54 protein-coding genes, 3 tRNA genes, 2 pseudogenes and 1 other annotated feature (1 of these 60 only partly in view) are annotated in these 57,475 nt (G+C 53.2%); of the genes and pseudogenes, 26 read left to right on the top strand and 33 right to left on the bottom strand.

Going from position 1 to position 57,475, the window contains the following annotated elements; all coding sequences use genetic code 11:
* Positions 1 to 636 carry the 5' end (the start) of a molecular chaperone DnaK gene (gene dnaK / locus ACLJNW_RS15960; protein WP_000516126.1) on the bottom strand. The gene continues 1,281 nt to the left of window position 1, outside the view, so the window shows 636 of its 1,917 coding nt (coding positions 1-636); its start codon is at positions 634 to 636; its stop codon lies beyond the left edge, outside the window.
* Between the two features lie 347 nt (positions 637 to 983).
* On the opposite strand from dnaK, the gene ACLJNW_RS15955 reads away from it, so the two are divergent.
* The 3 genes from ACLJNW_RS15955 to satP all read left to right on the top strand — a co-directional run bounded on the left by ACLJNW_RS15955 (position 984) and on the right by satP (position 2,853).
* Entirely contained in the window at positions 984 to 1,388 is a 405-nt protein-coding gene (locus ACLJNW_RS15955) for a DUF2541 family protein (protein ID WP_001258090.1), read from the top strand.
* A 35-nt stretch (positions 1,389 to 1,423) separates the two neighbouring features.
* Positions 1,424 to 2,137 (top strand): acidic protein MsyB, encoded by a 714-nt coding sequence (gene msyB, locus ACLJNW_RS15950; protein ID WP_001103477.1) that lies wholly within the window; start codon positions 1,424 to 1,426, stop codon positions 2,135 to 2,137.
* 149 nt (positions 2,138 to 2,286) lie between these two features.
* A complete protein-coding gene (gene satP / locus ACLJNW_RS15945) occupies positions 2,287 to 2,853 on the top strand; it encodes an acetate uptake transporter (RefSeq protein ID WP_000528527.1) in 567 nt (188 codons plus the stop codon).
* A 56-nt stretch (positions 2,854 to 2,909) separates the two neighbouring features.
* Here the strand turns inward: satP and mog are convergent, their stop codons facing one another.
* Positions 2,910 to 3,500, bottom strand: a complete 591-nt coding sequence (mog, locus tag ACLJNW_RS15940) for a molybdopterin adenylyltransferase (RefSeq protein ID WP_000380373.1) — start codon at positions 3,498 to 3,500, stop codon at positions 2,910 to 2,912.
* Between the two features lie 110 nt (positions 3,501 to 3,610).
* On the bottom strand, positions 3,611 to 4,564 hold the full coding sequence (gene tal / locus ACLJNW_RS15935) for a transaldolase (protein ID WP_000130175.1): 954 nt from the start codon (positions 4,562 to 4,564) through the stop codon (positions 3,611 to 3,613).
* 268 nt (positions 4,565 to 4,832) lie between these two features.
* Between tal and ACLJNW_RS15930 the strand changes: the two genes are divergently transcribed.
* Positions 4,833 to 6,263: an alanine/glycine:cation symporter family protein gene (locus ACLJNW_RS15930; protein WP_001113812.1), complete on the top strand. Its 1,431-nt coding sequence runs from the start codon at positions 4,833 to 4,835 to the stop codon at positions 6,261 to 6,263.
* A gap of 78 nt (positions 6,264 to 6,341) precedes the next feature.
* Positions 6,342 to 7,115 (top strand): peroxide stress protein YaaA, encoded by a 774-nt coding sequence (gene yaaA / locus ACLJNW_RS15925; protein ID WP_000906175.1) that lies wholly within the window; start codon positions 6,342 to 6,344, stop codon positions 7,113 to 7,115.
* Positions 7,116 to 7,208: 93 nt separating this feature from the next.
* On the opposite strand, the gene thrC is transcribed toward yaaA, so the two are convergent.
* The 6 genes from thrC to yjjY all read right to left on the bottom strand — a co-directional run bounded on the left by thrC (position 7,209) and on the right by yjjY (position 13,479).
* Positions 7,209 to 8,495 carry a threonine synthase gene (thrC, locus tag ACLJNW_RS15920; RefSeq protein ID WP_000781109.1) on the bottom strand — a complete coding sequence of 429 codons (1,287 nt, stop codon included), beginning with the start codon at positions 8,493 to 8,495 and terminating at the stop codon, positions 7,209 to 7,211.
* A gap of 3 nt (positions 8,496 to 8,498) precedes the next feature.
* A complete protein-coding gene (thrB, locus tag ACLJNW_RS15915; RefSeq protein ID WP_000241685.1) occupies positions 8,499 to 9,428 on the bottom strand; it encodes a homoserine kinase in 930 nt (309 codons plus the stop codon).
* 1 nt (position 9,429) lies between these two features.
* On the bottom strand, positions 9,430 to 11,892 hold the full coding sequence (gene thrA / locus ACLJNW_RS15910; protein WP_001264677.1) for a bifunctional aspartate kinase/homoserine dehydrogenase I: 2,463 nt from the start codon (positions 11,890 to 11,892) through the stop codon (positions 9,430 to 9,432).
* Between the two features lie 25 nt (positions 11,893 to 11,917).
* Positions 11,918 to 12,038, bottom strand: a sequence feature (Thr leader region).
* A complete protein-coding gene (gene thrL / locus ACLJNW_RS15905; RefSeq protein WP_001575544.1) occupies positions 11,974 to 12,039 on the bottom strand; it encodes a thr operon leader peptide in 66 nt (21 codons plus the stop codon). (Overlaps the previous feature by 65 nt.)
* Before the next feature lie 213 nt (positions 12,040 to 12,252).
* A complete protein-coding gene (locus ACLJNW_RS15900; RefSeq protein ID WP_024154846.1) occupies positions 12,253 to 12,939 on the bottom strand; it encodes a tRNA/rRNA methyltransferase in 687 nt (228 codons plus the stop codon).
* A 399-nt stretch (positions 12,940 to 13,338) separates the two neighbouring features.
* Positions 13,339 to 13,479: a protein YjjY gene (gene yjjY / locus ACLJNW_RS15895; protein WP_001541509.1), complete on the bottom strand. Its 141-nt coding sequence runs from the start codon at positions 13,477 to 13,479 to the stop codon at positions 13,339 to 13,341.
* Positions 13,480 to 13,574: 95 nt separating this feature from the next.
* Here yjjY and arcA point away from each other — a divergent pair, with 95 nt between their 5' ends.
* From arcA to sthE, 8 genes are all read left to right on the top strand, one after another.
* Positions 13,575 to 14,291 carry a two-component system response regulator ArcA gene (gene arcA / locus ACLJNW_RS15890; RefSeq protein ID WP_001194359.1) on the top strand — a complete coding sequence of 239 codons (717 nt, stop codon included), beginning with the start codon at positions 13,575 to 13,577 and terminating at the stop codon, positions 14,289 to 14,291.
* A 266-nt stretch (positions 14,292 to 14,557) separates the two neighbouring features.
* Positions 14,558 to 14,872, top strand: coding sequence for a hypothetical protein (locus tag ACLJNW_RS15885; RefSeq protein WP_000749515.1), 315 nt, complete (start codon positions 14,558 to 14,560; stop codon positions 14,870 to 14,872).
* Between the two features lie 384 nt (positions 14,873 to 15,256).
* On the top strand, positions 15,257 to 15,928 hold the full coding sequence (locus ACLJNW_RS15880; protein WP_000811635.1) for a winged helix-turn-helix transcriptional regulator: 672 nt from the start codon (positions 15,257 to 15,259) through the stop codon (positions 15,926 to 15,928).
* Between the two features lie 338 nt (positions 15,929 to 16,266).
* Positions 16,267 to 16,812, top strand: a complete 546-nt coding sequence (locus tag ACLJNW_RS15875) for a fimbrial protein (RefSeq protein ID WP_000482236.1) — start codon at positions 16,267 to 16,269, stop codon at positions 16,810 to 16,812.
* Between the two features lie 70 nt (positions 16,813 to 16,882).
* Positions 16,883 to 17,566 (top strand): fimbrial biogenesis chaperone SthA, encoded by a 684-nt coding sequence (gene sthA, locus ACLJNW_RS15870; protein WP_000680522.1) that lies wholly within the window; start codon positions 16,883 to 16,885, stop codon positions 17,564 to 17,566.
* A 45-nt stretch (positions 17,567 to 17,611) separates the two neighbouring features.
* Entirely contained in the window at positions 17,612 to 20,149 is a 2,538-nt protein-coding gene (locus tag ACLJNW_RS15865; RefSeq protein ID WP_001160707.1) for a fimbrial outer membrane usher protein, read from the top strand.
* Positions 20,150 to 20,166: 17 nt separating this feature from the next.
* Positions 20,167 to 20,724, top strand: coding sequence for a fimbrial protein (locus ACLJNW_RS15860; RefSeq protein WP_001056984.1), 558 nt, complete (start codon positions 20,167 to 20,169; stop codon positions 20,722 to 20,724).
* 40 nt (positions 20,725 to 20,764) lie between these two features.
* Positions 20,765 to 21,850 (top strand): fimbrial major subunit SthE, encoded by a 1,086-nt coding sequence (gene sthE, locus ACLJNW_RS15855; RefSeq protein ID WP_021001129.1) that lies wholly within the window; start codon positions 20,765 to 20,767, stop codon positions 21,848 to 21,850.
* A gap of 57 nt (positions 21,851 to 21,907) precedes the next feature.
* Here the strand turns inward: sthE and creD are convergent, their stop codons facing one another.
* From creD to creA, 4 genes and pseudogenes are all read right to left on the bottom strand, one after another.
* A complete protein-coding gene (creD, locus tag ACLJNW_RS15850) occupies positions 21,908 to 23,257 on the bottom strand; it encodes a cell envelope integrity protein CreD (protein WP_000920395.1) in 1,350 nt (449 codons plus the stop codon).
* Between the two features lie 57 nt (positions 23,258 to 23,314).
* A pseudogene (gene creC / locus ACLJNW_RS15845) lies at positions 23,315 to 24,738 on the bottom strand (two-component system sensor histidine kinase CreC).
* Complete coding sequence (gene creB, locus ACLJNW_RS15840) at positions 24,738 to 25,427, bottom strand: two-component system response regulator CreB (protein ID WP_023204487.1); 690 nt, start codon at positions 25,425 to 25,427, stop codon at positions 24,738 to 24,740. Before creB ends, creC begins: the two are co-directional and overlap by 1 nt.
* A gap of 12 nt (positions 25,428 to 25,439) precedes the next feature.
* A complete protein-coding gene (creA, locus tag ACLJNW_RS15835) occupies positions 25,440 to 25,913 on the bottom strand; it encodes a protein CreA (RefSeq protein WP_000875811.1) in 474 nt (157 codons plus the stop codon).
* A gap of 211 nt (positions 25,914 to 26,124) precedes the next feature.
* Here creA and robA point away from each other — a divergent pair, with 211 nt between their 5' ends.
* A complete protein-coding gene (gene robA / locus ACLJNW_RS15830) occupies positions 26,125 to 26,994 on the top strand; it encodes an MDR efflux pump AcrAB transcriptional activator RobA (protein ID WP_000371685.1) in 870 nt (289 codons plus the stop codon).
* Here robA and gpmB read toward each other — a convergent pair.
* Positions 26,991 to 27,638: a 2,3-diphosphoglycerate-dependent phosphoglycerate mutase GpmB gene (gpmB, locus tag ACLJNW_RS15825; protein ID WP_000942363.1), complete on the bottom strand. Its 648-nt coding sequence runs from the start codon at positions 27,636 to 27,638 to the stop codon at positions 26,991 to 26,993. The two genes, robA and gpmB, sit on opposite strands and share 4 nt — an antisense overlap.
* A gap of 48 nt (positions 27,639 to 27,686) precedes the next feature.
* On the opposite strand from gpmB, the gene yjjX reads away from it, so the two are divergent.
* Entirely contained in the window at positions 27,687 to 28,202 is a 516-nt protein-coding gene (yjjX, locus tag ACLJNW_RS15820) for an inosine/xanthosine triphosphatase (protein WP_000554310.1), read from the top strand.
* Between the two features lie 101 nt (positions 28,203 to 28,303).
* Here yjjX and trpR read toward each other — a convergent pair whose 3' ends face one another.
* Positions 28,304 to 28,630: a trp operon repressor gene (gene trpR, locus ACLJNW_RS15815; protein WP_000192004.1), complete on the bottom strand. Its 327-nt coding sequence runs from the start codon at positions 28,628 to 28,630 to the stop codon at positions 28,304 to 28,306.
* Positions 28,631 to 28,687: 57 nt separating this feature from the next.
* A complete protein-coding gene (sltY, locus tag ACLJNW_RS15810; RefSeq protein ID WP_000373272.1) occupies positions 28,688 to 30,625 on the bottom strand; it encodes a murein transglycosylase in 1,938 nt (645 codons plus the stop codon).
* 208 nt (positions 30,626 to 30,833) lie between these two features.
* Here sltY and ettA point away from each other — a divergent pair, with 208 nt between their 5' ends.
* Positions 30,834 to 32,501 carry an energy-dependent translational throttle protein EttA gene (gene ettA, locus ACLJNW_RS15805; protein ID WP_000046770.1) on the top strand — a complete coding sequence of 556 codons (1,668 nt, stop codon included), beginning with the start codon at positions 30,834 to 30,836 and terminating at the stop codon, positions 32,499 to 32,501.
* A 117-nt stretch (positions 32,502 to 32,618) separates the two neighbouring features.
* Here ettA and nadR read toward each other — a convergent pair whose 3' ends face one another.
* The 3 genes from nadR to serB form a co-directional block, all read right to left on the bottom strand.
* The gene (gene nadR / locus ACLJNW_RS15800) at positions 32,619 to 33,851 is read right to left on the bottom strand and encodes a multifunctional transcriptional regulator/nicotinamide-nucleotide adenylyltransferase/ribosylnicotinamide kinase NadR (protein ID WP_001519486.1); all 1,233 of its coding nucleotides are present in this window, start codon (positions 33,849 to 33,851) and stop codon (positions 32,619 to 32,621) included.
* A gap of 150 nt (positions 33,852 to 34,001) precedes the next feature.
* Positions 34,002 to 35,384, bottom strand: a complete 1,383-nt coding sequence (gene radA, locus ACLJNW_RS15795) for a DNA repair protein RadA (protein WP_001029720.1) — start codon at positions 35,382 to 35,384, stop codon at positions 34,002 to 34,004.
* An 83-nt stretch (positions 35,385 to 35,467) separates the two neighbouring features.
* On the bottom strand, positions 35,468 to 36,436 hold the full coding sequence (serB, locus tag ACLJNW_RS15790) for a phosphoserine phosphatase (RefSeq protein ID WP_001132983.1): 969 nt from the start codon (positions 36,434 to 36,436) through the stop codon (positions 35,468 to 35,470).
* 116 nt (positions 36,437 to 36,552) lie between these two features.
* Between serB and ACLJNW_RS15785 the strand changes: the two genes are divergently transcribed.
* Positions 36,553 to 37,197, top strand: coding sequence for a YtjB family periplasmic protein (locus tag ACLJNW_RS15785; RefSeq protein ID WP_000090067.1), 645 nt, complete (start codon positions 36,553 to 36,555; stop codon positions 37,195 to 37,197).
* A 33-nt stretch (positions 37,198 to 37,230) separates the two neighbouring features.
* Entirely contained in the window at positions 37,231 to 38,247 is a 1,017-nt protein-coding gene (gene lplA, locus ACLJNW_RS15780) for a lipoate--protein ligase LplA (RefSeq protein WP_023204488.1), read from the top strand.
* 4 nt (positions 38,248 to 38,251) lie between these two features.
* Here lplA and yjjJ read toward each other — a convergent pair.
* From yjjJ to deoC, 5 genes and pseudogenes are all read right to left on the bottom strand, one after another.
* Positions 38,252 to 39,573 (bottom strand): annotated as a pseudogene (gene yjjJ / locus ACLJNW_RS15775) (type II toxin-antitoxin system HipA family toxin YjjJ).
* Between the two features lie 178 nt (positions 39,574 to 39,751).
* Positions 39,752 to 40,471, bottom strand: coding sequence for a purine-nucleoside phosphorylase (gene deoD, locus ACLJNW_RS15770; protein ID WP_000224865.1), 720 nt, complete (start codon positions 40,469 to 40,471; stop codon positions 39,752 to 39,754).
* A gap of 209 nt (positions 40,472 to 40,680) precedes the next feature.
* Entirely contained in the window at positions 40,681 to 41,904 is a 1,224-nt protein-coding gene (deoB, locus tag ACLJNW_RS15765) for a phosphopentomutase (RefSeq protein WP_000816454.1), read from the bottom strand.
* A gap of 51 nt (positions 41,905 to 41,955) precedes the next feature.
* Positions 41,956 to 43,278 (bottom strand): thymidine phosphorylase, encoded by a 1,323-nt coding sequence (gene deoA / locus ACLJNW_RS15760; RefSeq protein ID WP_000477838.1) that lies wholly within the window; start codon positions 43,276 to 43,278, stop codon positions 41,956 to 41,958.
* 123 nt (positions 43,279 to 43,401) lie between these two features.
* Entirely contained in the window at positions 43,402 to 44,181 is a 780-nt protein-coding gene (deoC, locus tag ACLJNW_RS15755; RefSeq protein WP_001519713.1) for a deoxyribose-phosphate aldolase, read from the bottom strand.
* A 259-nt stretch (positions 44,182 to 44,440) separates the two neighbouring features.
* Here deoC and ACLJNW_RS15750 point away from each other — a divergent pair, with 259 nt between their 5' ends.
* Together ACLJNW_RS15750 and ACLJNW_RS15745 are read left to right on the top strand one after the other, a co-directional pair.
* A complete protein-coding gene (locus tag ACLJNW_RS15750) occupies positions 44,441 to 45,991 on the top strand; it encodes a YjjI family glycine radical enzyme (RefSeq protein WP_001111689.1) in 1,551 nt (516 codons plus the stop codon).
* Complete coding sequence (locus ACLJNW_RS15745) at positions 45,963 to 46,826, top strand: YjjW family glycine radical enzyme activase (protein WP_001064941.1); 864 nt, start codon at positions 45,963 to 45,965, stop codon at positions 46,824 to 46,826. Before ACLJNW_RS15750 ends, ACLJNW_RS15745 begins: the two co-directional genes overlap by 29 nt.
* Positions 46,827 to 46,858: 32 nt before the next feature.
* Here ACLJNW_RS15745 and ACLJNW_RS15740 read toward each other — a convergent pair whose 3' ends face one another.
* From ACLJNW_RS15740 to ACLJNW_RS15705, 8 genes are all read right to left on the bottom strand, one after another.
* Positions 46,859 to 47,632 (bottom strand): metal-dependent hydrolase, encoded by a 774-nt coding sequence (locus ACLJNW_RS15740; protein WP_000119005.1) that lies wholly within the window; start codon positions 47,630 to 47,632, stop codon positions 46,859 to 46,861.
* Positions 47,629 to 48,702 (bottom strand): patatin family protein, encoded by a 1,074-nt coding sequence (locus tag ACLJNW_RS15735; RefSeq protein WP_000531540.1) that lies wholly within the window; start codon positions 48,700 to 48,702, stop codon positions 47,629 to 47,631. The genes ACLJNW_RS15740 and ACLJNW_RS15735 overlap by 4 nt, the downstream gene beginning before the upstream one ends.
* 123 nt (positions 48,703 to 48,825) lie before the next feature.
* Positions 48,826 to 48,987: a DUF1328 domain-containing protein gene (locus ACLJNW_RS15730; RefSeq protein ID WP_000490276.1), complete on the bottom strand. Its 162-nt coding sequence runs from the start codon at positions 48,985 to 48,987 to the stop codon at positions 48,826 to 48,828.
* A 128-nt stretch (positions 48,988 to 49,115) separates the two neighbouring features.
* Positions 49,116 to 49,733 carry a molecular chaperone OsmY gene (gene osmY / locus ACLJNW_RS15725; protein ID WP_000178963.1) on the bottom strand — a complete coding sequence of 206 codons (618 nt, stop codon included), beginning with the start codon at positions 49,731 to 49,733 and terminating at the stop codon, positions 49,116 to 49,118.
* 401 nt (positions 49,734 to 50,134) lie between these two features.
* Positions 50,135 to 51,724, bottom strand: coding sequence for a peptide chain release factor 3 (gene prfC, locus ACLJNW_RS15720; RefSeq protein WP_000175965.1), 1,590 nt, complete (start codon positions 51,722 to 51,724; stop codon positions 50,135 to 50,137).
* A gap of 91 nt (positions 51,725 to 51,815) precedes the next feature.
* Positions 51,816 to 52,493 carry a pyrimidine 5'-nucleotidase gene (gene yjjG / locus ACLJNW_RS15715; protein WP_000870686.1) on the bottom strand — a complete coding sequence of 226 codons (678 nt, stop codon included), beginning with the start codon at positions 52,491 to 52,493 and terminating at the stop codon, positions 51,816 to 51,818.
* A gap of 21 nt (positions 52,494 to 52,514) precedes the next feature.
* Positions 52,515 to 52,961, bottom strand: coding sequence for a ribosomal protein S18-alanine N-acetyltransferase (gene rimI, locus ACLJNW_RS15710; protein WP_023204491.1), 447 nt, complete (start codon positions 52,959 to 52,961; stop codon positions 52,515 to 52,517).
* Entirely contained in the window at positions 52,906 to 53,343 is a 438-nt protein-coding gene (locus ACLJNW_RS15705) for a DNA polymerase III subunit psi (protein WP_023204492.1), read from the bottom strand. The genes rimI and ACLJNW_RS15705 overlap by 56 nt, the downstream gene beginning before the upstream one ends.
* A 102-nt stretch (positions 53,344 to 53,445) precedes the next feature.
* Here ACLJNW_RS15705 and rsmC point away from each other — a divergent pair, with 102 nt between their 5' ends.
* The 4 genes from rsmC to ACLJNW_RS15685 all read left to right on the top strand — a co-directional run bounded on the left by rsmC (position 53,446) and on the right by ACLJNW_RS15685 (position 54,983).
* On the top strand, positions 53,446 to 54,474 hold the full coding sequence (gene rsmC / locus ACLJNW_RS15700) for a 16S rRNA (guanine(1207)-N(2))-methyltransferase RsmC (protein ID WP_001272276.1): 1,029 nt from the start codon (positions 53,446 to 53,448) through the stop codon (positions 54,472 to 54,474).
* Between the two features lie 190 nt (positions 54,475 to 54,664).
* Positions 54,665 to 54,751 (top strand) — tRNA-Leu (locus tag ACLJNW_RS15695).
* Between the two features lie 27 nt (positions 54,752 to 54,778).
* Positions 54,779 to 54,865: transfer RNA gene (locus ACLJNW_RS15690), tRNA-Leu, on the top strand.
* Between the two features lie 31 nt (positions 54,866 to 54,896).
* Positions 54,897 to 54,983, top strand: a tRNA-Leu gene (locus ACLJNW_RS15685).
* A 31-nt stretch (positions 54,984 to 55,014) separates the two neighbouring features.
* Here the strand turns inward: ACLJNW_RS15685 and ACLJNW_RS15680 are convergent.
* Positions 55,015 to 55,251, bottom strand: coding sequence for a DUF1435 domain-containing protein (locus ACLJNW_RS15680; RefSeq protein WP_000941877.1), 237 nt, complete (start codon positions 55,249 to 55,251; stop codon positions 55,015 to 55,017).
* Positions 55,252 to 55,501: 250 nt separating this feature from the next.
* On the opposite strand from ACLJNW_RS15680, the gene ACLJNW_RS15675 reads away from it, so the two are divergent.
* Both ACLJNW_RS15675 and fhuF read left to right on the top strand, forming a co-directional pair.
* Positions 55,502 to 56,566 (top strand): GGDEF domain-containing protein, encoded by a 1,065-nt coding sequence (locus ACLJNW_RS15675; protein ID WP_000211207.1) that lies wholly within the window; start codon positions 55,502 to 55,504, stop codon positions 56,564 to 56,566.
* A gap of 120 nt (positions 56,567 to 56,686) precedes the next feature.
* Positions 56,687 to 57,475, top strand: a complete 789-nt coding sequence (gene fhuF / locus ACLJNW_RS15670; RefSeq protein ID WP_024154844.1) for a siderophore-iron reductase FhuF — start codon at positions 56,687 to 56,689, stop codon at positions 57,473 to 57,475.

The following is a 57,475-nucleotide window of genomic DNA, read 5'->3' as shown; positions in this document are numbered from 1 at the left end:
GCCATCAACTTCGTCGATTTCGATAATAGAGATATCGAAAGTACCACCACCGAGGTCGTAAACCGCGATAGTACGGTTGCCGACTTCTTTATCCAGACCGTAAGCCAGCGCTGCGGCAGTCGGTTCGTTGATGATACGTTTAACCTCCAGCCCCGCGATACGACCAGCATCTTTGGTTGCCTGACGCTGCGCATCGTTAAAGTAAGCCGGTACGGTGATAACCGCTTCAGTTACCGGTTCGCCCAGATAATCTTCAGCCGTTTTCTTCATTTTCTTCAGCACTTCGGCAGAAATCTGCGGCGGCGCCATTTTCTGACCTTTCACATCAAGCCATGCGTCGCCGTTGTCGGCGCCGATGATTTTGTACGGCATGATAGAAACGTCACGTTGAACTTCTTCGTCCTGGAAGCGGCGGCCAATCAGGCGTTTAATCGCAAACAGGGTGTTTTGCGGGTTTGTCACTGCCTGACGTTTAGCCGGCTGACCAACCAGAGTTTCACCATCCTGGGTATAAGCAATGATAGAAGGCGTAGTGCGATCGCCCTCGGCGTTCTCCAGCACGCGTGCCTGCGTTCCATCCATAATCGCTACACAAGAGTTGGTAGTACCCAGGTCGATACCAATAATTTTACCCATCTAAACGTCTCCACTAAAAATTCGGTCATCATGTGGTTGTGAATCTGTAATAAGGGCGAAACGTGCGGTTTCAACTACCCTGAATCGTTTTTTTTCAGACTCACCACTGCGGTTGACTACAAGATGGGGTCGTAACCCACGTCATCAAGGGGGAGATGAAAAAATTTTTTAGTGACGAGAGGGCGCGATGGAAAACCAGACAGATAAATATTCATGAAATAAATTAAAAAACGAATACCATTCACAGAAAAATTGTAATAAAAAGAAAAGATTACAAAACTGAATCGTTGCCATGAGCAGAGTATGATAGACGGTATTGCTTATTGAACCCGTCAAAGAGAAATTTCATGCGATCTGTGTTAACGATTTCCGCCAGCCTGCTTTTCGGCCTGGCGTTAAGTAGCGTCGCGCACGCGAACGACCATAAAATACTGGGTGTTATTGCCATGCCCAGAAATGAAACGAACGATCTCACGCTGAAAATTCCCGTCTGCCGCATCGTGAAGCGCATTCAACTCACGGCGGATCACGGCGACATCGAACTTAGCGGCGCATCCGTCTATTTTAAAACTGCGCGTAGCGCCAGCCAAAGCCTGAACGTCCCTTCCTCAATCAAAGAGGGCCAGACAACAGGCTGGATCAATATTAATAGCGATAACGACAACAAACGCTGCGTATCAAAGATTACCTTCTCAGGCCATACGGTAAATTCTTCCGATATGGCGAGACTTAAAGTCATTGGCGACGATTAATCGCTGTTATTTCTATTCCAAAAGCCAGACTGAAAATGAACGTCACCTATTTACACGACGAGGATTTAGACTTTCTTCAGCATTGTAGCGAAGAACAACTCGCCGATTTCGCCCGTTTGCTGACGCATAACGAAAAGGGCAAAGCTCGCTTGTCAAGCGTCCTTAGTCATAACGAACTGTTCAAAGCGATGGAAGGTCACCCGGAGCAACACCGCCGTAACTGGCAGCTCATTGCCGGCGAGTTTCAGCATTACGGCGGCGACAGTATCGCCAACAAATTGCGCGGACACGGAAAACAGTACCGCGCGATTCTGCTGGATGTCGCAAAACGGCTAAAACTCAAAGCAGATAAAAGCATGTCGACGTTTGAAATAGAACAGCAACTGCTGGAGCATTTTTTACGTCATACCTGGCAGAAGATGGACGCGGCGCATAAGCAGGAATTTCTGCAAGCCGTAGACGCCAAAGTTTCTGAACTGGAAGAACTGCTGCCGCTGCTCATGAAAGATCGCAGTCTGGCAAAAGGGGTCTCCCACCTGCTTTCCACCCAGCTTACCCGCATTTTGCGTACCCATGCCGCAATGAGCATCCTGGGCCACGGATTGCTGCGCGGCGCAGGTCTTGGCGGCCCGGTCGGCGCGGCGTTAAACGGCGTCAAAGCGATGAGCGGCAGCGCGTATCGCGTGACTATTCCGGCGGTCTTGCAAATAGCCTGCCTGCGACGAATGATGGCAGCCGTTCAGGCGTGAATGCCCTCACTGGGGGAAATATTTTCTTTTCCCCCTTATTAGATCATAGACAGTCCTCTTCCCCCTGATTATTATGCCGCGCCCCGAATACGGAACTCGTTATTCTGGGAAACTATTTCACCATTCAATTATGATGATTTTGAGGAATTATGGGCAACACTAAGTTGGCTAATCCGGCACCGCTGGGCCTGATGGGCTTCGGCATGACCACCATTCTGCTTAACCTGCACAATGCCGGTTTTTTCGCCCTGGACGGTATTATTCTGGCGATGGGGATTTTCTACGGCGGTATCGCGCAAATTTTTGCCGGTCTGCTGGAGTACAAAAAAGGCAATACCTTTGGTTTAACGGCCTTTACCTCTTACGGTTCGTTCTGGCTGACGCTGGTCGCTATCCTGCTGATGCCGAAAATGGGTCTGACGGATGCGCCTGACGCTCAGCTACTCGGCGCTTATTTAGGTCTGTGGGGCGTGTTCACGCTGTTTATGTTCTTCGGTACGCTGAAAGCCGCCCGCGCGCTGCAATTTGTTTTCCTGAGCCTGACCGTACTGTTCGCTCTGCTGGCGGTCGGCAATATCACCGGTAACGAAGCAACTATCCATATCGCAGGCTGGGTTGGTCTGGTTTGCGGCGCCAGCGCTATTTATCTGGCGATGGGTGAAGTGCTAAACGAGCAATTTGGCCGCACTATTCTGCCAATCGGCGAGGCGCACTAAATCTCTTTTATTCCTCCCGCACCGGGAGGAATAACCCTACTATCAGTATCTCCCGGTCAGGACGACATATTCTCACGTCTGGCGCTCTTTGGACGGAAAGCGGCAACCACTTCCGGCGCGGTTTCGACATACGGCCCGTCAAGCAGCTGTATGCAATACGGCACGCTCGCAAAAATGCCCGGCACGCTAACGCTGCCATCGTCCGCTTTTACGCCTTCCAGCGTTTCTTTGATCGATTTTGGCTGTCCAGGCAGATTAAGAATTAACGCCTGTTTACGGATAACGCCCACCTGGCGGGAAAGAATGGCGGTCGGCACAAAGCGCAGGCTGATCTGGCGCATCTGTTCGCCAAAACCTGGCATTTCACGGTCGGCGATGGCAAGGGTCGCGTCCGGCGTGACGTCGCGACGCGCCGGACCGGTACCGCCAGTGGTCAGCACCAGATGACAGCTCATCTCATCAACCAGTTCACACAACGTTTGCTCGATAATTTCCTGTTCATCAGGAATTAAGCGCCGCTGGACCTCGAAAGGCGTGGTCAGCGCAGAAGCGAGCCACTCCTCAAGCGCAGGAATGCCTTTATCCTGGTAAACGCCGCTTGAAGCGCGGTCGGAGATAGAAACTAAGCCAATACGTAAGGTATCCATGATTATTCCGTTTAAACAGTCTCGTTAAACAGAATGATACACTGCGAAGGGAAGGACAGACAGGTTTCAGAAGAGGTAGCGTGACCCATATCAGGGCCACGCGTTAATGATTACAGCAGATCGCCGATCATTTTTTCCAGTTTTTCCTGGTCTACCGCAAACTTACGGATACCATCCGCCAGTTTGTCCACCGCCATGGGGTCCTGGTGATGCTGCCACAGGAACTCGGCTTCGGTAATGCGTTCCGGACGCGCTTTGACTTCGCCGGAGAAAGAGAGCTTACGCTCAATCGCCCCTTCGCTTTCCGCCAGTTCTTTCAGCAATGCCGGCGCGATAGTCAGACGGTCGCAGCCCGCCAGCTCCAGAATTTCGCCTACGTTACGGAAGCTTGCGCCCATAACGACGGTTTCGTAACCATGCTGTTTGTAGTACTCGTAGATTTCCGTTACGGAAACCACGCCCGGATCTTCAGCTGGCGCATAGTCTTTCTTGTCGGTATTGGCTTTATACCAGTCAAGAATACGACCTACGAACGGCGAGATCAGGTAGACGCCCGCTTCGGCGCACGCACGCGCCTGCGCGAAGGAGAACAGCAGCGTCAGGTTACAGTTGATGCCTTCTTTTTCCAGCTGTTCGGCTGCGCGAATGCCCTGCCAGGTGGACGCCAGCTTGATCAGGATACGATCGTTGCTGATACCCGCATCATTGTAGAGTTTAATGATACGTTTTGCTTTGGCGATAGACGCTTCAGTGTCATAAGACAGACGCGCGTCAACTTCGGTAGAAATACGCCCCGGCACCAGCTTCAGGATTTCCAGGCCAATATTCACCGCCAGCTTATCGGTCGCGTCAACAACCTGCTGCGCGCGGTCGCTGCTCTGCTGCTTCGCCCAGGCGACAGCATCGTCAATCAGCTTACGATATTCCGGGATTTGCGCTGCGTTAAGAATGAGAGAAGGGTTAGTTGTAGCATCCTGCGGCTGGTACAGCTTCATTGCCGCGATATCTCCGGTATCAGCCACTACGGTGGTGAACTGACGAAGGGAGGTCAATTTGTCCGTCATGATAGAGTTTCTCTTTAAACAGCTTGTTAGGGGATGTAACCGGTCTACCCTGATGATAACACGACGCACTCACAGCGCAACCGCCTACATGCACCTGGCTGCCCTTGTGAACTGTTTGCGTATCTGCCGACGGTTGATGCGCAATTAAAGGATACCGCCGTATTTATGGTAAACTGCCGTTAATATTAGTCTGACAAGGTCATCTACATCATGGGTCACGCTTATACAGGATCATCAAAGCGTGACGGCATCAACAAGAGGGACGTTAATGCCTGAGTTTTTCAGTTTTATTAACGAAATACTCTGGGGCTCGGTAATGATTTACCTGCTGCTCGGCGCAGGATGTTGGTTTACCTGGCGTACCGGATTCATTCAATTTCGTTATATTCGCCAATTTAGCCGCAGTCTGAAAGGCAGCCTTAGCCCGCAGCCAGGCGGCCTGACGTCATTTCAGGCACTGTGTACCAGCCTCGCGGCGCGGATTGGCAGCGGTAATCTGGCCGGCGTGGCGCTGGCTATCGCCGCAGGCGGTCCCGGCGCGGTATTCTGGATGTGGGTCTCGGCCATCATTGGCATGGCGACCTCCTTCGCCGAGTGTTCGCTTGCCCAGCTTTATAAAGAACGTGACCCGACAGGCCAGTTCCGCGGCGGCCCGGCGTGGTATATGGCGCGTGGGCTGGGAATGCGCTGGATGGGCGTGGTTTTCGCCCTCTTTCTGCTCGTCGCCTACGGGTTGATTTTTAATAGCGTGCAGGCGAATGCCGTCTCACGCGCGCTCCATTTCGCCTTCAACATTCCGCCGCTTATCTCCGGCATTGCTCTGGCGTTCTGTGCCCTGTTAATTATCATTCGCGGCATCAAAGGCGTCGCCCGTCTGATGCAATGGTTGATTCCCATCATCGCGTTATTGTGGGTCGCCGGCAGCGTATTCATTTGCCTCTGGCATATTGAGCAAATGCCTGGCGTTATCGCCTCGATAGTCAAAAGCGCATTTGGCTGGCAGGAAGCCGCGGCAGGCGCAGCCGGATATACGCTCACCCAGGCTATTACCAGCGGTTTTCAGCGTGGGATGTTCTCTAATGAAGCGGGAATGGGGTCAACGCCTAATGCGGCCGCAGCGGCAACGTCGTATCCACCTCATCCTGTCGCGCAGGGGATTGTGCAAATGATTGGCGTATTCAGCGACACCATTATCATCTGTACCGCCAGCGCGATGATTATCCTGCTGGCGGGGAATCACGCGTCCCATTCGTCAACAGAAGGCATTCAGCTTCTCCAACATGCAATGGTTTCGTTGACCGGTGAATGGGGCGCCAGTTTTGTCGCGCTTATCGTCATTCTGTTCGCGTTCAGTTCTATCGTCGCCAACTATATTTACGCCGAGAACAATCTGTTTTTTCTGCGGTTACATAACGCAAAGGCCATCTGGCTATTACGCCTTGCGACGCTTGGCATGGTCATCGCCGGTACGCTCATCAGTTTTCCGCTGATATGGCAGCTCGCTGACATGATCATGGCCTGTATGGCTATTACCAATCTGACGGCGATTTTGTTGCTCTCACCGGTGGTGTATACCCTCGCCGGCGATTATCTGCGACAACGGAAACTGGGCGTAAGACCGCAGTTCGATCCGCGGCGCTTCCCGGATATCGAACCACAACTGGCGCCAGATACCTGGGATGCGGCATCGCGCGATTAAGCCGACAATCGCAACCATCGGTCAACTCTGCGGCGTTTTTTTGCTAAAGTCGCAGAAAATTCCCTGCAAGGACTGGATATGCTGATTCTGATTTCACCTGCAAAAACGCTTGATTATCAAAGCCCGCTGGCCACGACCCGCTATACCCAGCCGGAGCTATTGGATCACAGCCAGCAGCTTATTCAACAGGCCCGCCAGCTTTCGGCGCCGCAAATTTCCAGGCTGATGGGAATTAGCGACAAACTGGCGGATCTCAACGCCACGCGTTTTCATGACTGGCAGCCTCATTTTACGCCGGATAATGCACGCCAGGCGATTCTGGCGTTCAAAGGCGATGTTTATACCGGCCTACAGGCGGAAACGTTCAACGACGCGGATTTTGATTTTGCTCAACAACATCTGCGTATGCTCTCTGGCTTGTATGGCGTATTGCGCCCGCTGGATTTAATGCAGCCTTATCGTCTGGAGATGGGGATTCGCCTGGAGAATCCGCGCGGCAAAGATCTTTATCAATTCTGGGGCGATATCATTACCGATAAGCTCAACGAAGCGCTTGAGGCGCAGGGCGATCGGGTGGTAGTGAATCTGGCCTCCGAGGAATATTTTAAATCGGTGAAGCCGAAGAAACTGAATGCCGAACTGATTAAGCCCGTGTTCCTTGATGAGAAAAACGGCAAGTTTAAGGTGGTAAGCTTCTACGCCAAAAAAGCGCGCGGACTGATGAGCCGTTTTATTATTGAAAACCGCTTAACGAAGCCGGAACAGCTTACCGCGTTTGACCGTGAAGGGTATTTCTTTGATGAAGAAACCTCCACACAAGACGAGCTGGTCTTTAAACGCTACGAGCAGTAACGGCATCGCCGGATGGCGGTTACGCCTTATCCGGCCTACAAATCGACACCACCCCATAGGCCCGGTAAGCGACAGCGCCACCGGGCGCAATGGTTACTGGCGGGTCATCATCAGCTTACGCAGGGCGGCAAAATCCGCAGGCAGATGATGTGAAAGCAGCGGCAGATCGGCGCGTTCGGCGAGCGCTTCAGGCAAGGCCAGCGTTTCTCCCAGAATGGACTCCACGCTTTCTTTAAACTTCGCCGGATGCGCCGTTCCGAGAAACAAGCCATACTCGCCAGGGTTTAACTGGTCGCGTAATGCCCGATACGCTACCGCCGCATGAGGTTCCGAGATATAACCTTTCGCTTTCAGCTCGCGCATCGTCTGTTGTGTCGTAGTGTCATCCACCGCCGCATAGCCCAGCTCAGTCAGACGCCAGATTTTACGGCGGAATAGCTCCTCCACGCGCGGCCAGTTATTCGGCTGGCTGACATCCATCGCATTCGACAGGGTCGCCTGCGTCGCTTTTGGCGCCCACTTCCCGTCCTGCAGGAAACGCGGCACCGTATCGTTAATGTTGGTGGCGGCGATAAAGCGTTTCACCGGTAGGCCTAACGACTTCGCCAGCAGTCCTGCCGTCAAATCGCCAAAGTTGCCGCTGGGGACGGAGATCACCAGTTGGTTACGCGCCCCCTGCGGCAGTTGCGCCACGGCTTCAAAGTAGTAGCAAATTTGCGCCAACAGGCGGCTGATATTAATCGAATTAGCCGAATTCAGCCCCAGCGCCGTTTTCAGTTCTTCGTCATCAAATGCCTGTTTCACCAGCGCCTGGCAAGCGTCGAAATCGCCGTCGATCGCCACGGTTTCAATGTTGCCGCCCAGCGTACAGAACAGTTTTTCCTGCAACGGACTGATTTTACCGCGCGGGTAGAGAATAACGACCCGCACATTTTCCAGGCCATAGAACGCGTGAGCCACCGCCGCGCCGGTATCACCTGACGTTGCGGTCAGAATCGTCACCGGTTTGTCGCCGCTGATATGCGTCAGCATTTGCGCCATAAAACGCCCGCCGAAGTCTTTAAAGGCCAGCGTCGGACCATGGAACAGCTCCAGGCAGCCGACATCGCTTTCTACCTGCGCTACCGGCGCCGGGAACGCAAACGCCGCGCGGACGCGCTCTTCCAGAATTTGCTGCGGTATTTCATCGCCAATAAATGCCGAGAGGATCTTTGCGCTACGGCTGACAAAGTCCTGGTTGAGCATCTCATCAATTTCCGTCAGGCTAAACTCCGGCAGTTCGTGCGGAAAAAAAAGTCCCTGCTGTTTGCCCAGTCCTTGCGTGACGGCCTGCGCAAAGCTGACCTGCTCATTATGGTCTTTCAGATTATAGAGTTTCATTGATTATCCCACTACTCGTGCGCCCGCCGTATCCAGCCGGCAAATATGGACGAAGCCTTCCTGATTTTGCAGATAATGTTTGCTCAGCCAGTCCGCGACGCGCTGCGCCGTCTCCGGTTTATCGCATAGCGCAAACAGCGTCGGCCCCGACCCGGAAATCCCGCTCGCCAGCGCGCCGATCTCCGACACCGCCTGTCGCGCCTGGCTAAAGCCCGGCAGTAAACGCGCGCGGTATGGTTCGGCAATAACATCTTTCATCAGCGCGGCGGCAAGCTGCGGCTGCCGCGAGTAACAGGCGTGAATAAAACCGGCCAGATGCCGTCCATGCGCAATGCAATCCTGACGGCGATACTGCGCAGGCAAAATGGCCCGTGCTTCTGCGGTGGAAACTTTAATGCCCGGATAAGCCAGTACCCATAGCCACTCATCAAAGCCCGGCACCTGCTGACTAATAATGCCGTTTTCTTCAATCATCAACTGCATACCGCCAAGAAAGCACGGCGCGACGTTATCGTAATGGATGCTGCCGGAGATACGGCCTTCCAGCTCGCCCATCAGCGCCAACAGACGCGTGTCGTTTAACGGTTTGCCGCAGTGCTCATTCATCGCGACCAGCGCGGCGACGACGGAACAGGCGCTGGACCCTAACCCGGAACCAATCGGCATATTTTTTTCCAGCGTCATCGCCACCGGGATGGTTTTCCCCAATGCCTGGCAAAAACGTTCCCAGCACTGATAAACAATATTTTCACGCGGCTCCGGCGGCAGTTTATCGGCAAATCGCCCCAGGTTATGCAGACGGAAATGGTCCGCTGCTTCAACGGATACCACATCGCCCAGCAACGTGCCGTCAACGGGTGTGACGGCCGCGCCCAACACGTCGAAACCGACGCTCATGTTCGCGCTGGAAGCCGGGGCATACACTTTCACCATGTTAAACTCCTAACTTCCATGAGAGGGTCCGTAACAGATCGGCAAACACGCCCGCCGCCGTCACATCATTGCCTGCGCCGTAGCCGCGCAGCACCAACGGCAAGGGCTGATAATAATGGCTGTAGAACGCCAGCGCGTTTTCACCGTTTTTCACTTTGAAGAGCGGATCGTTACCATCAACTTCGGCAATCTTCACGCGGCACACGCCATCCTCTTCGATATTGCCCACATAGCGCAATACCTTACCTTCATCACGAGCTTTCGCCACACGGGCGGCAAACGCGTCGTCAAGCTGCGGCAGATGCGCCATAAAGGCGGTCACATCGCCGGAGGCGTCAAACTCGTCCGGCAACACCGGTTCAATCACAATATCGGAAAGCTCCAGCTCGCGGCCCGTCTCGCGGGCGAGGATCAACAGTTTCCGCGCCACATCCATACCGGAAAGATCGTCGCGCGGATCGGGTTCGGTATAGCCCATCTCGCGCGCCAGGGCGGTCGCCTGTGAGAGACTCATCCCCTCTTCCAGTTTACCGAAAATAAAAGAGAGCGACCCGGAAAGAATGCCGGAAAATTTTTGCAGTTCATCACCGGCATTCAGCAGGTTTTGCAGGTTTTCGATTACCGGCAAACCGGCGCCGACGTTGGTGTCATACAAGAATTTTCGCCGTGATTGCGCGGCGGCGAAACGTAGCTGATGGTAGTAGTCCATCGACGAGGTGTTCGCTTTCTTGTTTGGCGTCACCACATGGAATCCTTCACGCAGGAAGTCGGCATACTGGTCGGCCACCGCCTGACTGGAGGTACAATCAACAATCACCGGATTGAGTAGATGATATTCTTTCACCAGGCGAATTAAGCGTCCCAGATTGAACGGCGCGTTCGCTTGCGCCAGTTCCGCCTGCCAGTTGTCCAGATTCAGGCCATGCACATTGGTTAGCAACGCCTTTGAGTTCGCCACGCCGCACACGCGTAGATCGATGTGCTTGTTCTTCAGCCAGGTTTGCTGACGTTTAAGCTGTTCCAGTAGCGCGCCGCCGACGCCGCCGACGCCAATGACAAACACTTCAATCACCTGATCGGTATTGAACAGCATCTGGTGCGTTACCCGCACGCCGGTGGTGGCATCGTCGTTATTCACCACCACAGAAATGGAACGCTCAGAAGATCCCTGAGCGATCGCCACGATATTGATATTGGCCCGCGCCAGCGCGGCGAAGAATTTCGCTGAAATGCCGCGTAGCGTGCGCATACCGTCGCCGACAACAGAGATAATCGCCAACCGCTCAGTAACCGCCAGCGGCTCCAGCAGCCCCTCTTTCAGCTCCAGATAGAACTCATCCTGCATCGCACGGCGGGCACGCGCGCAGTCACTCTGCGGCACACAGAAGCTGATGCTGTACTCAGAGGAGGACTGGGTAATGAGCACCACCGAGATCCCGGCGCGAGACATGGCGGCGAAAACACGCGCCGCCATCCCAATCATCCCTTTCATTCCCGGGCCGGAGACGCTAAACATCGCCATGTTGTTAAGGTTAGAGATCCCTTTAACCGGCAGATTATCATCGTCGCTGGACGCGCCGATCAGCGTTCCTGGCGCCTGCGGATTACCGGTATTTTTAATCAGACAGGGGATCTGGAACTGGGCGATAGGCGTTATGGTGCGAGGGTGAAGGACTTTGGCGCCGAAGTAAGAGAGTTCCATCGCTTCCTGGTAGGACATCGATTTCAGCAGTCTGGCGTCCGGCACCTGGCGCGGGTCACAGGTATACACGCCATCGACGTCAGTCCAGATTTCACAGCAGTCAGCGCGTAAACAGGCGGCCAGCACGGCGGCAGAGTAGTCAGAGCCATTACGCCCCAGCACCACCAGTTCACCCTTTTCATTACCGGCAGTAAAGCCCGCCATCAGGATCATGTGATCGGCCGGGATCTGGCTGGCGGCGATACGGCGAGTCGATTCCGCGATATCGACGGTAGATTCAAGGTAATGGCCCACCGCCAGCAGTTTTTCTACCGGATCGATCACCGTGACGCGATGTCCACGCGCCTCCAGAAGTCCCGCCATAATCGCGATCGACATTTTTTCGCCACGGCAAATCAGCGCGGCGTTGATGCTATCCGGGCACTGACCCAGCAGGCTGATACCATGCAAAACATGTTTGATCTGAGCGAATTCTTGTTCGACAACCATTTTCAACCGTGCAAGCGGGAATCCCGGCTGCGCGCTGGCAAGTCCTGCGAGCAGGTCAGAAAAAATACGTTCGGCATCGCTGATATTCGGCAAAGCATCCTGGCCGCCGATAGTTTTTTCAATCATCGCCACCAGATGGTTGGTAATTTTCGCGGGGGCGGAAAGTACGGTCGCTACCTGCCCTTGCCTGGCATTGCTTTCCAGAATATCGGCAACACGCAGAAAACGTTCTGCATTTGCCACTGATGTACCGCCGAACTTCAACACTCGCATGGTTGTTACCTCGTGATCTCTGGTCGAAAAAAAAGCCCGCACTGTTCAGGTGCGGGCTTTTTTCTGTGTTTCCTGTACGCGTCAGCCCGCACCGTTACCTGTGGTAATGGTGATGGTGGTAATGGTGGTGGTGCTGATGCGGTTCATGGATGTTGTGTACTCTGTCATTTTTATTTGTCTGTCTTGTATTCCTATATTGGTTAAAGTATCTGCCCGCCTAAGTCAATAAATTTTTAAATTGATCACATTCCGAAACTTGTTCATGTGCTGCTGGCGATATATTTATTTTCAACCAATTCCCCCTGTCATGATCTCTTGCAACCAGACGTAATCTCTTATTATTTTAAAAATTACAGCACGTTATTTTGTTAGTTTTTTTTCAATATCATGGATCAAACGGTGCAACATTACCGTATCTCGCTGTCCCAGCAGGCCGATTCGCTGTTGTAGCCAGTCGGTTAATTTGTGGTCATCGGCCGCCTCCAGAGTCGTTAGCAGGCGTAAAAGGCGCGCGCGTAACGCCTGTAATTGCGATTCATCAACAATATCAACGGATTCTGTGGTCTGTTGCATTAAACCTGCTAATTGATAGCAATACACCATGACCGCCTGCCCCAGATTGAGCGAAGGGTAATCCGCCGCCATCGGCACGCCGGTCAACACATCCGTCAGCGCCAGCTCGTCATTGGTCAAACCGGAATCCTCACGGCCAAAAACCAGCGCGGCATGACGCATCCAGCGTGATTTTTCCTGTAATAAGGGAACCAGTTCAGCGGGCGAAGCGTAGTAATGAAATTTTGCCCGGCTGCGGGCTGTCGTCGCGACGGTAAAATCCACATCGTGGAGCGCGTCGGCAAGGGTGCGAAAAACCTCAATATTATCAATAATATCTCCAGATCCATGTGCGACCCAACGGGTGGCGGGCTCCAGGTGCGCCTGGCTGTCGACAATACGCAGGTCAGTAAATCCCATGGTCTTCATAGCCCGGGCGGCTGCGCCGATATTTTCCGCTCTGGCGGGAGCGACAAGAACGATTGTTACACGCATTTCATTACTCTTTTTGACTAATTTACAGGAAATTAGCTGGCGTTTGTAAGCATATTACGCTTCGCAAATTTACAAAATTTTAACGGATATCACTGAAAAAGCATTTTTGATTTCGTAAAAGACGCTACACTATTGCGTATCTGTACTATTGCTGTTTATGTTAACAGAACATCGTTATCCTGCTGTTTATTTAGGATAATTTAATTTAAAATAGATCCTGTTCTTTGGATTCATCACATTTATTAGTTGGCTTACGTAACTAGTTGGAATATTGCAAATTTGTGATGAAAGCTAGCATTTAGCTACGATGATTTCATCAAACTGTTAACGTGCTACAATTGAACTTGATATATGTCAACGAAGCGTAGTTTTATTAGGTGTCCGGTACGTCTTAGCCTGTTATGTTGCTGTTAAAATGGTTAGGATGACAGCCGTTTTTGACACTGTCGGGTCCAGAGGGAAAGTACCCACGACCAAGCTAATGATGTTGTTGACGTTGATGGAAAGTGCATCAAGAACGCAATTACGTACTTTAGTCATGTTACGCCGATCATGTTAATTTGCGACATGCATCAGGCAGGTCAGGGACTTTTGTACTTCCTGTTTCGATTTAGTTGGCAATTTAGGTAGCAAACATGCAGACCCCGCACATTCTTATCGTTGAAGACGAGTTGGTAACACGCAACACGTTGAAAAGTATTTTCGAAGCGGAAGGCTATGATGTATTCGAAGCGACAGATGGCGCGGAAATGCATCAGATCCTCTCTGAATATGACATCAACCTGGTGATCATGGATATCAATCTGCCAGGGAAAAACGGTCTCCTGTTAGCGCGTGAACTGCGTGAACAGGCTAACGTTGCGCTGATGTTCCTGACGGGCCGCGATAACGAAGTCGACAAAATTCTCGGCCTCGAAATCGGCGCGGATGATTACATCACCAAACCGTTTAACCCACGCGAATTGACCATCCGTGCCCGCAACCTGCTGTCCCGTACCATGAACCTGGGTACCGTCAGCGAAGAGCGTCGTAGCGTTGAAAGCTACAAGTTCAACGGTTGGGAACTGGATATCAACAGTCGTTCACTGATCGGCCCGGACGGCGAGCAGTATAAACTACCGCGCAGCGAGTTCCGCGCGATGCTTCACTTCTGCGAAAACCCTGGCAAAATTCAGTCGCGCGCAGAGCTGTTGAAGAAAATGACCGGCCGCGAGCTGAAGCCGCATGACCGTACTGTTGACGTTACCATTCGTCGTATTCGTAAGCATTTCGAATCCACGCCGGATACGCCGGAAATCATCGCCACCATTCACGGCGAAGGTTATCGCTTCTGCGGCGACCTGCAGGATTAATTCGGCCCAGGCGCCAAACCGTAAAAACAGCCGGTAAGTTATTCTTACTGGCTGTTTCTTATGTCCCCCTTCCGCTAAGCGGCCTCGCTTTCCCTCCTGACCTGCCGTTATGACGTACTCTTTTACATAAAAATTGTCGTATAGCGCTGTTTATCTCAGCTTGCGAAAGTTAAGGTAGTTTGTGTATTTACATTAAAGAGTAATACACGGGATTTGTTAGTCCCCAAAAAATAAGGGGATGCTCACAGGACGTGAGGTTTCAAAGGATGAAAAAATCACCATTATGCTGCTACCTGTTTTGTGCAGCGATGTCAGCTTCATCAGCCGCGCTGGCTGCTACCGCGCCGGTCTCCGCAGGCGTTATTCATTTCAAAGGCCAGATTGTCGAATATGGTTGTAATCTTGCGCCTCACGATCGCAATATCGAGGTATCATGTTTGCGGAATAATATCCCCCATTTACAGACAGTCGCCACACCGTCTGGAAACGCTATTTCGTTGATGAATGGAATCGCCACGGTACGGCACGTGTCGTTAAAAGATCATCCGGAGATTCAAAGCCTGATCGTCCAGTACCGCTAACCGCTTATGACTCCCGCCGGGAGGAGTTCCGGCAGGCGGCGATTTCGCTCAGTAAAACGCCGCCCGCCTGCATTTTGTACTTTTCTCTCATTCGTATCCTACAACAGCGATGTTCATCGCTTCGCTATCCTGTACGCTCTACGCGCTCGTTAAGCACGGTACCTATGATAGCTGTCATAAAATGATTGCAAATAAAATCATCACATTTACTATGGTTAACCTTACAAACAGCGTTGTCGCTCATGCATTGATAAGGTGAATACATTGACTTAAATATTCTTGTTGGCTATTTTAATTTACTTAATTATAATTTTAAGTGAATATTAAATTTATCTTTACCTTTTAATAGTCAACCACTTTATCAGCCATAATAATGGGGAAGATATGAAGCAGTTAAACGGCGGGAATGTGTATCGTCCCACAGGGAAAGAAAAAAACCTGCAAGCCATTTTAAATATTCATCGGCACGTTATTCAAAACATCTCCCCTGTCACTATTACGGCCGGTAAAACACTGGATATCAAGATTGATAATCAATCCCACATCCTGTTAATCACTAAAGGCGCTATTAAAGTATGTCGGCGTATCGACAGCATTGTAATGGGCTGCGGTGTCTCACCAATGATTTTAGGCCTTGTAGATGCCTATGCTGACTTATACCAGTTAGAAGAGAATTCAGACGTCTTTTTTATCGCCGAAACCACCTGTGAATATTATCCTGTCCCAGTAAAAGATTTTGTGGAAATAGCCGATGAAAAGCATCTCTGGCGTGACATTTCGAACATCCTGATGTACCGCATTGCTTTCATGACTAACCGTGACAGAAACCTTATCGGGCAGGACGCCTATAGCCAGATAAAAGCGCTGTTACTTGAACTGTGGTCGTATCCTGAAAGCTCACGATTTGAGATCAACGCACAGAACTTCATACAGCAGAGAACCGGGCTTTCACGCAGCCGTATCATGCAGGTACTTTCAGAACTAAAAGCGGGGGACTATATAAAAATACTGCATGGAAGACTGTTAGAGCTTCGAAACCTGCCGGTTTCATTTTAAACGGACAAGCGTCGTATACTCTTAAAAATAAAGCAATATAGAGTTAAATAAATCCTCCAGGAAATAATAACTATTATCAAAAAAGAGATCTTGCTCTATAAATCCAGTCATCAACCATACTTCTTTAGTGGTATTTTATTAAACTTTGTTACCGAGTCCGAAACTGGACTGCCGTTCAATATTGCATCAGAATTTTCATTGAGTTCATAGTTGATATACGTAGAATAGCCGCCTGCTTATCTACAGAACAGAAAGAAGCGCATACAGAGTAAAATATAATATTTTATTTTATATAGCTATCTTTATTTTTCAGCGAATAGAATCAGGCAACAATTAATATGTTTAATAAGAAAATTATCATCCTGGCAATGTTAACTGCCGTAGCATCCACACCGGTATTTGCCCAGAACACGATTACGTTCAATGGCAAAATTTACGATCAGGCGTGTACGGTTCAGGTTAATGGCTCCACGGATACCACCATTGATTTAGGTAATTACAGCAAAGAACGCATCGCGGAAAAAGGCGCCACAACCGATTACGTGCCGTTTACCGTAAGCCTGGTTAGCTGCCCGGAAGCAGGGACTGGCGTACCAACCCAGGCCATGTTCCGCTTCCACGGCGCAACGGATGATTCCAACCCAACGTACTTCAAAAACGCGGACGAAGGATCGGAAACGGGCGCCGCGGGTGTCGGTATTTCTATTCAGAACGCCTCACATAGCGATGTGACAGATAACACGGATGATGCTGCAGTAAACCTGCCAACCGACGGCTCGAAAGCAGACTTTATCTATTACGCCGCCATGGCAAACGATGGTTCCGCAACCGTAACCGGTGGAGATGTTAGCACTCAGGTTACGTATACCGTTTCGTATCAGTAAGGCATTCTCATCCTGATGTGGACAGGCAGGATGCCAGTCCATAGCGTAAAACATCTTTACAGAGTAAAAAATGAAACACATAAAGAAATCCGTGTTGGTCGTATTACTGACAAGCCATGTTGCCCATGCCAGCATTGTTGTTGGCGGAACCCGACTGGTTTTCGACGGCAATAATGATGAGTCGTCAATCAATGTAGAGAATAAAGACAGCAAAGCGAATCTTGTTCAGTCATGGTTATCGGTTGCCGATCCCCAGGTCACAAATAAGCAGGCGTTTATTATCACCCCGCCTCTTTTTCGCCTTGATGCCGGGCAAAAGAACAGTATTCGGGTTATTCGCTCTGGCGCCCCCCTACCTGCAGATCGGGAATCTATGTACTGGCTCAATATTAAGGGTATTCCTTCTATTGATGATAATGCCTCCGCGAACCGCGTGGAAATCTCCATTAATACCCAAATAAAGCTTATATATCGACCGCCAGCATTAACAAAATCAACGCCTGATAGCCAGAGCCAACAATTAAAATGGCAGACGGCAGGTGATGTTATTACCGTAAATAACCCCACTCCCTATTATATGAACTTTGCCAGTGTGACGCTTAACAGCCATGAAGTGAAATCAGCGACCTTCGTTCCGCCAAAATCATCAGCGTCATTTAAATTGGGTTCTACTGCCGCCCCTCATGGCACGGTAACGTGGCGATTAATCAGCGATTATGGGATGAGTTTAGAGCCGCATTCCGGTTCATTCTAGCCATTAACGACTTCACTTTACTTTTACCCTTTCAGGACTTTTACTGTGCAATTCTCCAGAGTAGAGCCCCGTTCTCAATTAGCGTTATCGTTTCTCTTTATATGCTGTTCCATAAAACCAGCGTTAGCGCATGATCATTTTAATCCATTATCGTTGGAAAATGATGAACCGGGCGTGGAGAATGTCGATCTATCGGTTTTCGAAAAGGGGGGGCAGGCAGAAGGCACCTATAATGTTGATATTTATATTAATAACACCAGTGTTGAAACAAAAAATATTGCCTTTAAAAATAAAAAATCAGCAGATAATAAGCTCTCCCTACAGCCGTGTCTTAGCGTTGAACAACTCAAGCAGTGGGGCGTAAAAACAGAAAACTTCCCCGAGCTTAAAAATGACCCAAACGGGTGTACCGATCTTAGTCTGCTGGCTGGCGCTGTAGCAAAGTTTAATGTCATCGGTAACCGGCTGGATTTAGCGATCCCTCAAATCGCGTTGATCGCCGACCCGCGAGAATTCGTCCCTACCAGCGAATGGGATGAAGGCATTAATGCTTTTTTGCTGAACTACAGTTTTACCGGATCGCAGGATCACGATATTGATGAAAACCGGACGGAAAATAGCGAATACGCTAACCTGCGCCCTGGTATTAACATTGGCGCATGGCGTTTTCGTAACTACTCAACCTGGAATCATGATAGCGATGGGCAAAATAGCTGGGATTCTGCCTACACCTATGTTTCTCGCGATATCGAATTTTTAAAAGGACAGCTGATCGCCGGGGAAAATAACACGCCCGCAGACGTCTTTGACAGTATTTCATTTAAGGGCGTACAGATCTCTTCTGATGACGATATGTTGCCGGACAGTATGAAAGGGTTCGCCCCGGTCATTCGCGGGGTGGCCAAAAGCAGCGCGCAGGTAACCGTTGAACAAAACGGTTATACCATCTACAAAACTAACGTTCCGGCGGGTCCATTCGCCATCAACGATCTTTATCCAACCGGCGGTTCGGGCGACCTGTACGTCACCATCAAAGAATCCGATGGTTCTGAACAGCATTTCATTGTGCCCTACGCCAGCGTTCCGGTATTACAGCGTGAAGGCCACCTGAAATACGACCTGACGGTAGGCCGCACGCGTTCATCAGATACGCATTCCGCGCAACAGAACTTCGCTGAACTGACGGCCTTATACGGATTAGCAGGCGGCATAACCGCCTATGGCGGAATAGAGAGTACGCTGAGCAATGATGTTTATCATGCGGCGCTCATCGGGACAGGCTTAAACCTTGGCGATCTGGGCGCATTGTCTTTAGACGTCACCAACTCATGGTCAAAAATTAAAGCAGGCGATGTGGTTAGCGATACGCTTACCGGACAATCCTGGCGTATTCGTTACAGCAAAGATATTCAGTCAACAGGCACCAATTTCACTGTCGCCGGCTACCGTTATTCGACCAAAGATTACTACGCTCTTGAGGATGTGCTGGATACCTATAGCGATAATAGTCACTATGATCATGTACGTAATCGCACCGACCTGTCGTTATCGCAAGACATTATCTACGGTTCCATTTCACTCACTTTATATAATGAAGATTACTGGAATGACACTCATACCACATCATTAGGTATTGGCTATAACAACACATGGCATAACGTAAGCTATGGCATTAACTATTCTTATACGCTGAACGCCGATAATTCTCAGGATGAAGACGACGATACGGAAGACAGTAATGACCAGCAAATTTCAATCAATATTAGTATTCCGTTAGATGCCTTTATGCCGTCAACGTATGCCACCTACAATATGAACTCCGCGAAAGACGGCGATACCACGCATACTGTCGGTTTAAACGGAACAGCGCTGGCACAGAAAAATCTCTCATGGAGCGTTCAGGAAGGTTATTCCTCTCAAGAGAAAGCCACCAGCGGTAATGTGAGCGCAACCTATAACGGGACGTATGCGGATATTAACGGCGGATATAGCTACGATAATCATATGCGTCGCCTGAATTATGGCGTTCAGGGCGGCGTACTGTTACATCGAAATGGCCTGACACTATCCCAGCCAATGGACGACACCATCATATTGGTTAAAGCCCCTGGCGCAGCGGGTGTCCCCGTGAATAACGAAACGGGCGTGGACACCGATTTTCGGGGTTATGCCGTCGTACCTTATGCTTCGCCTTACCATCGTAATGAAGTCTCTTTAGATACGACTGGCATTAGAAAAAATATTGAGCTCATTGATACCAGTAAAACGCTGGTGCCTACCCGTGGCGCGGTGGTCAGGGCTGAATATAAAACCAATATTGGTTACAAGGCATTGATGGTATTAACCCGCATAAACAATCTGCCTGTTCCTTTTGGCGCGACCGTCTCGTCTTTAACAAAACCAGACAATCACAGCAGTTTTGTTGGTGATGCGGGGCAGGCCTGGTTAACCGGACTGGAAAAACAAGGGCGGTTATTAGTGAAGTGGGGACCAACAGCAGCAGACCGGTGTCAGGTCTCTTATCGTATACCGAGCTCCCCCTCCGCTTCTGGCGTAGAAATCTTACACGAGCAATGCCAGTGATTCTGGTGGGATAAAAGATGAATATGAACAGATTTGCTGCATTAGCCGCCCTGTTAACGTTCACGGGTCTGGCATTATGGTCGCCATCGATCAGCGCGGCATACAATACCGCAGATGCCGTAGACATTAACGTTACGGGATTAATTTATGCCGATCCGTGTACCGTGACGGTCCCCGACACGCTCTCTCTTGGACAATATGCCCGGGCGGATATCGCCGTGGCCGGCGGCAATACCGCCACCATTCCTTTCACCATAAAAATGACGAATTGCCCGGCAACGACCACAAAAGCCGCGATTTCATTTAACGGCGTACCTTATCCCGATCCAAATTATGCTTCTGCGATTTATGCAAACAGCGCGGCCAATCCGGCGCAGGATTTAGGATTACAGCTTTTTAACCTGGACGGTAAAAGTCTGGTCAATCTGGCCAACAACGTCACTTACACGGTGGATATCAACAGTAATACCCATGAAGCCAATTTGCCTGTCGCCGCAAGGATGTATACCCCGTATGGAAAAGTCACGGCAGGGGATTTCACGTCCGTTGTGACGATCACTATCGCATGGCAATAACATCTTTCTATTTCACCTGGTATAAAAGCAGGAATTTTTCATGAGAAGGTTATATCTGGCGCTTATTCTGCTGTTCGCGTATTCCGGTCATGGTTACGCCTCCTGTAAACGTTCCGGAAATGAAGGCGCGATCACTATCACCCCGCCGTCGCAGCTTGTGGTGGATAGCCACGCCTATACCGCAGGCGAAGTGTTGTGGCAATCGGGCTGGGTTTCCACCTCCGAAGTCACAATGGATGGCTGTAGTCGCGATTATAAGGTCGGTTTTTTATATGAACCCGGTAGCGCGCAGTCAAATGCATCAGCGACAATCAATGCGAATGACGGGAACAACACGCCGGTATTTAGCACCGGGATTTCCGGCGTGGGCATTGCGATTAAAACCCAAACGAATGCTGGCCCTTACGATAATGTCATGCCAATCGATAATACCTACCATAATGGCGATGGCAATAAAACACACCATGCGATGGCTCCCGCCTACAATGTTGAACTGGTCGCCTTAGGCGGTCCGATCACCTCCGGTACCGCGACATTCCAAAGCCCACTGGCGCGCGTATCTTTTCGCGATAGCGCAACGGAAGACTCCGGCGGCGATATCCTGACCCATCTGTATTTGGGGAATACGCAATTGATTATGAAAGCGATGGGATGTCGGGTAGAAACACCTGCCATCACCGTGGATTTAGGCAGCGTCAATTTAGGCAGTTTCGCTAACAGTCAAACCGCGGGCACAGGCGAGCAGGATATCCTATTGACCTGCGAACAAGGCACCGCTATTTCCGCATCGTTAAGCGCCCAACCGGCCAGCGGAAATAACCCTGATAATTCAGTCATCCAGTTGAGCAATGCGAGCGCGCCAACCAGCGCAACCGGCGTTGGCGTACAGTTGGGTATTCAGGCGCCGGACGCCGGTTTCTTTACCGACAGTTTGCCAATCAATCAAAAAATTGATCTCTTTACTCACACGATTACCACCAATGCCGATGGCAGCCAGACGGTTAACGGCGGAACCATGAATATGTCCACCACCCTGAAAATTAGCGCGCGCTACTATAAAACCGCCGCCACGGTAACAGCCGGGCAAGCGAATGCCACGGCAACATTAAACCTGACCTATAACTAACGGCATCACATTTTCTGGCGCTGCGCGGGAAAACGTTAACGCGCGCGCCCGTAAAATTTATTTCCACAAACGTAATTCGTCATCTTTTACTGGCGGTAATGACTTACGTTGCTGACAAGAGAGCGAATACCAGTCCAGATGGCGCGTCAGGAACATCACGCCGCCAAGCGCCAGTAGCAGAACGCCGGTCCCCAGAAGCAACGAGCTATCTTCCGAACGCAGCAATCCCCACATCACGCCATCCAGCGCCAATAACGCTAACGTAAACAGTACGCTATTGCGCCATCCTTTCAGCACCGCCTGCAAATAAACGCTATTCATCAACGCGCCCACCAGGCTTGCGGCGATCCAGGCTGGCGTGAAACCGATATGTTCCGACAGTGCCAGCAACAGCAGGTAGAACATCACCAGCGATAACCCCACCAGCAGATACTGCATCGGGTGTAACCGCTGCCCCGTCAGGGTTTCGAAGACAAAGAAAGCCATAAACGTTAGCGTAATCAACAAAATGGCATATTTCGTCGCTCTGTCCGTCAGTTGATACTGATCGGCTGGCGTCGATACAGCGACGCTAAACGCCGGTAAGTTGTCCCAATCCACCTTTTGCGCATCAGCAAACTGTTCGCCGAGATTCGTGGCAAACCGGCTGGTTTGCCACTGGGCCTGAAATCCTGAACCGCTGATTTCGCGTTTACCGGGAAGAAAATCCCCCACAAAATTTGGGTGCGGCCAGTTACTGGTCAGGGTCATTTCACTGCTACGCCCGACGGGAACCAGTGAAAAGCTGCCGGTTCCGCTTAAATTTAACGACATCGCCAACGTCAGGTTGCGCGTCGCCCACTGACTGTCCGGCAGCGGGATATGAATGCCCTCTCTACTTTCCGGTAAGCCGGTCCCCGGTTCTACAGTGAGCGTTTCACCATTCACCTGCGGCGCTTTTACTGCGCTGATACCGCGCGCATCGCCGACGCCCACGACGATAAAGGGCTTTCCAAGGGTAATGTTCGGTCTGTTCAGCTCATGCAGACGGGCCACATCAAACTCCGCCTTTATCGCCATATCGGTATGCCACACCTGCCCCTGATAAATACCTATTTTTCGCGCTTCAACGTTTTGATTGCCTTCGACCAATAGCGACTCCGGCAGCCAAAAATAGAGATAGCTGCGCTTATACTGGACCTCTTTCTCCTCTTCCAGCACGGTATAAAGCTCTGTCACCGGAATCGCCACCAGCGGGCCGACAACCTTTTGTGGGCCGCTGGTACTCTGACGAATAGCATTCTCCACATGGCTTCGATAATCAGCACGCTCCACGATGGTGTGCCGTACCATCATCAGGGGAATTAACAGCAGGATCATGGCGCCGCCTAACGTAATCATTTTCCACAACAGGGGGGATTTCAACATAGCGTTCTCCTTTGCAATGCCAGCAGTGTAAGAACGCGATGTGGGGAGAATTTGAAGTTATGTGAAGTGACGGTGAAGTGTCAACGAGGCCAGCACGCCGCCTTCGGGACGGTTGCACAACGTCACCTCACCGTTGAGGAGCCGCGCCGCCTCGCTGACAAACGCCAGCCCAAGCCCGCTGCTTTTACGCCCGTTTTCACGGGGCAACGAATAGAATCGGTCGAAAATGCGCGGCAGCGCAAAATCAGGAATACCACAGCCGGAATCCGTCACCTGCAGGATCGCTTTCTCCCCCATCGGCTGAGCGCTTAATGTGATAACGCCATTTTCAGGCGTAAAGTCGATGGCATTGTCCAACACATTGCCCAACGCCTGCGCCAGAAGCTCCGCGTCGGCGACGACAACCAGCGAGGAAGGCCGTAGAGTAAGCGTGATCTTTTTTGCCGCCAACTGAATACTGCGCGCCTCGCTAAGCTGCGTAAATAGCTCATCAACAGCAACCGGCGCGAGAGGGATATCCTGTCGGTTTTCCAGCCGCGCCTGGCGCAGCAGGGTTTCTACCAGCGCCTGCATTCGCGTATTTTGCGCCAGTATATTCTCTGTAAAGCGGGTAACCACATCCGCGGGCGGTCCTTCACGCAGAATCTCCGCCGCGCCGCGTATCGCCGCCAGCGGACTTTTCAGCTCATGAGTCAACGCATACACATACTGCTCAATCTCATTCTTGCCTTCCAGCTTAATGCGCATACTCTCCAGCGCCTGCGCCAGTTTACGCAGCTCGCTGCTGCCTAATGCAGGTAACGCAAGCGGGCGGTTTTCGGTGACGGAATCCGCATAGCGCGTCAACCGGGCGATGGAGCGGTTAATCCACCAGACCATCCCCGCGCCAATCGCCAGCGCAATTCCCAGTAAAACGGCGCTGGCCCACAGAATGCGCCGTTCGCTGCGCTTAATCACCGGCGCCATTGCCGCATTCGGTTTGCCGACAGTCAGGACGCCGATAATCCGTCCATCGCTGATTATCGGCGCGGCTACGTACATCACGGTGCTATTGGGATCGGCAGAATCTTTTGCCGTGCTGCGGGTGCCATACTGTCCGCGCAGGTAAGCCAGACGTCATTCCAGCGAGAATAATCCTGTCCCACCGCTTTGTTTTCCGAATCAAACAACACCTTCCCCTGCGCATCCGTCATATAGACATGGTATTCATTGCGCACTTTGACGATCCCGCTGATATTGGCGCGAAACGGGCGATGTTGCAGTTGGGCGAATGCCTTCGCCAGCTGGCCGTCAGTCGGGTTGCCGGAAAGGAGATCGTCGCCGGCCAGCGCCGCCAGCAGCGTCGCGGTGTCAATCAGCGTCCCTTCCGTCGCGCGGCGGACGCCCGGCTTTATCTCCTGAACGAAGATAGACAGCACAAACACGGCGGCGACGGCGACAATAAGAAAGTAGCCCAGCAGCAAACGCATTCCGATGCGCATCAGACGCTCCTCAGGCTGTATCCCATCCCACGATGCGTGTTAATTGGCGAGAGATCCGGGTTGATCGCGCGTAGCTTAGCGCGCAGGGTTTTGATGTGTGTATCGATCGTCCGATCGAAGGTCTCCTGGGCATCAGACCAGACAATATCCATCAATTGCTGGCGCGAGTACACGCGCTCCGGCGACAACAGCAGGGTTTTAAGGAGCAGAAATTCATAACGCGTCAGCGAGAGCGGCGTACCAAACCAGGCGATCTGCGCCGCCGGTTCATTGAGTTCAAAATGTCCGGTACGCACCACCGGCGACGGCGCAGCAAACTTTTTCACCCGGCGCAGCAGCGTGCGCACGCGGGCGCTCACTTCGCGCGGCGAGAACGGCTTGGCGACATAATCATCTGCGCCGATCTCCAGACCAAGCAATCGATCCACTTCATCGCTACGGGCAGTCAGGAAAAGAATCGGCAGCGCAGGATGGCGTTCCAGCAACTGCCGACACAGCTCAAAGCCGCTGATATCCGGTAGTCCCACATCGAGAATCACCGCATCCGGCCGTTGCTGACGCGCTTTTTCCAGCGCGGGCAGCCCGCGAGCGAATAGCTCAACGGTAAACCCTTCCAGTTGCAGGGTGTAGATGAGCGTATCGGCGATTCCCTGTTCATCCTCGACTAACCAGACCTGCGGTTGCTGCATACTCTTTCCCTGTTATTGTCGCCACGGCATGACCGGCACTGCGCTGATGGCGTTCTTCGGCGACCCGTCGACTACTTTGTCGGAGTAGGCCAGATACGCCAGCGTGTTGCGTTTCTCATCATAGAAACGCACGACCTGCAATGACTTAAATATCAATGAGGTGCGTTTTTTGAAAACCACCTCTCCCTGCGCCTTGCCGTTCTTAATTTTGTCGCTCAGTTCAATAGGCCCGACCTGCTGACAAGAGATGGCGGCGTCAGACGTATCTTCCGCCAGCCCCAATCCGCCTTTTATGCCGCCCGTTTTCGCCCGGCTAACATAGCACGTCACGTTTTTGACATCAGGATCGTCAAAAGCTTCCACCACGATTTTATGGTCAGGACCGAACATTTTAAATACCGTATCGACTGAACCAATTTGTTCCGCGCGGGCGCTCTGCCCCAGCAGCAACAAAATTGAGAAAAGTACTAAGCTCTTGTATTTCATATTGTTACCATTCATAAAAGTTACATTGCGTAATTATTAGACATTCTAAAATAAAATGGTTATAGATCACAGGATTAGAATAATTACCTGTCACGTTGCTTAAAAAAAGCATTTAAGCTCAAAAAAAACACTGAATGCTAAAAGAACAAAAAATGCTATTATCCTCTTACCTGATATCGGGTGCTCGTTGTTGAAAGGATGGGGATATTTTATGGATCAGGCTGGCATAATTCGCGACCTGTTAATCTGGCTGGAAGGTCATCTGGATCAGCCGCTGTCACTTGACAATGTGGCGGCAAAAGCAGGCTATTCCAAGTGGCACCTGCAGAGAATGTTTAAGGACGTGACGGGCCACGCCATTGGCGCTTACATCCGCGCCCGTCGTTTATCGAAATCAGCAGTAGCGCTGCGTTTGACCGCGCGTCCAATTCTGGATATTGCTCTTCAGTACCGCTTCGATTCTCAGCAAACCTTTACGCGCGCCTTTAAGAAACAGTTTTCCCAGACGCCAGCGCTGTATCGTCGCTCCTCGGAATGGAGCGCCTTTGGCATTCGCCCGCCATTACGGCTGGGCGAGTTTACCGTGCCGGAACATCAGTTCGTTACGCTGGAAGATACGCCGCTCCTTGGCGTCACGCAGAGCTATTCCTGCTCGCTGGAACAGATTTCCGACTTCCGCCACGAAATGCGCGTGCAATTCTGGCATGATTTCCTCGGTCATTCGCCAACTATTCCGCCAGTGCTTTATGGGCTTAATGAAACGCGCCCCAGCATGGAGAAAGACGATGAGCAGGAAGTATTCTATACCACCGCACTGCCGCAAGAGCAGGCCGATGGCTATGTTCAGTCGGCGCATCCTGTGCTGTTGCAGGGCGGTGAATACGTCATGTTCACCTATGAAGGGTTAGGAACCGGCGTGCAGGATTTTATCCTGACCGTTTACGGCACCTGTATGCCAATGCTGAATCTGACCCGTCGTAAAGGACAGGATATAGAGCGATACTACCCGTCAGAAGATACCAAAACCGGCGATCGCCCTATCAACCTGCGCTGCGAATTTCTGATCCCGATTCGCCGTTAACGCTGTAGCTCATCCAATGCAGGGGCGTCCAGATGCGAAACGTCCCCTGCGGTTTCTACCACCCACCCAGACGCCAGCCACTGACTTTCCTGGTAATCGATGCGGGAAATAGAGCAGTTGCGCAAACGTAACCGGCGTTCCGCCCAGGCGGGTAGTCCCAGTATAGTACTGACCAGACAGCCCAACGCGATACCGTGACTGACCAATAAAGGTCGGCTGCCCTGCGGTAGCTCCAGACAGGACGCCAGCGCGGCATGAACGCGATCGCTCAACTCCTGCATCGATTCCCCGCCGGGAATGCGGCCATCCTGCGTGCCGTTGACCAGCTGACGACGCCAGCCCTCTTCTTCTTCCGTCAGCGAATCGATCTGGCGCTTTTCCAGCACGCCCATATCCAGCTCGCGCAGGCGGGAGTCAAAGGTGATATCACACCCGCACGCCTGGGCGATAATCTCCGCCGTGCGTTTTGTGCGGCCTAAATCGCTGCTGATGATATGGGTGATGCCGAGGCTACGGGCGCGTTCTCCTACCTGCATGGCCTGCTGCTCGCCTTTTGCTGTCAGGGGACTGTCCGATTGGCCCTGAATACGTCGCTCGGCGTTCCACTGCGTTTCACCGTGGCGAACAAGGTATACCTGTAACATGTTTTTTTTCCGTTATACTGCGATAAATTTTTAAAACTGAGCTTAATTATGCACCAGGTTATCTCTGCGACCACCAATCCTGCCAAAATTCAGGCAATTCTACAGGCATTTGAAGAGATTTTCGGCGAAGGATCGTGCCATATTACGCCCGTCGCCGTCGAGAGCGGCGTACCGGAGCAGCCCTTCGGAAGCGAGGAAACGCGTGCTGGCGCACGAAATCGCGTGGATAATGCGCGACGCCTGCATCCACAAGCTGATTTCTGGGTAGCCATTGAAGCCGGAATTGACGATGACGCCACCTTCAGTTGGGTGGTGATTGATAACGGCGTTCAGCGCGGTGAAGCGCGATCGGCCACGCTGCCGCTGCCCGCCGTCATTCTCGACAGAGTCCGCCAGGGAGAAGCGCTTGGCCCGGTGATGTCCCACTATACCGGTATTGACGAGATTGGTCGCAAAGAGGGCGCCATTGGCGTATTTACCGCCGGAAAATTAACGCGCTCCAGCGTTTACTACCAGGCGGTGATTCTGGCGTTAAGCCCGTTTCATAACGCGGTGTATCGATAATTATTTGCGCTATGTTGTAGGCCTGATAAGCACAACGCCATCAGGCATTTCGCGGCGATGTTGCCGGATGGCCGCTTCGCCTTATCCGGCCTACGAGCAAATCAGGCGCTTTTCAGCAGTACGTTCTCAAGCCAATGACGCAGTTCAACCGGCGCGGATTTCAGGCTGTTTGACCCGCGCGTGATGGTGGCGATGCCCGCCCCCAGCTCGGTTTTCAACTCGCGCTGGCTCATTTCGCCACGCAGCAACTCCTCAATAATGCGCACGCGCGTTCCCAGCGCTTCACGCTCGTCCGGCGTAAGCATCAGTTGTAATAAAGGCAGATGCAGATCCTCTGCATATGCCTGACGGAGTAACTCCACAAAACGAAGCCACTCCTGATTACGTTGTTCGGCGATAGCCGATGAATAAGGGGAATGCTGGGTCATGTTATACCGCCGTTTGTACTGTTACACGAGTACAAATGATAACATAACCCGTCTGCATTAATACCGTCGCTGCCACTCAGAGTCGCTCATTAAGGCCTCTTTCTGCCCCATAAAGTGGCGATAGTAAGCGTCATAGGCCAGAACGTTTTTCACGTAGCCGCGCGTTTCCGAAAAGGGAATGCTTTCGACAAACGCTACAGCATCGATACGCCCGGCGCTATTGCCAAGCCAGGTGCGCACGCGCCCCGGCCCGGCGTTATACGCCGCCGAGGCGAAAATACGGTTATTACCAAACTGCTGATAGACATACTGCAAATAGCTGGTGCCAATGTTGATGTTGGTCTCCGGCTCCAGCAGTTGGCCGGGGCCACGGTAGTCCGGAATCGAAAACATTTTCACCGTATGGGTGGCCGTTCCCGGCATAATCTGCATTAAGCCGCTGGCCCCTACCGGCGATTTTACTTTCGGGTTCCAGGCGCTCTCCTGGCGGGCAATCGCCATGGCATAGCTTTGTGAGATATCTTTTCCGCGGGTATAGCGGGTAAAAAGATCGTTATACGCCAGCGGAAAACGCTCCTCCAGATGATCCCACAGTTTTCCGGCGATCGTCGCCTGTACGCTCAGATCCCACCAGTGCTGGTTAAACGCATAGCGCGCCAGCTGCGCCTGTTCAGATTTACTACGGCTTTTTACCAGATTCGCCCATTCGCTGCGCGCCGTGTTATCCAGGTTCCAGTACATCAGCTCCCGTACACGCGCCATCTCCGGCCCCTGCGTCAACGCGCTGTTTACGTTGGCGGGCGCTTTATCGATTTTAAGCGTGTACTCTTCGCCTAAACGCTGCGCCGCGACCATCGGATAAAAACCGCGCTTCTGCATTAAAGCATGAAGGATCTCTTTCGCTTCGGCGTCACGACCGCGCTCCAGCAATAAATCCGCCTGCCAGTAACGCCACTCGTCTTTCTCTTTCGCCTCCATTGGCAGTCGGGCAAGCCAGGTATTGAGACCGCGACGATCGCCCATCCCCAGCGCCATACGCACGCGCCGCTCGATAAGCGACGTCGATTGCGAGCGCATAATCGCGTCATCGCGCCATTTCGCCTGCGCATCGGTCACATCGTTGCCCATCAGTCGCCAGGCAACGATATCGCGCAGCGCCTGCGTTTGTTCCTCATTAAGTTTCTGCGCCTGTACCAGCGAGGGGATCATCAGACGCGCATTTTCCGCGTCCTGGCGGGCGACGCTGGCAAACGCGACTTCCGCCATCTGGCGGGTAAAATCGGTGGCGCCAGTGGTGCGTGCGAAGGTCAACACGTTATTAGGGTCATTAGCGAGGGTAATGATCGCTGAGGCGATCGTTTGATATTCCGCCGGCATCTGTCCGGCCAGCACCGTAACCAAACCCGTATTCCCGGCTTTCATCGCCAGCCGAATACGTTCCAGGTACGCCAGCGGGTCTTGCTTGCCGGAGGCCCGCCAAACGCTGAACAGTTTATCGCAGGCATTCGGCTGACTTTTGCCGGTCAGCCAAAGGTCTTTCGCGCCCTGCCAGGCCGCTTCCGTTTGCCCGGTACTCCATTTCGCGTAGTAATAGTTACATTGCGCTTCCGTGGTGCCGGGTTTCTCCGGGCTAAACGCCAGCAAGCCGCGCCAGTCTTCACGACGCGCCAGCTCATTGACGAAGCGTGATTGCAGCGTACGCGCAGGCGGAAGCGTAGGATTGGCGCGCACAAACTGCGTGACAGCAATCGCCGGTTGGTTCATCAAATCGTCGGTGATCTTACGGTATTCCAGATACGGGTAGAGCGGATAATCTTTCAGACCCGGCATCATCTGCTCTACCACATCCATCTGGCGGTTGTCCCAGGCCTGCTTAATCTGCGCATAGCGGTTACGCTGCTCTTCCAGTGAGTCGGCCCGCGCGAGGTGACAAAAGGTCAGCAGGCATACGCTGGCGGCGACGAGACGCCAGACAAATGGTTTGGCTCTATCCACAAGCACTTCCTCAATTGTTATCTAATGCAGCATCATGCCGCGTAATGAATTTATGCTAACCAGTCATAGCCATTTGCGCCACGTTACGGACACTTTTTTACTTTTATTGCGAGTGCGATCTGCTGGCTGGGCTTAGGCAGGGAAAAAGGCTACACTTCGCCTTTGAAATCTATTCACCATCACGATAAACATAGAGGCGAAGTCCAACGTGGCTCAATTCGTTTATACCATGCATCGTGTCGGCAAAGTGGTTCCGCCGAAACGTCATATTCTGAAAAACATCTCGCTGAGCTTCTTCCCTGGCGCCAAAATCGGCGTGCTGGGCCTTAACGGCGCCGGTAAGTCTACCCTGCTGCGCATCATGGCGGGTCTCGATAAAGATATCGAGGGCGAAGCGCGCCCGCAGCCCGGCATTAAGATTGGCTACCTGCCGCAGGAACCTCAGCTAAACCCGGAACACACGGTACGCGAGTCGATTGAAGAGGCCGTTTCGGAAGTGGTTAACGCCCTCAAACGTCTGGATGAAGTGTACGCGCTGTATGCCGATCCGGATGCCGACTTCGACAAGCTGGCTGCAGAGCAGGGCCGGCTTGAAGAGATTATCCAGGCGCACGACGGTCATAACCTGAACGTGCAGCTTGAGCGCGCTGCTGACGCCCTGCGTCTGCCGGACTGGGATGCCAAAGTCGAAAAACTGTCCGGCGGCGAGCGCCGCCGCGTGGCGCTGTGCCGTCTGTTGCTGGAAAAGCCGGATATGCTGCTGCTCGACGAACCCACCAACCACCTGGATGCCGAATCTGTTGCGTGGCTGGAACGTTTCCTGCACGACTTCGAAGGCACCGTCGTGGCGATTACCCATGACCGTTACTTCCTCGATAACGTCGCCGGTTGGATTCTGGAACTTGACCGCGGCGAAGGTATTCCGTGGGAAGGCAACTACTCCTCCTGGCTGGAGCAGAAAGATCAGCGTCTGGCGCAGGAAGCGTCTGCCGAAGCGGCGCGCCGTAAATCCATTGAGAAAGAGCTGGAGTGGGTGCGTCAGGGCGCGAAAGGCCGTCAATCGAAAGGTAAGGCGCGTCTGGCTCGCTTTGAAGAACTGAACAGCGTTGAGTATCAGAAACGTAACGAAACCAACGAACTGTTTATTCCACCAGGACCGCGTCTGGGCGACAAAGTCATTGAAGTCAGCAACCTGCGTAAATCCTACGGCGACCGCGTACTGATCGATGACCTGAGCTTCTCGGTACCGAAAGGCGCTATCGTCGGGATCATCGGGCCAAACGGCGCGGGTAAATCGACCCTGTTCCGCATGATGTCCGGTCAGGAGCAGCCTGATAGCGGCACCATTACGCTGGGTGAAACCGTCAAGCTGGCCTCGGTCGATCAGTTCCGCGACGCGATGGACAACAGCAAAACCGTCTGGGAAGAAGTGTCCGGCGGGCTGGATATCATGAAGATCGGCAATACCGAAATGCCAAGCCGCGCCTATGTAGGCCGCTTCAACTTCAAAGGCGTCGATCAGGGCAAACGCGTTGGCGAACTGTCCGGCGGTGAGCGCGGTCGTTTGCACCTGGCGAAACTGCTGCAGGTGGGCGGCAACGTCCTGCTGCTCGACGAACCGACGAACGACCTGGATATCGAAACCCTGCGCGCGCTGGAAAACGCCCTGCTGGAGTTCCCTGGCTGCGCGATGGTTATCTCGCACGACCGTTGGTTCCTTGACCGTATCGCCACCCACATTCTGGATTATCAGGATGAAGGTAAGGTGGAATTCTTCGAAGGTAACTTTACCGAATACGAAGAGTACAAGAAACGCACGCTGGGCGCCGAGGCGCTGGAGCCGAAGCGTATCAAGTACAAGCGTATTGCCAAATAAATGTCTGAATGCCGGGTGGCGCTTGCGCTTACCCGGCCTACAAACCCAGCGATTCCAATACGTTGTGAAACTGTAGGCCTGATAAGACGCGGTAAGCGTCGCATCAGGCATTGGTTCTTATCCCTGCTCGCCCATCATCTCTTTCACCAGTTCCACACAGCGCAAAAAGCGGCCATCGTAGTCAGCCTCTTTAACGTGAACGAACTCAATGTTGTTCTCTTTCAGCATCTCGACCAACAGGCTCTGGAACGCTTTGCGATCCACTGAACTGCCCAGGCTTCGCAGTCCGTCAGCTACCCACGGCGTATTATTCTCCAGCAAAATCACCAGGTCGAAGCGATACTCGTCGATCAGCGCCTGGACAAAGGGATGCTCGCGCCCTTCGTATTTTTTGCAAAATGCCTGGGTGGTGACGAAATCGGTATCGATAAACGCCACTTTATTCGCATATTTTACTGCGAAATCAATATATTGCGCATGACCCAGCGCGATTTTATCGTAGTCGGAATACTGTAACGCCATCTCATCGCCGCCCAGATGCGAAAAGACATAGTCGCGGCCATATTCCCAGGCGCTGGTGGTATTAAAAATATTGGCGAGCTTATTGACCAGCGTAGACTTGCCGCTTGATTCCCCGCCCAGAATCGCGACGGTACGCACGAAAAACGGCTTCACTTCGGTAGGAATATATTCCCAGTAACGAAACGGATTTTCGCGGATTTGCGCCCCGCTGATATTCATAAACGTGCGTTCAGGATCGACCAGCACCGTCTCAATCCCTAAATGCTCAAGGTACTGCGGCGCATCAGCCTCTTCGGAAGTGTAGATCCAGCTCGGCTGTATTCCCTTCTCTGCCATAAACGCTTTAATGCCGTTGCTCCAGACGTCCCAGCCATGCGGATAAGGCTCCATCCCCTCTTCATTAAAGGCGTGGATGCGAATATTTTTTTGGTATTTGAAGGTTTGCAGCAACCAGCGCAGGCGATCCGACACGGTGGGCTGCTGCGACATGGCGCTATCCTCAAACAGCCCGCGGTCGCGCGTATCGTCATATCCCATAATGATATGCAACTCATCCACCTGGCTACAGGCGCGCTGGATCAAGTAGATGTGTCCGGTATGCAATGGATAAAATTTACCGAACACCACGCCAATGTTTTTCTGTCGGCGGGGAAACTCCAGCCCGAGAAAACGGTGTAGCGCCTCCAGTTTTTGCGCGCTGGGGCTTTTGATTTTGGCGTTAAGTAACTGACTCAGATACCCCTTGGTCATACCGCTGGCGTCAGCCACCTGTTGCAGAGTGCAACCTTGCTGCTTAATCGCGGTTTTGAGATAGTCGAACGATGACACAAGAGCCTCCTGCTGGAAAAATCGCATAACACTGCCTGACGGCGCTTCGCTTATCAGGCCTACAACATCAATCCGTATCAATCCGTAGGCCGGATAAGACGCATTGCATCGCCATCCGGCAAATTATACAACATCACTACATACAGAGAATTATAAGTCGTCAAACACGCTTAACGCATCTGCGAGCTTTTTAACACCGAACACCTGCATTCCTTCCGGCGGCTTTTTCGGTACGTTGGCGGCAGGCACAATCGCCCGACGAAAGCCGTGTTTCGCCGCCTCGGAAATACGCTCCTGCCCGCTCGGCACCGGACGAATCTCGCCTGCCAGCCCCACTTCGCCAAACACCACCAGATCCTGCGGCAACGGCCTGTCACGCAGGCTGGAGACCATCGCCAGCAGTAAAGCCAGATCCGCGCTGGTTTCGGTGACTTTCACGCCGCCGACCACGTTAACGAAGACGTCCTGATCCGACATTTGCAGACCGCCGTGTCGGTGTAGCACCGCCAGCAGGATTGCCAGACGGTTTTGTTCCAGACCGACCGCCACGCGTCTGGGGTTCGCCATCATCGAGTGATCGACCAGCGCCTGAATCTCCACCAGCAACGGTCGCGTGCCTTCCCAGACGACCATCACTGAACTGCCGGAAGTGACCTCATCGCCACGGCTTAAAAAGATGGCGGACGGATTGCTCACTTCGCGCAACCCCTGTTCGGTCATGGCGAAGACGCCCAGCTCATTGACTGCGCCAAAGCGGTTTTTGTGGCTGCGCAGCGTGCGGAAACGAGAATCAGCGTCGCCGTCGAGCAATACTGAGCAATCGATACAGTGTTCCAGCACTTTCGGCCCCGCCAGCGACCCGTCTTTGGTGACGTGGCCGACCATCACGATCGCCACGCCGCGCGTTTTGGCGAAGCGCGTCAGGTAGGCTGCCGTTTCGCGGACCTGGGCGACGCTGCCTGGCGACGACTGGATGTCCGCCATATGCATCACCTGTATGGAGTCGATCACCATCAGTTTCGGCTGTTCTTCTTCCGCAATCAGGCAGATCTGCTCGATGCTGGTTTCGGAGAGCATATTCAGATTAGCGGTCGGCAGGCCGAGACGGTGCGCACGCATCGCCACCTGCTGTAGCGACTCTTCGCCGGTGACGTACAGCGTTTTCATCTGCTCGGCGAGCTTGCACAGCGTTTGTAGCAGCAACGTTGATTTGCCCGCGCCGGGGTTACCGCCAATCAAAATGGCGCTGCCGGGTACCACCCCGCCGCCCAGCACGCGGTCAAACTCTTTAAAACCGGTAGAAAAGCGCGGCAGTTCCTCAAGACTGATGTCAGACAGTTTCTGCACTTTTGATACGCCCGCACTGCCGGCGTATCCGCTCAGACGTTCGTTACGCGCCACCGTCGGCGACGCGGCAAGGCGCACCTCAGTAATGGTGTTCCAGGCCTGGCAGGCGCTGCACTGCCCCTGCCAGCGTGGGTAATCGGCACCACATTCATTACAAACAAAGGCGCGTTTTGGAGCTTTTGCCACGTTTTACCTCTTTCGTTAACGCTGTTGCCGGATGGCGCTGGCGCTTATCCGGCCTACGGTCGCCTTGCCATTGGGCAGGTTAATCATTTCTGGTTCATGCTGCCGGAGAGAATGCAAAACACGCCCATCAGGTCAGCGTGGCGGATCGTAATCTCCGTCTTTTCGTTTACTTTTGGCTTGGCATGGAAGGCAATACCTAACCCTGCCGCTTTGATCATTGGCAGATCGTTAGCGCCGTCGCCAATCGCCACCGTCTGCGCCAGCGGGATGTCATGCTCTTGCGCCAGACGAAGCAAGGTATTGGCTTTATACTCAGCATCCACAATATCGCCGATAACGTGACCGGTAAATTTACCGTCCATGATCTCCAGCTCATTGGCGACCGCCGCCGTCAGGCGTAGCTGGTCACGCAGATAGTCGGCGAAGAAAGTGAAGCCGCCGGAGGCGATAGCGATTTTCCAGCCAAGCGCTTCCAGTTTTAGCACCAACTGCGTTAATCCTGGCATTAGCGGCAGATTCCCGCGCACCTGGCGCAAAATATCGGCATCCGCGCCTTTCAGCGTCGCCACGCGGCTGCGCAGGCTGGCGGTAAAATCAAGCTCGCCGCGCATCGCGCGCTCCGTCACTTCAGCCACCTTCTCACCGGTACCGGCCAGCTTCGCGATTTCATCGATACACTCAATCTGGATCGCCGTGGAATCCATATCCATGACCAGCAGCCCCGGCGTGCGCAGATGCGGAATTTTACCCAGCGGCGCAACATCCAGCTGCGCCTCATGCGCCAGCCGCGTCGCACGCGGCGTCAGCGACCCCGCCAGACGAATGACCTGATAATCCTCCACGCACCAGGCGGCGACAATCACCATTGCGGCGCCCAGTTTGGTCTGATATTGAGTTAAACGCTGCTTATCCAGCCCGCGCCCATACAGCAGCCAACCGCTGCGGCCTGCATGGTAATCCAGAGGCATCACCTCGTCGCCGCTTAAAGAAAGAGGCAAACCAGGCCATAAAGAGACATCTTCAGGCAGATCGCACCAGGTAATGTTAGGCATTAAAGCTCCTGTAAATCGTTCAGGCCGGTAACCGCCCCGCGGAAAATAACGCATGAGGCTACCTTGTAACCATCGCTTCTGGCAACATTAAGCCTCAAATTTTCAGCAGGTGGAATATGGCTCGCGCAAAACTGAAATTTCGGCTGCATCGTGCAGTCATTGTATTGTTCTGTCTCACACTGCTCGTCGCGCTTATGCAGGGCGCGTCCTGGTTTAGTCAAAACCACCAGCGACAGCGCAACCCGCAGCTGGAAGAGCTGGCCCGCACGCTGGCGCGCCAGGTGACGCTCAACATCGCCCCGCTGATGCGCAGCGAAACACCGGATGAAAATCGCATCAACGCCGTGCTGCGTCAGCTCACGCAAGAGAGCCGTATTCTGGATGCCGGCGTCTATGATGAACAGGGCGATCTTATTACTCGCGCTGGCGAAAGCGTCAATGTGCGCGACAGGCTGGCGCTGGATGGCAAAAAAGCGGGCAGCTATTTTAACCAACAAATTGTCGAGCCTATCCAGGGGAAAAACGGCCCATTGGGCTACCTGCGTCTGACGCTGGATACCCACACGCTGGCCACCGAAGCAAAGCAGGTCGATAACACCACCAACATTCTACGCCTGATGCTGCTACTCTCGCTGGCGATAGGCGTGGTGCTGACGCGCACCTTGCTACAAGGTAAACGCACCCGCTGGCAGCAGTCGCCCTTCCTGCTAACGGCCAGCAAGCCTGTTCCGGAAGAGGAAGAGCGTGAGGAAAAAGAGTAAAATGACGGCTTAATAAAGGTAAGGAAAACCACCATGACAACATTACGCCTGCTTATTTCTGACTCTTACGATCCCTGGTTTAACCTGGCGGTCGAGGAGTGCATTTTCCGCCAGATGCCCGCCACCCAGCGCGTGCTGTTCCTGTGGCGCAACGCAGATACGGTGGTCATTGGACGCGCGCAAAACCCGTGGAAAGAGTGTAATACGCGGCGTATGGAAGAAGATAATGTCCGTCTGGCCCGCCGTAGCAGCGGCGGCGGCGCGGTATTCCATGACCTCGGTAATACCTGCTTTACCTTTATGGCTGGTAAACCGGAATACGATAAAACCATCTCCACCCATATTGTGCTCGCGGCGCTGAATTCGCTGGGGGTCATGGCCGATGCTTCGGGACGCAACGATCTGGTCGTAAAAACGCCGGACGGCGATCGCAAAGTCTCCGGTTCAGCCTATCGCGAAACCAAAGATCGCTGCTTCCATCACGGTACGCTGCTGTTGAACGCCGACCTCAGCCGTCTGGCGAACTATCTGAATCCCGATAAAAAGAAACTTGCGGCGAAAGGAATCACCTCCGTTCGCTCCCGCGTGGCCAATCTTACCGAGCTATTACCGGGTATCACCCATGAACAGGTCTGCCAGGCGGTCACGGAAGCCTTTTTCGCCCATTACGGCGAACGCGTCGACGCGGAAGTGATTTCACCGGATAAAACGCCGGATCTGCCGAATTTTGCCGAAACCTTTGCGCGCCAGAGCAGTTGGGAGTGGAATTTCGGCCAGGCACCGGCGTTCAGCCATCTGCTGGACGAGCGTTTCACCTGGGGCGGCGTCGAGCTGCATTTTGACGTCGAGAAAGGTGTGATTACCCGCGCACAGGCGTTTACCGATAGCCTGAACCCGGCACCGCTGGAAGCGCTGGCCGAGCGGCTGCAAGGGTGCCAGTATCGAGTGGATGTGTTGGAGCAGGCCTGCGAATCTTTAATTGCTGAATTCCCGGCTCAGAAAGGTGAGCTGCGGGAACTGGCTGCGTGGATGGCTCAAGCTGTACGCTAAGCGTCTACGCCAGCCGCCCGATGGTCTGCGCGGCTAACTTCAATTTTCCCACCATCGCGCGGGCAATCTCCTGAAAGCCCGCGCTGATGCGTTTATCATCAGCGACCAGCACCCAAAAGCGCTCGGCCAACGGCAAGGCAAATTCCCACGCTTTCTTATCGATTGTGGCCTCCACACGAATGTCGACAGGCGCGTAGCGCAACATGCCCGATGCCGCCGGAGCGTAATCCATCGGCAACATATCATAGACAGGCGCGAGCGCCATCGGGGCATCGGAGTAATAAAACGAGAGGTTACCCGCATGCATATCGCTGTTGGCGATAAGCCGACCAAACGCCCAAATTTTCTCAATTTGCTGATGGGCAACAGCATCTATAATGCCCTGCCCGGCAAGCCGATGCGTGACCACCGGCCAGATGCCTGGCGAAGATGCATACTCGCCTTGCAACGCCTCCAGGGAAACAATTTGCCGACGACCACGTATCCCGGTGCAGTCGAAGCGAATGCTTTCCAGAAAGACCTGTCCTCCCTCGCTGCAAATAGCCGTGGCTAAGCTGGCGTTGATGCTGGCGGCAGAAAGCACGGCTAATGCGATGGACTCGGCAATCAAGAGGTCGCTCCAGCGTTCAGAAACGGCGTTCCTTTCACGCGCACTGAATTTCACCAGTACGTTCTGATTGCCCCATCTTGTTTCTGCAAAACAGGCAAATTTAGGCTGCTCACCACCAGCTGAAGAGCCAATGACCTCACCTGCGAGCGCGTCTTCCGCCAGCTGCTGATAGCGATTGAGTTTTTCGGACTGCGTAATCGCCGTCGCATCCGGCGCGGTCACCCAACGCTGGTAATTCTCCTCACCCACGATCCAGCCGCCCGCATTTTCACCCTGATACGCCCGCAGCGCATACAGGACTTCATCCTCTTGCCACAACCGGATGTCATCAGGCAGATGCGCATACCCAGCCACGGCCCTTCCCCAAGCTCGCCCAAGGAATCCCTGTGGCCTAAGATCGGTCAGATACCATGGCAGGCTGTCAAACCATTGCCATTCACCTGTATCAAGCGCAACCAGGCAACTCCCCTGAGGCCAACACGGATAAAGAACGCCAAACTTAGCGGCCTGTCCTTGTGCATTGACCTGCCAGAGGGGAAAGGCCGCGACGCCGCGAACAGGCCGAACAAGCGCGTAGCACGAGCTTTACCAAACTGGATGACGTCCTGATGCGCGGAAACCAGACGAGAGAACGTCGCCTGACTAACGGCCAGCGATGATCTTAATTCAGCGGCGGAACTCGGCCCCTGTAAGAGCAAATCGGTTAATGCGCTCATAGATGAATAGATTAATGAATAGATACTTGAATGGATTTAAGGACACAGCCCTTTGATTGTCAATACAAACAAAGAAAGAGCGAGAGGAAAGATGAATAGATTATCAGAAGAGAGTGGATATAGCGCTGGCATTACCCGGACCAGGCCTTGACGCACCTCGTCCGGGTCGATTTGCTGCTTACTCCTGGTCGCCCAGCAGTACGGATTCCAGCGCGATTTTGATCATGTCGTTGAAGGTCGTCTGACGTTCAGCGGCAGTGGTCTGCTCGTGGGTACGGATATGGTCAGATACGGTGCAGATGGTCAGCGCTTTCGCGCCAAATTCAGCCGCAACGCCGTAGATACCCGCCGCTTCCATCTCTACGCCCAGTACGCCGTATTTTTCCATCACGTCGAACATTTCGCCGTCCGGAGAGTAGAACAGGTCAGCGGAGAACAGGTTGCCTACGCGCGCGTCAACGCCCAGCGCTTTTGCCGCATCAACCGCGTTACGCACCATGTCGAAGTCAGCGATAGCCGCAAAGTCATGATCTTTAAAGCGGATACGGTTCACTTTGGAGTCGGTGCAGGCACCCATACCGATCACCACGTCGCGCAGTTTGACGTCCATGCGCACAGCGCCGCAGGAGCCGACGCGAATGATTTTCTTCACGCCGAAATCGGTGATCAGCTCTTTGGTGTAGATGGAGCAGGACGGGATACCCATACCGTGGCCCATCACGGAGATCTTACGGCCTTTGTAAGTCCCGGTGAAACCTAACATGCCGCGAACGTTGTTCACTTCGCGAACATCTTCGAGGAAAGTCTCAGCAATGTGCTTCGCGCGCAGCGGGTCGCCCGGCATCAATACGACGTCAGCGAAATCACCCATTTCTGCATTAATATGTGGAGTTGCCATCTTCAGTTCCCTTTAAATTTGTTGTTATTGCCTGATGGCGGCTACGCCTTATCAGGCCTACAAAACGTGTGTCAAAACAGTGAAATACCCTAAGGATTTCGCGTTGCAGGAAGGCGACGAATTCGTGAATCCCCGGGAGCATAGATTAACTATGTGACCGGGGTGAGCGAATGAAGTCAACGCATCTACAGCGCGAAAGACAATGGGTATCACAGCATGTTTTTACCGTAGTCCATCGGCGATGTGCCAAAGTAGGTCGCCAGCGTCTGGCCGATATCCGCGAAGGTTTCACGGTGACCTAAAGAGCCCGGTTTGACTTTCGGACCGTAGATCAGCACCGGAATGTGCTCACGGGTATGGTCAGTACCGGTCCAGCTCGGGTCACAGCCGTGGTCAGCGGTCAGGATTAGAATGTCATCTTCCCCCACCAGCTCCATCAGCTCCGGCAGACGGCGGTCAAACAGCTCCAGGCCTGCGGCGTAGCCCGCGATGTCGCGACGGTGGCCCCAGGAAGAGTCGAAGTCAACGAAGTTAGTGAAAACGATGGTTTTATCGCCCGCTTCTTTCATCTCTTTGAGGGTCGCGTCGAACAGCGCGTCCAGACCGGTCGCTTTCACTTTCTTAGTGATGCCGCAGTTGGCGTAGATGTCGGCAATCTTACCGACGGACACCACGTGGCCCTGTTTTTCATCGACCAGTTTCTGCAGCACAGTCGGCGCTGGCGGTTCTACGGCCAGGTCGTGACGGTTGCCGGTACGCTGGAAGTTACCGGCCTTGTCGCCGATAAACGGACGCGCGATCACGCGGCCAATGTTGTAGCCGCCTTCGGTCAGCTCTTCACGGGCGATTTCGCACAGCTCGTAGAGTTTATCCAGGCCAAAGGTCTCTTCGTGGCAGGCAATCTGGAACACGGAGTCAGCGGAGGTGTAGAAAATCGGCTTGCCGGTTTTCATGTGCTCTTCGCCGAGCTGGTCCAGAATGACCGTACCGGAAGAGTGGCAGTTACCGAGATAGCCCGGCAGGTTGGCGCGTTTTACCAGCTTATCCAGCAGTTCCTGCGGGAAGCTGTTTTCGTGGTCGCTGAAATAGCCCCAGTCGAACAGCACCGGCACGCCGGCGATTTCCCAGTGGCCGGACGGCGTATCTTTGCCGGAGGACAGTTCGTGCGCCCATGCGTATGCGCCAATAACGTCCGCGTTGCCGTCCATACCGGCGGCAATTTTACCGGTAGAGCCTTCATGCGCTTTAACCAGCCCCAGACGAGTCAGGTTAGGCAGATTCAACGGGCCCTTACGGCCATTGTCAGCTTCGCCTTTGGCGCAAGCTTCTGCGATGTGGCCCAGAGTGTCGGAACCTACGTCGCCAAAACGATCCGCGTCTTCAGTAGCGCCGATGCCGAATGAGTCCAGCACCATAATAAATGCACGTTTCATATCTTCTCCGTACTTAGTGCTTCAAAAATAATTGATCAGATCAGTATACAACTATTCAGTAATTCGACGATAGACCGAAGGTGTGCTTGCTGGCGCTTTATCGTCAAGGATAATTGCCGCTTTGACGGCCTTCGCCGCTTCCTGCCAACTGGCTTCGTCTTTGGCATGAATCACCGCCAGCGGGCGCTGCCCGTCGATGCTGTCGCCCAGACGGGCCATGTCGGTAAAGCCAACGCTGTAATCAATGGTGTCAGACGCCTGACGACGGCCGCCGCCCATCGAGACGACCGCCATCCCCAGCGCACGCGTATCCATTGCGCTGATAAACCCTTCAGTATCAGCATATACCGCTTTGCTCAACATGGCGGTCGGCAGGTATTTATCGTAGTTCTCAACGAAATCGCTCGGCCCTTTCTGCGCGGCCACCATACGACCAAAGACTTCTGCCGCTTTACCGTTATCCAGCACCGCCTGCAGTTTGGCACGCGCTTCGGCGTCGTCTTTCGCCAGCTGGCCGGAGATCAGCATCTCCACGCATAGCGCCATAGTGACGTCAAACAAGCGCGGATTGCGGTATTCACCGGTCAGGAACTGCACGGCTTCACGCACTTCCACCGCGTTACCGGCGCTTGAAGCCAGCACCTGGTTCATATCGGTTAACAACGCCGTAGTGCGAACTCCCGCGCCGTTTGCCACGCCGACAATCGCTTCAGCAAGGGCTTCAGAAAGTTCATAGGTTGGCATAAACGCGCCGCTGCCGACTTTGACGTCCATTACCAGCGCATCCAGCCCTTCGGCCAGTTTCTTGGCGAGGATGGAGCCGGTGATCAGCGGAATAGAGTCCACCGTCGCGGTAATATCGCGGGTGGCGTAAAAACGTTTGTCCGCCGGTGCAAGCGAGCTGGTTTGCCCAATAATCGCCACACCCACGTCTTGAATAATTTCGCGGAAACGGTTGTCGTCCGGGAAGATATCGAAGCCCGGGATCGCTTCCAGTTTGTCGAGCGTACCGCCGGTATGTCCGAGGCCGCGACCGGAGATCATCGGCACATAACCGCCGCAGGCCGCTACCATTGGCCCCAACATCAGAGACGTCACGTCCCCTACGCCGCCGGTCGAATGCTTATCGACAATCGGGCCATTGAGATTCAGGCTTTTCCAGTCAAGGACAGTACCGGAATCCCGCATCGCCATGGTCAGCGAAACACGCTCCGGCATGGTCATATCGTGGAAGAAGATGGTCATCGCCAGGGCGGCAATCTGCCCTTCAGAGATAGTATTGTCACGAATACCATTGATAAAGAAACGAATTTCTTCGTCACTCAACGCATGACCATCACGCTTTTTACGAATAATTTCTTGTGCGAGAAACACGGTACCCTCCTGAGGGAAAAGAGTAGAAGGCTTACATCGCCGGATGGCGGTTAACGCCTTATCCGGCCTACAGGCCTGGATTTGTAGGCCGGATAAGCGCAGCGCCATCCGGCAAATCAGAGCTTAGTAGCTGCTGGCGCTCTTACCGTCGCCGTGACCCAGCGCTTTCAGCAGGCTTGCCAGCAGGCTGGATGCGCCAAAGCGGTAGTGACGAGAATCTGCCCAGTCAGCGCCAAACAGTTCGTCTGCAATCGCGAGGAATTTCTGCGCGTCTTCCGCCGTACGTACGCCGCCCGCCGGTTTGAAGCCAACGGTTTTGGAAACGCCCATGTCGCGGATCACTTCCATCATGATGCGCGCGCTTTCCGGCGTAGCGTTTACCGGCACTTTACCGGTAGAGGTTTTGATGAAATCCGCACCGGCTTTGATGGAGATTTCAGAGGCTTTACGAATCAGCGCCTCTTCTTTCAGCTCGCCGGTTTCGATGATCACTTTCAGCAATACGTTCGCTGCGGCACAAGCGTCTTTACAGGCTTTTACCAGGTCAAAACCCACCTGCTCGTTACCGGCGATCAACGCGCGGTACGGGAATACCACGTCCACTTCGTCAGCACCGTAGGCGATCGCCGCACGGGTTTCCGCCAGTGCAATATCGATGTCATCATTGCCATGCGGGAAGTTAGTCACCGTTGCAATGCGGATGTCCGGCGTACCTTGTTCTTTGAGGGTTTTACGCGCAATCGGGATAAAACGCGGGTAAATACAAATCGCCGCCGTATTCCCGACCGGGGTTTTTGCCTGATGACACAACGCGATCACTTTTTCATTGGTGTCGTCATCGTTCAGAGTGGTCAGATCCATCAGTTTGAGCGCACGCAGGCTGCTTGCTTTTAAATCAGTCATGACATTCTCCAACGGCATTGCCGTATAAAATTTCACCTTGCGAGTCTGTTAATATTCTAACATTCACTCGCGATTACACTTCGATATACATCACAGTTAATGAAAACTACGTACAAATTTGCATTACTGTAATGAGATCTGAATCAAATTATCCCGCCGTCACCGCCTGTTCTTCGAGCGATAAGCGCATCAGGATCAAAGTCGGTTTGCCGCCATTTTCTACAATAGCGCATCGTCCCGGCATAAAGAGGAAACGAAGATGCCTGCCTCATGCGAAACTGCGCTCCAGCAGCGTTGCCAGCAAATTGTGACCAGCCCGGTGCTCACGCCTGAACAAAAACGCCATTTTCTGGCGCTGGAAGCTGAAAACGCCCTGCCTTATCCCACCCTGCCGGAAGATGCCCGCCAGGCGCTGGATGAAGGCGTCATTTGCGATATGTTTGAGGGGCACGCCCCCTTCAAACCACGCTACGTGTTGCCCGATTACGCCCGATTTCTGGCTAACGGTTCACAGTGGCTGGAACTGGAAGGCGCGAAAGATCTGGATGATGCGTTATCCCTACTCACCATTCTGTATCATCACGTTCCTTCCGTGACGTCCATGCCGGTTTATCTCGGCCAGCTTGATGCGTTGCTGCAACCGTATGTTAGAATTCTAACACAAGATGCGATCGATATTCGAATAAAACGTTTCTGGCGTTATCTCGACAGAACGCTGCCAGACGCCTTTATGCATGCCAATATTGGCCCTGCCGATACGCCTGTCACACGAGCGATTTTGCGCGCTGATGCCGAGCTAAAGCAGGTGGCGCCTAACCTGACGTTTATCTACGATGCGGAAATTACGCCGGACGATCTGCTGCTGGAGGTCGCCAAAAACATTTGCGAATGCAGTAAGCCACACATTTCCAACGGCCCTGTAAATGATAAAATTTTCACAAAAGGCCATTATGGCATCGTCAGTTGTTATAACTCGCTACCGCTTGGCGGCGGCGGCAGTACGCTGGTACGTCTCAACCTGAAAGCCGTGGCAGAACGCAGTACGTCTGTCGATGACTTCTTTTCACGCACGCTACCGCACTACTGCCGACAGCAGATCGCCATCATTAATTCACGATGTGAATTCCTCTATGAAAAGTCACATTTCTTTGAGAATAGCTTTCTTGTACAGGAAGGTTTGATCGATCCCGAACGTTTTGCGCCGATGTTCGGTATGTACGGGCTGGCGGAAGCCGTGAATCTGCTGTGCGAAAACGCGGGCCTGACCGCCCGTTACGGCAAGAATGATACGGCGAACGAGCTGGGCTACCGTATTAGCACCCAACTGGCGGATTTCGTCGAAAATACGCCAGTGAAGTATGGCTGGAAGCAACGGGCGCTGCTCCATGCCCAGTCTGGCATCAGTTCCGATATTGGCACTACGCCGGGCGCACGTTTGCCGTATGGCGATGAACCGGACCCTATCACCCATCTGCAAACCGTCGCGCCGCACCATGCCTTTTACCATGCCGGGATCAGCGACATTCTGACGCTGGACGAAACCATCAAGCGTAATCCGCAGGCGCTGGTTCAGCTTTGTCTTGGCGCGTTCAAAGCCGGGATGCGGGAATTTACTGCCAATGTCAGCGGCAACGATCTGGTGCGCGTCACCGGTTATATGGTGCGCCTGTCGGATCTGGCGAAATTTCGCGCCGAAGGCTCGCGCACGAATACCACCTGGCTGGGAGAAGAAGCCGCACGTAATACCCGCATCCTGGAACGACAGCCACGCGTAGTCAGCCATGAACAACAGATGCGCTTTAGTCAGTAAGATCATTGCGTTTTCCTGCGTCGATGGGCCAGGCAGCCGCCTGGCATTATTCTTACAGGGCTGCAATTTGCGCTGCAAGAATTGCCATAACCCGTGGACGATGGGACGCTGTAACGACTGCGGGGAATGCGTATCGCAGTGTCCGCATCACGCCCTCAGCGTTGATGGCGGGAAAGTGGTATGGCGGTCGGACGTCTGCGAGCAGTGCGATACCTGCCTGAAAATGTGCCCACAGCAGGCAACGCCAATGGCGCAAACCATGAGCGTTGACGATGTGCTGCGTCATATTCGTAAAGCATCGCTGTTTATTGAAGGTATTACCGTCAGCGGCGGAGAGGCGACCACGCAATTACCGTTTATTGTGGCGCTATTTACGGCGATCAAAGCCGATCCGCAGTTACAACGGCTGACCTGTCTGGTGGACAGTAATGGTCAGTTAAGCGAGACCGGCTGGAAAAAACTACTGCCGGTTTGCGACGGCGTAATGCTCGATCTGAAAGCCTGGAAGAGCGAGTGTCATCACCGTCTGACCGGACGTGATAATACGCATATTAAGCACAGTATCCGCTTTCTTGCTGCGCAGGGAAAACTGGCGGAGCTGCGGTTGCTGGTTATCCCGGGTCAGGTGGACTATGTGGCGCATATTGATTCACTGGCGGCGTTTATTACTTCGCTGGGCGAGGTTCCGGTGCGTCTGAATGCCTTTCATGCGCACGGCGTCTATGGCGAAGCGAAGGCCTGGCCAGGCGCGACGCCGCAAGAGGTGGAACGGCTGGCTGACGGATTGCGCGCGCGTGGGGTGGCGAAGCTGATTTTGCCGGCGCTATATTTGTAAGCGTCGCCTGCCGGACGGCGGCTGCGATGCCATCAGAGCCGAAACAAGGTAATGGTATTGCGATACAGCGTATCGGCTATCACCTCTGCGGGCTCCGGACGTAATTCGCAGAGCGCATCAAATACGCGCGCCGCCTGCTCCGGGCGGTTCGGCTGCCCCTGAAACCCCTTTAGCGGCATATCCGGCGCATCGGTCTCCAGCAACAGCGCGTCCAGCGGCAACCGCGCCATAACATCACGGGTTTTACTGGCGCGCGGGTAGGTGATGGTGCCGCCGACGCCGATTTTATAGCCCAGTCGCACAAAGCGTTCGGCCTGCTGCAGACTGCCGGCAAAACCATGCACCACACCGGTTCGCGGCAGATCCTGGCGCTTTAAGTGCATCGCCAGTTTGTCATGCGTGCGCCGCGAGTGCAGGATCACCGGCAGATCGTAGCGTTTTGCCAGTTGTAGTTGCGCGTCTAAAAATCGCTCTTGCCTGGCGAACTGCGGATCGTCGCGATAAAGATCGAGACCAATCTCGCCTACCGCCACGACGTTCTGTTGTTGCGCCAGCGCTTGTTGCAGCTTATCAGGATCGTCATCGGCATGACGCTCAATCACAATGGGGTGCAATCCCAGCGCAGCATAAAGCGACGGGAAACGCGCCGCCAGCGCCAGCACGCGGGGAAAGTGAGCCGCCTCGGTCGCCGGCACGATGATTTTTTCAACGCCCGCCTCACAGGCACGCTGAATACTGGCGCGCTCATCGCCCGTAAAGGGCGGGAAATCAAAATGGCAATGCGTATCAATAAAGCGCCAGCTCACGCCAGATCCTCGTCGGTAAATGTGGTGTCGTTTGCCTGCGGCGCGCTAATGACCTCCGCCACATGCGTATCATTGGCCACCGGCGCCGGAGGCACGACCACCGTTTCCGGCACGGCAATCCGCGACGTATGGCGCAGGAGAGGCGGCGTTGCGGCGAGCAATTTACCAACGGTGGCAAGGAAATAACGCCCGCATAATTGCCCGGTTTTGTAATCCTCACGCAGCGCCGGGATACGGCTGCCCAGCGCCATGCTGTGCAGAGGTTTCGGTGGATAAATTTCAATGATCCGCAGCTTACCCGGCGGCTTTTCAATAAATTGTTGGATCGCGCTGTAGGACGTTTCATGATGCTGCACCAGGTTGACCAACGGCTGTAGACTGCTCTCTCCCAGCCAGCGCTCCATACGCTTAAACCACTGCGGCGTGTAATACATTTGCGAGGGTACGGTGCGGATCACCACAATGGTTTTCGCCCCCCGCTTTGCCGCCTCCTGAACCGGAATGGCGTCGCTAATGCCACCGTCCAGATAGTTGATGCCCTCTAACGTAACGCCGGTACGGTAGAAACCCGGTATGGCGCTGGAGGCGCGAATGATATCAAGCCAGTTTTGTTTTGTCGGCGAGAAATAGCCCGGCGTGTAATCATCCCCCCGGCAGGCGCACATATAAAAGGATTTTCCGCTGTCGAACAGGCGCGCTGCGGTATCCATCTGCAGCGGCATTCGGGCGGCGGTGGATTCCACCAGCCAGTCGAGGTCAATAAGGTTTCCTCCGCGTACAAATCGCAGCGGATCAAAAAATTCGCGCCTGGTGGTATAGCGCATAATGACTTTACGCCCGTAGCCGGGCTGGTTGCAGAGATACGCCGAGAGATTTTGCGCACCGGCTGATGTGCCGAAGTAGAGATGGAAAGGATTAAACTGCGCACGCATAAACTCATCCAGCACGCCTGCGGTAAAGATGCCCCGCTGCCCCCCGCCCTCACAGACCAGCGCCATACGGCCTGGCCGGAACGGTGTTAATGATAACGGCGCAATATTGCCGAGCGTAACCGGTATTCGCTGGCCCACCTCTGCCTTCCTGTTTTTCATTTTTTTCCAGGCTGACAAGGTAACGCAAAACGTTAACGGCTAAAACCGTAAAAGCCAGTCCGCTGGACTGGCTTGATAGCAATATATCTTTACAGATGCCTGCTAGGGTCGTTTACGGCCCATGAACAGGCTGACCAGGAAGAGCACGATCCCGACGACGAAGACGATTTTCGCCGCGCCGGCAGCCGTACCAGCCAGTCCACCAAAACCCAATGCGGCGGCAATTAACGCGATAACCAGAAATATAATGCCCCAACGAAACATAAGCCTCTCCTTTACCATAGTTAATGTCGACCGCTAAATATGAGCGCTCAGGCTACTCATTCGCGATATTTTTAGTGTGGTGCACATTACGCCTCCCGACAAACGTCGGGAGGACGAATTACGACGAATTACTGAACTTTCAGATCGTTTTTAACACTTTTTACGCCATCAACGGCTTTCGCGATGCTTTCAGCGCGGTCGCTTTGTTCCTGAGTTTCAACAGTACCGGAGAGCTGTACGACGCCATCGGTCGTTTCCACTTTCACTTTACGGGAAGGGACGAGATCGTCCGCCAGCAACTTGGCTTTGACTTCACTGGTCGTGGCCGTATCGCCGGCATAGCCTTTCACGGAACCTTCTTTATTGTCGCGAACGTGAAGTTTGTCGCTAACGGAGGTCACGCCTTCTACGCCTTTCGCCACTTTCACGGCGGCTTCAGCCTGCGCCTGGCTTTCTACAAAGCCGCTCAGGGTGACGACTTTCTGATTGGTTTCGACAGAAATATCGGTGCTTTTAATATTGTCATGGTCTACCAGCGCAGCTTTGACTTTCGCAGTGATGGCGCTGTCATCCATGAAGTTACCGACTTTATTCATAGAGCTATCGACTTTTTGCCCTGCGGTTTCGGTTCCGCTTTGCGCCTTGTCCGTTGTTGCGTTTTCTGCAAAGGCAGAACCTGTCGCAACAGCAGAGGTCAACATTACGGCCAGCAGAGTTTTAGAAATCTTCAGTCTTGTCATAGTCATCGATTTTGTCCTGTATAGTTTGCTCGTAATTTGAGCTCAGGCAACACGAGGTTGCATTGCTGAATGCGGTGAAACTCACCGGTTTCTGAAGTCAATGACTGGCATCACATTCGTGAATTTGTAACGACGCGTCGCCTGCCACCCTTCCGTTTCAGTTATTAATATCGTGACTGAAACAAATCTCAGCTTTAAGCTCTCATATTCACGCATTGAACAGGCATTAAAGCCGACATTTATGTCATCACTTTGTTAAATATAGATCACAATTTTAAAATCGCTTGTCGGTGCGTATAAAAAACAGGCAGATCGGAGAAAAAACGCGGGATTTAAGAACATTCCGTAAGCGGTTAAAAAGGCAGGGAAAGTACGAAGGCGCGGCGGATGCCGCGCCCGGAAAGGGATCAGTGTTCGCGCGTTTTACGGAACTGAACGTCAGGGTAACGTTCCTGGGTCAGGTTCAGGTTAACCATTGTTGGGGCGATATAGGTGAGGTTGTCGCCGCCATCCAGCGCCAGTTGTGTTTCATTCTTACGCTTGAACTCTTCGAATTTCTTCGCATCGGCGCTTTCCACCCAGCGCGCCGTCGCCACGTTGACGGATTCATAAATCGCCTCAACGTTGTATTCGCTTTTCAGGCGCGCGACAACAACGTCAAACTGCAAAACGCCCACGGCGCCGACAATCAGATCGTTGTTGGAGATGGGACGGAATACCTGCACCGCCCCCTCTTCAGAAAGCTGCACCAGCCCTTTCAGTAGCTGCTTCTGCTTGAGCGGATCTTTCAGGCGAATACGACGGAACAGTTCCGGCGCAAAGTTCGGGATACCGGTAAACTTCATCATCTCGCCCTGGGTGAAGGTATCGCCGATCTGAATGGTGCCGTGGTTATGCAGACCCAAAATATCGCCCGGGTACGCTTCTTCAACGTGCGAACGGTCGCCCGCCATAAAAGTTAACGCGTCGGAAATCACCACATCTTTGCCGGTACGGACCTGGCGTAGCTTCATGCCCTTCTCATACTTACCGGAAACCACGCGCATAAACGCCACGCGGTCGCGGTGTTTCGGGTCCATATTGGCCTGAATTTTAAAGACAAAACCGGTGAACTTCTCTTCCGAGGCTTCCACTGTGCGGGTATCGGTTTGACGCGGCATCGGCGCGGGCGCCCACGCCACTAAACCATCCAGCATATGGTCAACGCCAAAGTTACCCAGCGCGGTACCGAAAAATACCGGGGTAATTTCCCCTGCCAGGAACAGCTCTTCATCAAACTCGTTAGACGCGCCCTGCACCAGTTCCAGCTCGTCGCGCAGCTGCTGCGCCAGATCTTCACCGACGGCAGCGTCCAGATCCGGGTTATTCAGCCCTTTAACGATGCGCACTTCCTGAATGGTGTGGCCCTTACCGGTCTGATACAGATAAGTTTCATCTTTATAAAGGTGATAAACGCCCTTAAACAGCTTGCCGCAGCCAATCGGCCAGGTGATCGGCGCGCAGCCGATTTTCAGCTCGTTCTCGACTTCATCCAGCAGCTCCATCGGGTCGCGGATATCACGGTCGAGTTTGTTCATAAAGGTCAGGATCGGCGTATCGCGCAGACGGGTAACTTCCATCAGCTTACGGGTCCTGTCTTCAACGCCTTTTGCGGCGTCGATCACCATCAGGCAACAGTCCACCGCCGTCAGGGTACGGTAGGTATCTTCGGAGAAGTCTTCGTGCCCCGGGGTGTCCAGCAGGTTCACCAGACAGTCATGATACGGGAACTGCATCACCGAGGTGGTGATAGAGATACCACGCTGTTTTTCCATCTCCATCCAGTCAGATTTTGCATGTTGGCTGGAGCCACGGCCTTTTACCGTACCGGCGGTCTGAATCGCCTGTCCGAACAGCAACACTTTTTCGGTAATGGTGGTTTTACCGGCGTCCGGGTGAGAAATGATGGCAAAAGTGCGGCGTTTGGCCACCTCTTGCAAATAAGGAGACAACGTCATAGTCAAATCTTCTTGAGTAAGCGCGGCGTTTGACCACGCATGTTGAATACGAAAAATGCGGCTATTTTACCCATCAACCTGGGGGAGGCAATCAGTGTTTACACAGGAGCTGCTCCAGTTCGCTTAATGACGCCACAGTCCAGGTTGGATGAATACCCGCGGGCTGCTCGCGATGATGCGCGTTAAGCCAGCAGGTCGACAGTCCGGCGTTAATGCCGCCAAGAATATCGGACTCCGCGGTATCGCCAACCATTAATACGCGCGAGCGGTCAGGATTCCCCGCCTGCTCCAAGGCGTAGTTAAAGATTTTCGGATCGGGCTTCGCGACGCCAACCTGCTCGGAAATCACCAGCAGATCGAAATACTCGCGCAGCCCGGTGCGCTCCAGACGAGTTTGTTGTAGCGCGGTAAAACCGTTAGTAATAATACCGATTTTAGCCTGCCCGCGAATCGCATTAAGTAGCGAAACGGCGCCCGGCAAAGGAGAACAGATCTCCGCCATCGCACTAATAAAAGCGTCATTCAGCAGCCCCGGCGCAACGTTTAGCCGTTCAGCCCAACTTTGAAAGCGCGCGTGCTGCAATTGTAATGAAGTAATCGCGCCGTTCTGATAATCCACCCATAGCGGCTTATTCACGGCCTGGTAATCCTGGAAATCCTCAGCGGTAAAGGTGACGCTATAGTCAAGGAACATCCGCTGTAAGCCGGTGAAAGAATCAAACGTAAACAGCGTTTCATCGGCATCAAAGAAAATCCAGTCCCACTTCATCATTACACCTTGCCTCTTTTATTACATGCTTATCGGTAACGCCATGATGATGGCGTCCTCATGCCCTTGTGCCGTGGGATAGTAATTGCGGCGAATCGTCGCCTCGTTAAACCCCAGACTTTCATACAGCGCGATGGCGGCAGCGTTAGAGGCGCGTACCTCCAGCCATAGCGTTACAACCCCACGTTTTTCCAGTTCATCAATCAGATGCTCAAGCAGCATACGCCCCAGCCCCCGACGCTGAAAATCCGGATCGACGGCGATATTGAACAGCGTCGCTTCGTCCAGCACCACCTGTGTAATGGCAAACGCGGCCATTCTGTCATCAGCGGTCAGCTTAAGGTTGAGATACCGTGCGCCCTGGTTGCCGAAAAACGTTTTTTCGCTCCACGGAAACGCATGAGCGCGTTGCTCAATCTGCCAGGCTGCGGGGAGATCGGTCGTGCTGAGGATAGAAATCGTGTTCATGTTCGCAGATTTGTTGCCATAGTGCGGCGCGTGCCGTCGGGTTTGCCCGGAGTTCATTAAACGCCGGCGTCGTGACCTGAGCGCCTTCGAGTTGGAGCGGCGCGTCAGTTCCTAACCGCCAGCTATTACAACGGCTGCCCTGCGGCAGCATGGTGACGCGCTCAGGCGTCAGCGGTAAAACCTGATCGGGACTCACGGTCAACGCGCGTAAGATATCGCGCATTAGCGGCTCGTTCAGCGCGGGTAATTCCTCTGCAACCACGATCAGACGAACGTGCGCGGGAAGGGAAATCGCAATCTCGCCCTGTAGCGCGCCAGGACGTCGCAGCGCCCACTGCGTAATACCCAGTTGCTGTAACTGCCAGTCTCGTCGGGATGTCATAGCGAAACGCTCCTGTAATCAGGGGCGCAAATATAGCAAATCTGTCGAATCTGCGCCATCAAACTACTATAATCGCCGCCAGTCTGAATTAAGGAGCATTCCATGTCTGCTTTTACCCCGGCAAGTGAAGTCTTGCTGCGCCACAGTGATGATTTCGAACAAAGCCGTATTCTTTTTGCCGGAGATTTGCAGGATGACCTGCCCGCGCGCTTTGAATGCGCCGCCAGCCGCGCGCATACGCAACAGTTTCACCACTGGCAGGTATTAAGCCGCCAGATGGGCGATAACGTCCGTTTTAGCCTGGTCGCGCAAGCCAGCGATGTCGCTGACTGCGATACGCTGATCTACTACTGGCCGAAAAATAAACCCGAAGCGCAGTTCCAGTTGATGAATATTTTGTCGCTGATGCCGTCGGGCGTCGATGTTTTCGTCGTAGGGGAAAACCGCAGCGGCGTGCGTAGCGCCGAACCGATGCTGGCGGACTATGCGCCGCTGAACAAAGTAGATAGCGCGCGACGTTGCGGCCTTTACCATGGCCGTCTGGAAAAGCAGCCGCAGTTTAGTCTTGAATCCTGGTGGGCCGAGTACAACATCGACGGGCTGACCATCAAAACGTTGCCGGGCGTATTCAGCCGCGACGGACTGGATGTTGGTAGCCAACTGCTGCTGTCTACGCTGACGCCGCACACCAAAGGTAAAGTGCTGGATGTCGGCTGCGGCGCTGGCGTGCTTTCCGCCGCGCTGGCCAGCCATTCGCCGAAAGTGCGCCTGACGCTGTGTGACGTCAGCGCTCCGGCGGTGGAAGCCAGCCGCGCCACGCTTGCCGCTAATGGTCTTGAAGGCGAGGTATTCGCCAGCAACGTCTTTTCGGAAGTCAAAGGACGTTTTGACATGATCATCTCCAACCCGCCGTTCCACGACGGAATGCAAACCAGCCTCGATGCGGCGCAAACGCTCATTCGCGGCGCAGTGCGCCATCTGAACAGCGGCGGGGAGTTACGCATCGTGGCGAACGCCTTTCTGCCCTATCCTAAGATTCTGGATGAGACTTTTGGCTTCCATGAAGTCATCGCGCAAACCGGGCGCTTTAAGGTTTATCGTACCGTGATGACCCGTCAGGCGAAGAAATAGTTGGCCTGATAAGCGCAGCGCCATCTGGTTGCATGTGCCGGATGGCGACGCAAAGCGTCTTATCCAACCTACGTCTCGCGCCCATTTTTGCAGCAATCAATCTATCCCATGCAATTAACTATTGACGAATAGCTGAAAACCACTAGAATGCGCCTCCGTGGTAGTGATTCTTTTCAAGAATCGATGGTATGCGAAGGTGGCGGAATTGGTAGACGCGCTAGCTTCAGGTGTTAGTGTCCTTACGGACGTGGGGGTTCAAGTCCCCCCCCTCGCACCAAAACCACGTTGATATTGCTCGCACTGGGCGAAGGTGGCGGAATTGGTAGACGCGCTAGCTTCAGGTGTTAGTGTTCTTACGGACGTGGGGGTTCAAGTCCCCCCCCTCGCACCAACGAGGCGATATCAAAAAGTAAGATAACTGTGCGAAGGTGGCGGAATTGGTAGACGCGCTAGCTTCAGGTGTTAGTGTCCTTACGGACGTGGGGGTTCAAGTCCCCCCCCTCGCACCAATTATCTTATCCTTCCTTTGTCTCTTCATTTTCATCCCTGATTCCAGTTCATCATTGCCAACATCATGCCGCCAATAAGCGCCATACACGATGGCAGCAGTACAAAATGCCGTAATTGTTTGTGATACAACATCAGCGCAGACAGTAGCAATCCTGATACAATCAACAGCTTCAGCGCATCAGCTGACAGGCCGATAAACGCCAGTCCAACGATAATCACTCCAGGCAATAACACGCCCCATCCGCTGCCTAACGTCCGCTGCAACATGGTTTCACCTCTGGAATTGATAATGATAACCAATATCATATGATATATTTTCTCATTTGTCAGCCAGGGAGAAAGCTAAAGAGATGAGTTTTACTTAACGGTTGATGACACGTATTCAGTAAGGTGATAAATTGTCCGACTGTTAACGTAAAAACAACAACACCTCGCTTTAGGCGACCTTTTCTCATACGTTATTTTCATGTTGGCGCCCGATTCCGTGTATATCACCGATAAATAACGACAATTACCCATGACAACACCATCCTGGCGGTCGCTTCGTATTAAGAAGTATCAGTTTTCTTTACGTCTTTTCTTGTTTCTCAACGCCGTGTCGGCGCTATTTACTCTCGTTTTCCCCCTTTATCAGATCAATGTATTTTGCACGCCAATGATCGGGATAGTGGTCCTGAGCGTATTACTGTTGATATGGCATGGGAAATATGGACAAAAAAGAATTAATCTCCCCTTTATCTCCCTACTCTTTGGGGGAATATGGGCGGCGCATATTGCGCTAAAGTATCCGGCGTTAGGCCATTATGATTTCTCTTTTTTACTGATTTCCCTGCTTAGCGTTCTGTTTATCGGCTCGATAGCCTTTGCCGCGAATATCGTCGCGTTTACGCTCTATTCGCTACCGCCAGTCGCGGTCTGCCTGTGGCTGAACGGTAATGAACAAGGTTTGCGAATTCTCTATTTGCTGGCCCTGCCAATGGTGGGAATCGCTATTCAACATGTTATCCAGAAACGCTACGATAATTTTGCCCAACAGCTCATGTTTAAGCTGCTGGCCGAGCGGGAAACCCTCAATGGCCTGAGTATGCTTGATCCATTAACCGGCTTATATAACCGCCGTGGCCTGCAAAATCGGCTGGATACGTTACAGGCGCCGGGCAGCCATGAACACTACGTCCTGCTATTGGATATCGATCATTTCAAAGCGTATAACGATCACTACGGTCATATGATGGGCGATCAGGCGTTAATCCGCGTCTCAGCGGCAATTCGGGACGCCGTGCGATCGCGCGATGTCGTCTGCCGTTTTGGCGGGGAAGAATTTCTGGTGTTGCTGACCACCGCCGAACCACAGCAAGCCCGCGCTACCGCAGAACGTATCCGACAGGAAGTATACGATCTTAAAATCCCGCATATGTTTAACGAAAGCGTCGCCACCAATGTCACTGTCAGTATCGGCATTGCGCCCCTGACGGATCGCAATATCGGAGATGCTATCGAAAAAGCGGATAAAGCGCTCTACGAAGCCAAGCATCTTGGACGTAACCACATTCTGGTCAGCGACGACATGCGCGCCCTATGAATCCTGCTGACGTAATCGTGCTACGCCAACAGCGTTAACCATAAACCGCTTGCCATCGTTTATCGCTATCGATAGGATTGGCAATCATTATCATTTAGATTAACATCATTAAACTGCGCTATGGCCTACCGTTCCGCACCGATTGCTGACGATATTATCTGGCGAGCTGCTCTCCAGCCGGAAGACGCCTCGCTGGCGGACGCAGTACGCGAGACGATCGCCTCTACCCGTCAGCACCTGTTGGACTTCATCCGGCTGGATGAAACGCCGCCGCCAACGGCGATGACTCTTGCCCAGTGGACGCGCCCCGCGACGTTTCGTTCATTGCTGGCCGCCTATTCCGATCACATCTATCGGCACACGCCAGGCCTGCCACGTGAAAATAAGCCGTTACTCTCCCTGTGGGCGCAATGGTATATCGGGCTGATGACGCCGCCGCTGATGCTGGCATTACTGACGCAAGCGCGCGCTATCAATGTCTCCGCAGAACATATTCACGTTGAATTTCATGAAACCGGGCGCGCCGCGTGTTTCTGGCTTGATGTGCATCAGGATAACCTGGCAACGGGGCGTTCCCCGGAAGAACGAATGGAAACGCTAATAGTCTCCGCACTACAGCCGGTCATTCAGGCGCTGGAGGCGACTGGCGACATCAACGCGAAACTTATCTGGAGCAATACCGGTTATTTAATCAACTGGTATCTGACTGAGATGAAACCGCTGCTTGGCGAAGCCCTGCTGGCAACGCTACGCCAGCGCTGTTTTTTTGAAAAGCAGCTATCCGACGGTCAGGATAACCCGCTGTGGCGGACCGTCGTAATGCGCGACGGTCTTCTGGTACGCAGAACCTGCTGCCAACGTTACCGCTTACCTGACGTACAGCAGTGCGGCGACTGCACGTTAAAGTAA

This window comes from Salmonella sp. SAL4457, assembly GCF_046548235.1.
GTDB lineage: Bacteria > Pseudomonadota > Gammaproteobacteria > Enterobacterales > Enterobacteriaceae > Salmonella > Salmonella enterica.
This window is presented reverse-complemented; position numbering and strand designations above follow the sequence as displayed.

Excerpts from the sequence above, each read along its gene's own strand:
- sthE (WP_021001129.1), top strand. The coding sequence starts at position 20,765 with ATGAGAAGGTTATATCTGGCGCTTATTCTGCTGTTCGCGTATTCCGGT.
- ACLJNW_RS15930 (WP_001113812.1), top strand. The coding sequence starts at position 4,833 with ATGCCTGAGTTTTTCAGTTTTATTAACGAAATACTCTGGGGCTCGGTA.
- serB (WP_001132983.1), bottom strand. The coding sequence starts at position 36,436 with ATGCCTAACATTACCTGGTGCGATCTGCCTGAAGATGTCTCTTTATGG.
- tal (WP_000130175.1), bottom strand. The coding sequence starts at position 4,564 with ATGACGGACAAATTGACCTCCCTTCGTCAGTTCACCACCGTAGTGGCT.
- ACLJNW_RS15785 (WP_000090067.1), top strand. The coding sequence starts at position 36,553 with ATGGCTCGCGCAAAACTGAAATTTCGGCTGCATCGTGCAGTCATTGTA.
- ACLJNW_RS15705 (WP_023204492.1), bottom strand. The coding sequence starts at position 53,343 with ATGACATCCCGACGAGACTGGCAGTTACAGCAACTGGGTATTACGCAG.
- ACLJNW_RS15900 (WP_024154846.1), bottom strand. The coding sequence starts at position 12,939 with ATGCGTGTAACAATCGTTCTTGTCGCTCCCGCCAGAGCGGAAAATATC.
- mog (WP_000380373.1), bottom strand. The coding sequence starts at position 3,500 with ATGGATACCTTACGTATTGGCTTAGTTTCTATCTCCGACCGCGCTTCA.
- ACLJNW_RS15880 (WP_000811635.1), top strand. The coding sequence starts at position 15,257 with ATGAAGCAGTTAAACGGCGGGAATGTGTATCGTCCCACAGGGAAAGAA.
- rsmC (WP_001272276.1), top strand. The coding sequence starts at position 53,446 with ATGTCTGCTTTTACCCCGGCAAGTGAAGTCTTGCTGCGCCACAGTGAT.
- yaaA (WP_000906175.1), top strand. The coding sequence starts at position 6,342 with ATGCTGATTCTGATTTCACCTGCAAAAACGCTTGATTATCAAAGCCCG.
- thrC (WP_000781109.1), bottom strand. The coding sequence starts at position 8,495 with ATGAAACTCTATAATCTGAAAGACCATAATGAGCAGGTCAGCTTTGCG.
- sthA (WP_000680522.1), top strand. The coding sequence starts at position 16,883 with ATGAAACACATAAAGAAATCCGTGTTGGTCGTATTACTGACAAGCCAT.
- creA (WP_000875811.1), bottom strand. The coding sequence starts at position 25,913 with ATGAAATACAAGAGCTTAGTACTTTTCTCAATTTTGTTGCTGCTGGGG.
- ACLJNW_RS15875 (WP_000482236.1), top strand. The coding sequence starts at position 16,267 with ATGTTTAATAAGAAAATTATCATCCTGGCAATGTTAACTGCCGTAGCA.
- arcA (WP_001194359.1), top strand. The coding sequence starts at position 13,575 with ATGCAGACCCCGCACATTCTTATCGTTGAAGACGAGTTGGTAACACGC.
- ACLJNW_RS15955 (WP_001258090.1), top strand. The coding sequence starts at position 984 with ATGCGATCTGTGTTAACGATTTCCGCCAGCCTGCTTTTCGGCCTGGCG.
- thrB (WP_000241685.1), bottom strand. The coding sequence starts at position 9,428 with ATGGTGAAAGTGTATGCCCCGGCTTCCAGCGCGAACATGAGCGTCGGT.
- lplA (WP_023204488.1), top strand. The coding sequence starts at position 37,231 with ATGACAACATTACGCCTGCTTATTTCTGACTCTTACGATCCCTGGTTT.
- ACLJNW_RS15750 (WP_001111689.1), top strand. The coding sequence starts at position 44,441 with ATGCCTGCCTCATGCGAAACTGCGCTCCAGCAGCGTTGCCAGCAAATT.
- ACLJNW_RS15680 (WP_000941877.1), bottom strand. The coding sequence starts at position 55,251 with ATGTTGCAGCGGACGTTAGGCAGCGGATGGGGCGTGTTATTGCCTGGA.
- msyB (WP_001103477.1), top strand. The coding sequence starts at position 1,424 with ATGAACGTCACCTATTTACACGACGAGGATTTAGACTTTCTTCAGCAT.
- fhuF (WP_024154844.1), top strand. The coding sequence starts at position 56,687 with ATGGCCTACCGTTCCGCACCGATTGCTGACGATATTATCTGGCGAGCT.
- ACLJNW_RS15675 (WP_000211207.1), top strand. The coding sequence starts at position 55,502 with ATGACAACACCATCCTGGCGGTCGCTTCGTATTAAGAAGTATCAGTTT.
- rimI (WP_023204491.1), bottom strand. The coding sequence starts at position 52,961 with ATGAACACGATTTCTATCCTCAGCACGACCGATCTCCCCGCAGCCTGG.
- gpmB (WP_000942363.1), bottom strand. The coding sequence starts at position 27,638 with ATGTTACAGGTATACCTTGTTCGCCACGGTGAAACGCAGTGGAACGCC.
- ACLJNW_RS15730 (WP_000490276.1), bottom strand. The coding sequence starts at position 48,987 with ATGTTTCGTTGGGGCATTATATTTCTGGTTATCGCGTTAATTGCCGCC.
- trpR (WP_000192004.1), bottom strand. The coding sequence starts at position 28,630 with ATGACCCAGCATTCCCCTTATTCATCGGCTATCGCCGAACAACGTAAT.
- ACLJNW_RS15885 (WP_000749515.1), top strand. The coding sequence starts at position 14,558 with ATGAAAAAATCACCATTATGCTGCTACCTGTTTTGTGCAGCGATGTCA.
- thrA (WP_001264677.1), bottom strand. The coding sequence starts at position 11,892 with ATGCGAGTGTTGAAGTTCGGCGGTACATCAGTGGCAAATGCAGAACGT.
- deoD (WP_000224865.1), bottom strand. The coding sequence starts at position 40,471 with ATGGCAACTCCACATATTAATGCAGAAATGGGTGATTTCGCTGACGTC.
- robA (WP_000371685.1), top strand. The coding sequence starts at position 26,125 with ATGGATCAGGCTGGCATAATTCGCGACCTGTTAATCTGGCTGGAAGGT.
- satP (WP_000528527.1), top strand. The coding sequence starts at position 2,287 with ATGGGCAACACTAAGTTGGCTAATCCGGCACCGCTGGGCCTGATGGGC.
- creB (WP_023204487.1), bottom strand. The coding sequence starts at position 25,427 with ATGCAGCAACCGCAGGTCTGGTTAGTCGAGGATGAACAGGGAATCGCC.
- deoB (WP_000816454.1), bottom strand. The coding sequence starts at position 41,904 with ATGAAACGTGCATTTATTATGGTGCTGGACTCATTCGGCATCGGCGCT.
- yjjG (WP_000870686.1), bottom strand. The coding sequence starts at position 52,493 with ATGAAGTGGGACTGGATTTTCTTTGATGCCGATGAAACGCTGTTTACG.
- yjjY (WP_001541509.1), bottom strand. The coding sequence starts at position 13,479 with ATGACTAAAGTACGTAATTGCGTTCTTGATGCACTTTCCATCAACGTC.
- prfC (WP_000175965.1), bottom strand. The coding sequence starts at position 51,724 with ATGACGTTGTCTCCTTATTTGCAAGAGGTGGCCAAACGCCGCACTTTT.
- osmY (WP_000178963.1), bottom strand. The coding sequence starts at position 49,733 with ATGACTATGACAAGACTGAAGATTTCTAAAACTCTGCTGGCCGTAATG.
- yjjX (WP_000554310.1), top strand. The coding sequence starts at position 27,687 with ATGCACCAGGTTATCTCTGCGACCACCAATCCTGCCAAAATTCAGGCA.
- deoC (WP_001519713.1), bottom strand. The coding sequence starts at position 44,181 with ATGACTGATTTAAAAGCAAGCAGCCTGCGTGCGCTCAAACTGATGGAT.
- creD (WP_000920395.1), bottom strand. The coding sequence starts at position 23,257 with ATGTTGAAATCCCCCCTGTTGTGGAAAATGATTACGTTAGGCGGCGCC.
- ACLJNW_RS15860 (WP_001056984.1), top strand. The coding sequence starts at position 20,167 with ATGAATATGAACAGATTTGCTGCATTAGCCGCCCTGTTAACGTTCACG.
- ACLJNW_RS15745 (WP_001064941.1), top strand. The coding sequence starts at position 45,963 with ATGAACAACAGATGCGCTTTAGTCAGTAAGATCATTGCGTTTTCCTGC.